Below are 55,031 nucleotides of genomic sequence, written 5' to 3' on the forward strand. Positions count from 1 at the left end.
TTGTTGATTACAGCTAGGAAGCTGTTAGCGGGCACATCGTTCCCAATTCTCTGGGGATCAACGTTGGCCATCTATGACTTACATGAATGTGAACTTCTATCTCATCGAGATTCTACCAATCCGAACAGAGATGCGATTCTGCTGCGTTTAGACCCACACCTTGAAGTTCTATCTCAAGGCCTTGGACTAGCTTCTTTGCCGCAAATGTCTCTGTTTCCTGCCGTTGCGTTGCATAGCAATGATTCTGAAAGTCGTCGTCATTCGGTAAAAGGGGTGCGGCGGTGAATGCGGTTCGCGCAATTGAAAAAGAACTGATTGCCATTGGATATAAGTCCGAGGCAATTTTCCGCGATTACGATTTCGCCAATGTTCTCTCAAGTGCGGGAGAATCTCGTAGCGTTGCACTTGCAGCTTTCACCCAAGTTCCAGAATCATACAGATCTGCAGCCTTCGGCGTAATCACCGAAACAGAAAACAACGAGATTACCATCGCTGATCGGCGAGCCCTCGGAGCGCCAATCTTATTCTCCATTGGTGAATCCGATATCGGAGTATGGCGGGTGGGGGCTCAAGGAAGCCCTCGCCTCATTGAACGCGTCACTTTAGATGCGCTACCCGAGCTGTTTCGCCGGAATGCCGACCAGTGGCACCCCCAAGCCATTCATAGAGCAAAATCTCTTGGGCAGAACCAAGCTGCCTATCAATTGGACTTCATTGATCTTGGCCTTCTAGCCGCCATTGAACATGAGGTCGAAGAAAAACTAGACAAACTTCTACAACGAGTAATCGAACAACTTCTGAGCGGACTGAGTAGAGAGAAAGAAGAATCTGCCTTTAGGACAACATTTCGCCTACTTGCGGCAAAAATTCTGTTAGATCGTGGCCATTCGGTTGCCTCGACATGGCGCACCGCTTCCGTGGATAAAGTTTTAAGCGGTATCGAAGCGTATTATCACCTGGGCCATCTCGCATCTAGAAGTCCGGCCGCAGTATCCACAAAAGCCGCGTCAGCAGCTTGGCAAGTCCTGCGCGATGCTATTAGCTTCAGAAATATTTCGTCTGATAGCCTTGCCTTTGTATATGAGAACACGCTCGTCACGGCTGATACTCGGAAACGCTTTGGGACACACAGCACACCGCGCCAAGTTGCTGAGTATGTAGTTAGTCGGCTAAACCTCTCACAATTCAACCTTGAGAATCTTATCATTTATGAGCCTTTTGCAGGAGCAGGTAGCTTCCTCGTTGCCGCACTACGTTACATGCGGGACCTCCTGCCAGACAGCCTATCGGCTGAAGAGCGACACGCATTTCTTGTGCCTAGAATCCGTGGTGCAGAAATCGATGCGTTTGCCTGCGAAGTTGCTACGCTGTCGCTAATTCTTGCTGACTATCCGAATGCTAATGGCTGGCGGATCAAGTGCGAAGACCTCTTCCAACCTGGTGCGCTAGCTCGCGATTTAGCGTCTGCCAAAGTAGTCCTTTGCAATCCACCTTGGGAGGATTTTGATACCGAGGAGCGCGACAACTATCCGGACATGGTTGAGAAGTCTTTTTCGAAACCAATGGCCGTTTTGAAAGCTGTTCTTGAGGAGCGGCCTGCGGGAATTGGCTTTGTATTCCCACAGGGTTTCCTGAGGCAGCAGCAATACTCTGAGCTGAGACAACAAGTTTCTAATCTGTATCAGCGGATTGAGTTGACTTCGCTTCCAGATCGCGTTTTTCAGCGGGCCGGCTTTGAGGCAGCCATCTTAACAGCTAGCGAATTAAGAACAGAGCAGTCCACATCTTCGACAAAATTACTGTCTGCTGTTGTAAGCGATAGCGATCGCGTCGCCTTTCTAGCTCGCGGAGAAATTAGCGCTGAGCGTCGACGTACGAAAATTGTTCAAAGTGGCGATCTCTGGATCGGGGAACTTGAAGAGCTTTGGGAGCATCTTAAACGCTACCCGACTCTCGGTGACGTCGCCGACATCTATCGTGGATTAAAATGGTGGAAACAAGGAGATGGCGTTTCGAGCACTCCCCACAAAGGGTATTCAAAGGGAGTGTTCAAACCTGCCGATTCTCTATCTCAGTATGAGATTGGAAAAACAGTCTATCTAAATACTGATCCAGCAGCCGCAATGCGGCCAGCTCCGCTGACTCGTCCGTGGAATAGACCTAAAGTCTTGACTAATGTTGCACGAATGTCTCGCGGCCCTTGGCGTATGGCAGCCACATACGACACCACCGGACTCGTCGCTTCGCAGGCATTTTTTGGAATTTGGCCAAAGGATTCAAACTTGCCAGGAGAGGCTTTAGAAGCGCTTCTGAATAGCCCGCTTACAAATGCATTTCTATTCGAACATGCTACCAATCAACATTTTACTAACGAACTATTGAAGCAGCTTCCCATCCCCAAAGTCATGGATTGGGATAATATCGTTAAAGCTGTGAATCGATATAGGGACGCGCTGAGCATTCAGCGACAGAATCCTCTAGGTTCGTCACAAATTGACGATCATCTAAATAGACTGCTTGTCGAAGTTGATGCCGAAGTTCTGAAAAATTATAGCCTTCCACCGCGCCTTGAACGACGCTTATTGGAATTTTTCCGAGGACATGAAAATGCCCGCCGTATTAATCATGCCTTTAAAGGATGGATGCCAAAAGATTTCACCGCATTCGTGCCATTACATGAATATTTAGGACCGTTAATTAAAGAAAATCTCGGCTCATGGGTTCTGGAAACCTTCACTCCTGCTCCAAATGAAGAAATTGAACAAATTGAGCAGTACATTGGCGGCTGATGGATACATATCTCCTAGATACTAATTTGATCTCGGTCCTTTATGATGCGCGTCGACCGAACCACGCGGCGGCACGCCAAGCTATCGCGGCGCTAAATCCGAATGCACCTCTATTAATATCAGTGATTACTGTTGCTGAACTGCGTTTTGGACTTTCCCTCTCCAGAGCTGCAGGACAACCGCTCCAGCATATTGAAGCTTGCTTGGAGCGAGCCGAAGAACATCCATTGGCCGAAATCGGACGACATACACCCGAAGCCTTTGCTTACATAAAATCTGAAGTAGCCGTTCAGAGATTGGATATTCGGCGCAGAATTCCTCGATGGGTAGATGGTTGGGCTGATCGCGTCACCGCTCAGTTGCTACAAATTGATGAGCATGATCTCTGGATCTCGGCGCAAGCAGTTGAAAGAAATTATGTTGTGATAACTGGCGACCGAGATTTCACTCAAGTTATATCCCAAGCAGTGCCAGACTTAAGAGTAATGCTTGTTTAGCCGTTTCAAATGAATTCTTGATTTAACTGTAGACACTAACGATCGCCAAACCGCATGTCGCAATCAGTATCCCAGCACCTTGCTGTATTGGCCGACGACTTCTTCATCCTGCCACACCACGACCCATCGGTCGTACCACTTGTCGAATTGTCTCCGGATGCCCATGGCCTCGGCAAGCCGTCGCATTCTAGGGACCGACAACCCATCAAGCTCGATACCGCTCTGCTCAGGACCAATCTTTTTGAGCCGCCGTGTGACGTATATCCAATCGCAAAGAGCTCGCTCTGGCGTGGCGCAAATGTATTGGGGGCAGATACGTCCTCCATCCAGATTATCCCTGTCGGACCCGGCAAAGAAAACTTCCGGCGCCATGCCGTTGATCTGCAGCGGTCCGAGTGTTGTCTCGATTATCCGCTTCCGCGTACCAGGAGCGATCGCAAAATAAATACGGGATGGATTGTTCAAGACACCGGTTTCGCCCAACACCCATATCCAACTCATGCGCGCCTGAGGTGATATGAACGGCAGAAGCTCCGGGCAAGTTACGTAAGGGTGGGCGCGCTCATCATAATAGAGCCCGGGAATTGCCTCGGCATAACCAGCGGCCACAAATTCCTGATCAGAGGGCCTCCCTCTGATGACGCGCGCTCGCTCTGTTTTATTGACCTTCTTTTTCATGCTCAGTCGGCTTCTGGATAATGAAGCTGATCGTTTCTATTCAGGTTTCTATTCAGGCTTCTATTCAGGCTTCTATTCAGGCTTCTATTCAAGAATCTATTCACCGCGTAAGAGGGCGTCGTTTTCTCGCGCCGCTACAACAGATGATACTCGGAGTCCACTGATTTTTCTTGACTTTTTCGATCGCATCGTGTAACGTGCTACATGCTGATCGCGATCCGATATCGACAGCCAAAACAAAACTCTCCTCCCTTGAGAATCCAACTCTGACAACCCATCTCGACGGGTAACCGCTCGTTCGCGGTCACTACTGTTTTGTCCAGATGACGAGGGCTTCATGCCTGTTAAACGCGGCCGCAAACACGGCTTACGCGGACGGAATCTCGCGTCCTTTGCGATTGGCCTTCCTCATGGCGCGATGCCGATCAGCCGCAAAGTCGTGACACGTCGCACCAAGCGCGTGGTCGGATACTTTCAGAGCCTGAAGATGCAATGCGCCTTCCCCTGGGAATCTCAGATCGAGCGCGACTACTTCTACTGTCTGGAGTTCGATCCCAATGTGGCAGCATTTTCTGCCCAGCCAGGCTGCCTCAATCTTCTGGTCAATGGAGAACCGCGGAAGCACTTCCCAGACCTTCTGGTGCAATACCGGCATGGCCAAAAGGCCTTCCACGAGGTCAAAACCGATCGGGACGCCGCGGCACCCGAGAAACAGCCAATCTTCGATGCGGCCAGGCTGCATTGCGCCCAGCATGGGACAGCCTACAGGGTAGTCACAGAAAAAGAGATCCGCCGCCAGCCGCGCCTGCGGAATTGTCAACTGCTCATGCACCACCGCCTGCGCAAGGTCGACCTGGATGACGGCATTCGAATCTCGTCTGCCTTAACGGCGGGCCCTATCCAGTTCGCCTCCCTTCGGGAACTGCTAGCCGACAGGCCTGATGCCGCAGCGGCCATCCTGAACATGGCGGCATCAGGAAGGATCGGCTTTCCACTCGATACAGAGCTGACGGACACAACCAGCTTCCATTTGATGCCCAGCCTATAGGAGACGCCCATGTACCGGATTCCTCCTGGCCAGACCGTACATGTCGATGGCGCCGCCTATCGTATGCACACCATCACCACTGAAGGCAGGTATGTCCTGGAGAACAAGGCTACCCGGGCACCACTTCCGCTGAGTAGCCAAGAGTTCTCCGCCCGGCTGGCTGCCGGAACCTTGGAGCTGGATCCCAGCCAGGCAATGGCAGCCAATGCGCCTCCGGTCGGGCCCGGCTTCGATCCCGTCCGTGCGGATTTCTATAGCCTGCCAGGCGCACTTAAGGAGACTGCCGATCGCCGGCATCGCTATATCGAGGCGCTGCAAGCTCTAAGTGTCCCGAAGACGGAAACCCTCCTGAGACCCGTTCTGGCCAAGCTGGCCGCAGGTTTCAACGATAGCCAGCCACCCAGCCCCAGATCCGTGATCCGCTGGCTAAGCCAGTGGGAACAGGCTGGTGGCCGGGATATCCGGGCCCTGGTGCCAAGTATTCATAAGCGAGGCAACCGGCTCCGGCGGGTGGATAGCGACGTCCTGGACCTGATCGAGACCGTCATCGACGAGCATTACTATCGGCAAGAGAAGACGACGACGATCGCCGTCCATGAACTGGTCTGCGGCAGGCTGAAAGCCCATAACGACAAGCGCCCGCCAGCCGAGCATCTGCCATTTCCGAGCTTGGCCACCGTGCGCCGGGCGATCGCAGCCCGTTCGCCCTATGAAGTGATGGTCGCCCGCAAAGGCAGGCACGCTGCCGATCGGCAGTTCATCCCGGTCCAGGCCGGTCCGCCAGCGACCAGGCCGCTCGAGGTGGTCGAGATCGACCACACGCCCCTCGACATCACCCTGGTCGACGATTTCACCGGCAATGTGATCGGCCGGCCGACCATGACGGCGGCGATCGACAAGTTTTCGCGGATGATCGTCGGCTTCTATATCGGCTACGAACCGGCCGGCACGCATACGGTGATGCTCTGCCTGAAGCATGCGATCCTGACCAAGCAATATGTCCGGGAGAGATATCCCGAGATCGAGAGCGACTGGCCTTGCGAGGGCCTTCCGACGACGATCGTCGTGGACAATGGCCCGGAATTCCACAGCGACGGCTTCCGCAGCGCCTGCGCCCAGCTCGGAATCAACATCACCTACGCCCCCGGCCGGTCGCCCTGGTACAAAAGCGCCATCGAGCGCTTCTTCGGAAACCAGAATACCTCCCTCCTGCATCAGGTGCCCGGCAACACGTTCAGCCGGTCGGCCGAACGCGGGGACTACAATTCCGAGAAGCAGGCGGGCATATCGCTCACTGACCTTCACCACATCGTCCATCTCTGGCTGATCGACTATTACAGCCAGCGCATTCCGCGCTTGCGGGGCCGGTCTCCGATCGAGACCTGGACCAAAGGTGTCGAGATGCATGGGCTGACGCCGCCACGATCAGCGGCCGACCTGGATTGTCTGGTCGGAGGCTACGCCCGCCGCAAACTGACCCGCCGCGGGATCGAGATCTTCAACCTGGTCTACTGCAACGAGAGGGTTTTCGACTTGCTCAACCGGCCATCCCAGCCGGACATGGTGGAAGTTCGCTATGACCATGGTGACCTGAGCTATATTCTGGTGCAGGATTCGATGACACGGACCTATGTCCGACTGCCCGCGCTCGATCCCGATTACACCACAGGGCTGACGCTGGCGCAGCACAGGATCATCCAGGAGCAGACCCGCAGGCGCATTCAGGGCCAGATGAGCGTGGGCGACCTCAGCGCCACCCGCCTGACCATCCAAAGCAAGATCGACGAAATGGTGAGCGGTACCGCATCTCTACGGCGCCGGACCGCCAAGAGGATCAAGCGGTTCCAGAATACGGAATCGGCACAGCCCGGCCTCCCGATCCAGCCGCCACCTGTCGCAACTCCAATGCCCTCTAACGATCCGGCATCCCCCACCGAGCCACTGCGGAACTGGGTGTCGATCGAAACGGAGAGCTGACATGGCTCAGACCGAGACGCGTGATGCTGATCGAGACGCTCGGATACGGCATTTCCGCAAGGTCTTCGTCTAGGATCCGACACTGGTCGAAATCCTGGCTGCGATCGGCACCCTGCACCGGACTGGACGCGGGACGACCCACTCCCAATGCATGGGCCTATTCGGGCCTTCAGGATCGGGGAAGACCCGGTTGGTCCAGTATTACGAGCGCAGCTTCATGAAGGCGCCGCCTGAGCTGTCCTATACGCAGGACGGTGTCGAAATCACGACCCTGCCGATCCTCTTCGTGGAATGCCCGGCTCGCGCCACGGTCAAAGGCATGGCCGAGACGCTCCTGGCAGCCCTGGGCGACCCACGCCCCTCTCGGGGCAGCCAGCAGGAGATGACCCAGCGGGTGCTCCATGCCCTTCGCATCCGGCGTGTCAGCCTGATCGTCATGGACGAGTTCCAGCACCTGGTCGGCCGCGCCCGTGGGCATGATAGTGCCTATGAGACGGCCGACTGGATCAAGAGCTTGCTCAACGCCAACCTGTGTCCGATCCTGCTGGTTGGCACAGAATCCGCCGCCAGCATCCTCAAGGTCAACGAACAGCTGCAACGCCGGGCGTTGGCGGTGTACCGGGTTCTCCCATACAGCGTGGTCACCCCGACCGATTTCGAGGTCTTCCGGCAGATGTTGGCCGGATTGGAAGCTGCCCTGGGCCTGGCGCTACCGTCAGGCCTATCCGATGACGACCTTGCCCGTCGGATTCATGCCGCCACCGACGGCCTCATCGGGCGTATCACCGGCCTGCTGGACCGTGCCCTGTTGCTGGCCATTGGGCGGGGCGAGAACTGCGTCACCCGGCAGACGCTCCAGGACGTCTACAATCGAACGGTCAACATAGGCAGGATCGACGAGAACCCATTCTCCACCGGCGCCCCTACGCCGGCAGGCCGCCTGTCAGCCCCGGAAGACAGCTCCCGGGTACTGCGAGGACAAGGCCGTAGCGGCCGGCAATCCCGCCCGAAGGATATCATGGCATGACCAGGCTTTTCTTCCGGGCGGAGCCTATCCCGGGTGAGAGCATCTACGGCTATCTCAGCCGTCTCGGTCGCGTCCTGGGGTATCGATCTCACGCCTGGGTTTACGACACTTTCCCCGACCGCTTTCCGGTCAAGAGCACAAGGTCGCTGCTGATCGAACCCGACCTCGGTTTCCTGGCGGAGGCCGTGAGCCTGTCCCGGGAAAGATTAGACGCGATGCGGTTGCCACAATCCGGGCGGCGCCAATTCAGCTGCCGGGGGCAGACCATTGCCCGCCAGGATATCAATGCCGCCGCCGATTATTTCTGCCCGATCTGCGTCCAGGAAAGCGGGACTCATTACCTTGTCTGGCACCTGGCGTTCGTAACTGTATGCCCTATACACAACTGTCGCCTGATCTCCCGCTGCCCAAATTGCAGCAGAGCATTTGACCTAGCCATGGTTTTGGAGGGTAGATGCGATCGTTGTACCCGAAGAATCGTATCCGGACACCTTCCTTCGGGTCAGGTGAGTTCCATCATCGGAAAACTCTTATCGCTGATTGGCGGCGTCAACGAAGATGGTCGGCCGGTCGATATGCCTGAGATCTTGCAAGGGCTCGACCTTTCATCAGCACTCGACATTGTGCTTAGTCTTGGCCGGACCGTAGAAACCACCCAGAAGGTAGGAAGAAACACCGTCCGCGATGCTATGGATGCGCGCCTGACGGCAGGATTTTCAATCTGTGAGAATTGGGCTGAGGAAATCCCCGGAATCCTACACCGGGAATTCGAGCGGCCAAGATCAACCGGAACTTCGAAGCTCGGGTTCTTCCAAAGACGGTTCATACGGAACAAGAATCCAAATGTCCGCCGGATGTCTTTAGCCGCGGCTAAAGCATTCGATAAAATGAAGATCGAAGGGCAATTAAACACCGAACGCAGAATAGACTTGGATGAGTATATGAAGCTTTCTATCGCAGCTGCTTCCCTCGGCATATCCGAGGTTACACTCCTTGATATGTGTTCAAGGTACGACGGAAGAATTGACCGCATAAAGTGGGGAAAAGGATTTTACCTTCATAACTCCTCAGTCGAGCTGATCAGACGAAGCCGTACTGAGTGCATCTCTGGAAAAGAGGTTGCGACTCTGCTGAACATACCCGATCGACACCAGATTCACGCACTTTACGAAGCATATATATTCCCGCATGCGGACCCAACACTGTTTTTCGACCGACGCACAATGACTTTTCACCGGCCGACAGTCGAAACCTTTAGTTGCCGCCTAAACAGTCTGCCCAAACGCTCAGGCCCGAACTCCACGACGGAAGTTGGTTGGCACACAGCAAAGGCCATGTACATGGCCAAACACCATTCATCTGTCGACTTCGTGAAAATGATAACCATAGGCCGGCTCACGCCATCAGGGCGTCTGGCCGGCAAAGAAGGGCTTCCGGCCTTACTCTTCAGCAAGCCAGAGGTGCAGATCGCTGCTAGCGCAGGATATCCATCGGTATTTCTACAAATAGACGAGGACTAATGAACACCTCATCGAAAGTAATTTTTTCGACATAAATAACCCCTGCTGTTGCATCGTGCGATTCTTCAAAATCTTCTCAACTTTGAATCAGTTCAATCTCACTTTCATCAAACCATCCTTCAGCTATCGCGTTCGCTTTTACTCCGGCCGGGTCATTCGCATACGCCACAATTGCTAGGCTGGATTCTGCCCGACTGCACGTGACGTAGAACAGCCGCCTCGTACGGTCGGCGCTTGTCTCATTGCCTGCCTGCTCGTTTTTGATATCGGTCTCGGACTTCTCCTTGACTCCAAACAGCTTGTCATAGCTAAACAAAAAGCCGCGCGCAGCCTCATCATCCACGATTACCATTACTCGCGGAAATTCCAGCCCCTTCACACCCTGGTGCGTTCCGAACTTCGCTTTCTGCTGAACGTACGCAGAGTAGCCTTCAATCTGTGAGAAATTGGATTGAAGGACAGCCTGCCAGGCATTCCTTCGCTCCCTTTGACTCTCCGTTTCTCCGGCATCTTCTTCACTTTCCGCCTCTTCACCCACTGGTTCTTGCGGAGCTGGTTCGGCGTCCGCCACTGCAAAACGTAAAGAATCCGGCACTTCGAATAGGTTCGTCCGCGCCACTTCCTGAAGCACCTCATCGAACGTCGGCTCCCGCTCTCCACCCCAGAGCAAGAGCAACGACTCTGTCGCTGCCTTAACTACGGCAAGCTGCTTTAGCTGCACATCCAGCAATGCTCGCTTCTGTTCCTCTTTAGTCGGAGATTCACTTACCGGCACGTCCGGCAGCTTTTCCATACGCAATCTCAACAGATACTTCTTATCCAGTGTCGGACACTTCTCGCGCGCAATCGCTGCAACAGCGAACCGATTCCCTGCCTTTAGGGCATTTACCATCGGCAGGACCGTCTCGGCAAAGAATCGCAACCCAGGAAGCGAGCCATCAAGCAGGCCTGTATCGTAGGAAGGAACCTTACGTAGAGCATCGAACATCACATCAAAGCCCATACGGGTCGCAGCCATGTGATGCTCAAGAATCAACGCCTTGACGCCGTCGTCCTCATTCCAGCCGGTATCCTGCGAGAGGTCAGCCATTCGTGCGCTGACCTTGGCCTCGACAGCCGATTTGTCGCTCAGGTTCTGAGGGACAACGAACAGTCGCACAGTGCCGTCTGGATTGTTCTTCTTACCGACTTGCGTTTGGCCGTCGACGGCGGACCGAATCTTGTTAATAAGTCTGATGACTCGTTCGGGACACCGCCAGTTCATGCGCTTCACTGGTTTCGCCCAATCCGGCGGCAAATCCTCCCCGAGACCGACTTTACCATCGGCATAGATGCGCTGCATGGTATCGCCAAAGAGACCTAGGCAGAATGACTGCCGATGCGTCGCCTGGACAACGAGGAACGCCTCCATAAGGATCTTGAGGGTGTCCTGGCTTTCGTCGATGAACAGAATTGGAAAGCCGTTAATCAGAATCTGTTGTAGAGCTGGCTTGGTGGTCAGAAAATCGGCTGCAATCTTGATGACCTCGGCGTGGTTCAGCGAATCGCGTGTACGGTTGTCACCGGTCGGGCTATAAATGAACTTCTTTATATTAGGCAGCTCGGCCAGCCGCCGCTGGTTGCGCTGAATATCCTGTTCCCGCTTGCGAGCCGCCTGCGTTCCCGCCCGGCCTTTCGCCTGCGCTACCTGCAACTCTTCCAGCTTTGTGGCTATTTCGGTTCTCAACCAAGCCTTGATGTCGGAGTGGTAGTTGCCAATGAGCGTCCAGGCGAAGGCATGGATGGTGGAGACCTCCACCAGAGCGTCGAAATCGAGACGCTGCTTGATTTCGTCACATGCTGCGTTCGTGTAGGTAATCACACCAATCCGACGGCCGTTCAACGCAAACTTTCTCCGGTGCTCGGTCCGGAATTTATCAATTGCCTTCACCAAGGACCGCGTCTTGCCAGATCCGGCGCCAGCGTAGAGGAAGAATCTGCGCGGAGCCTCCGGGTTCAGGTAGCTGAAGATTTCGTCATCGACGCCTGCGTCGAGATTGTCCGAAATATCCGCACTCATTGCACATCACCCACGGCAGGCGGAAGGACTTCACCCTGGCGTGCCTTAAGCTTCTCTTCGAGCCACTTCAGGCCATCGGCAATGTACGCCGGTACCGTCAGGCTCTCGAAATCGTCCAAAGCAATGACGTCGAGCGCGAACTCAGCCTTCTTTCCCTTGCGCAATGCGTCGAACATTTTCGTGCTGGCGTCAGGAATTTTTGCCTCTGCCAGCGCCTCTCTGAACTTGCGTACCAAGCCAGTGCCTTCCAGGTCTTTGAAGGTGTCGACATTGGTCCACACCAAGGCATCTTCGAACGTATACGGGTAGGCTGGACCCTCCACGCCATCTCGCAACGTAACTTGAACTGCCGTCTGGTAGGCAACACGAACAGCCGACTGCGTACTGCTGTCGACAACCTTATCCTCATCGGCCGCAGCGAGAAGTTCATCGACTGGCTCTTTACCCGGCGCCCAGGTCTTAATCGTCTCATTGCCGGAAATCTGGCCTGCACCGAGCATGACCGGAGATGCCTTTCCAGCAGCATCGGTGGCATCTAGGTCGGAAACTACCAGCGTCAGAAGCCCGATGTGCTTGATAAGTGGCTTAAGCTGGTGGGCATGGCTACCGCCGATTTCAAGGAGCGTGATGTAGCATTGGTTGAGGAACTTGTGGTGCTCCAGGATGAAATGCGGAACCAGCATACGCTCCGCCGGTCCTTCAACGAGAATTGCGGCGTCAGCGAAAAACAGGTAGGCATGCTGCGCCCGCAGATAGCGGGTCACGAAATCCTTGGTTTCATCGCCCGGCCCAAATACCTCGGTCATGTTGACGACAATCGAAACAGGGACCGTCGACACTACCGCCGCCGGAAGGCGCCGGAAATAGCGCAGGCACGAGAAGGGCGTTTCGTGCGCGACATGACTGGAATGGGTACTGACGATGAGCTGCGTACGAAGCGCCTTTTTCTCCCCAAGGTCCACATGGTCCCGGAGAACCTTGTAAGCCTTCTTGATGAAGACCTGCTGGACCTGCGCATGGAGGTGGGCCTCCGGCTCTTCCACCAGCACCAGATGCAATGGCTCCCGCTGGCTTTCACTACCTTCGCGCTCCGCCTTTCCAACGCGCATCCAGGCGTCACGGAAGCTCATGAGCCGGAAGACCATCGAGATGAGGTTTTGATAGCCAAGCCCATTCTGATCCTCAGGCAATCTGAGAACAGGCTTCTGCACGCCATCGGCGGTTACCATCTCGATTTCGTAGGAAACCGCTGCATCGTGGTCCAAGGCATCTATCGCACGGAGCCGCGTCGAAACCTTTAGTTTCGGGTCAGTCACCCCCGGATAGCCAAGCCCTTCGACTTCCTGCAGAGCTCTGCCAAAACTCACCTTTAGCTTCTCGTCGAATGCGTCTTGCGCAGCCTCAATGGCCTGAAGTGCGTCGATATCCTCAGGCCCTGGTCGCTGCAACGGGTCCAGGTGCTTCGTGTAATAAAGCCGCAGCTGATCCGACAGGCGACGGCTCTCCTTGCTGGGTGACCCGTCTTCCGACGAAGACTCATCTGCCTGACCGAATCCGCGCTGGGCATTGATTTCGTTGACACGAATGAGCTGGGAAAGTGGATTTCCCTCGAACGCGACTGAAGACTCTGGCAACGGCTGGGGTCTGGCATGTCCGCTGACAGGCGCCGCAACGCGAGCTGGGTCCAAAGGATACGCCCTGAGGACGAAATGGTCCCCAATATGCCGACTCAGAAAATCGATCATGTCTGCGGGCCAAAGCGTTAGCTTAGGTGGCGGTTTGTCCCCAGCCGCTTTCGTGAGAGCCATCTTAACTTCGTCGGCGCTCTTTACCGCTTCGATGTAACGCTTATAGATATCCTCGGCATTCTTGGGCTCCATACGCAATCGAATGCCCAACGCTCCACCGGGCCAATCGAGTGTCGGCAGCATGTTTCCGACATGATGAAGCTCGCCATCCTCAATGGTCAGCCAGACATCCAGCGCGGGCATCACCCCCACCCAGTCGTCGACAGTGACCTCCAGCGTCCGGCCTTCCTTGTTGGCGGCCACCCAGGCGTCACCAATGGTGTTAATTGCCGACCAGTGGGAAAGCGTCAGATCGTGCGTCTTAATTCGCTTTCCGCCATCGACCAGGAAACGCCGCAGCGCCAGCATCGCTGACGTCTTGCCGCTGTTATTGGCGCCAACCAGCAAGGTGGTCTCGTCCGCAAAGTCCAGCCGGACCGACAGCAGCTTCCGAAAATTGGAAATTTCTACAAATGCGATTTTCATTCCGCCGACCCGCTCTCAGCCTGTCCAGTTCACCGACAGGTAGTCGGACGGAAACCGCGCGCTGCGGTTCCGCCAAATGCCTGCCAAATTACCCCGTCCGGATCCTAGTCGGCTGCATTGGCTTTCGCCTATCTCAATCAGATAAAGGGCACACTGCATACGGAGGTAGGCGGCATCTTTCCTGAACCTGGAAAGGCCCCATAATCCCATTTGGTACTAGACGTTTTTTGACTTTGATTTTGAACGACCAGAGTACGCACGATGCCTTCATCCTACACGCGTCAAGAGCTGTACGATCTCCTGTGGACTAAGCCCAAGAAAGAGGTCGCCATCGATCTGGGCCTCTCCAACTACCATCTGCTTAAGGCTTGTAGGGCTCATAGCATCCCCATCCCCGAGGTCGGCTACTGGCGCCGTAAGGCCGCTGGCAAGTCGACCTTCCAGCGACCGCTGCCACCCCGTCAGCCTGGTCATTCAGACAAGGTCAACCTGCCTGGCACCAGTCGGGCGAGATTCGACCCGCTGACCGACCCCATACCGCCGACTCCGGTCTTCTCGGAGGAATTGACCGAGGTTGAGGTGCGCATCCGTAAGACCTTGGGCAAGCTGACCTGCCCACCGCTGCCGGCGCACCCCCACAAGGAGATCGCCAAGTTGCTGGCCAAGGACCAAGAGCGCTTGGCCGAGTTCCACCGCACCGGTTACGACTGGCGGCGGCCCAAGCTCGACAATCCACTGCGGAAACGCTGGCTGCGACTCCTGAATGCCCTCTTTATCGGCCTACAGCGCTTCGGCGCCCGGCCCTGGCTATCCAACACCGAATATGCTGACCGCGACCGCGAGGAGATCAGCGTCAGCCACATTGGCAAGCAATACCTGTCGTTCTCGCTCGGCCCAATCACTCCCCATCATGGCAAGGACGAGGAAAAGCCCAGTGGTCCCCTCCGGCTGAAAATGGAGACCTGGAGTCAGCCCAACACCAAGGAGCGGCAGTACCTTGTCTGGGAGGATCAGGGCAATGCCAAGCTCGAGAGTCTGGTCGAAGAGATCGTGGTGGCAATGATCCTCGAAGCCGAGATTCGTTACCGTAACAGTGTGCTCGGCCATCATGAATGGCTGATCGAATACAAGGCCCGCGAAATCGAGGCAGAGAATCAGCGCATCATCGAGGCCGAACGCCAAGCGATCGCTCGCAAGAAGCAGGAGGAGCGCGATCGGCTAGCCCGGCTGTTCAGCCAAGCCCGCTCGCTGCACCAAGCCGAGACAATCCGCTCCTATATCAAGGCTGTGAAGCTCCGGGCGGCTGAACTGACGTCAGAACCAGTCGCCATGCAGCGCTGGATCGACTGGGCGGAATCCGAAGCTCGTCGGATCGATCCTGTCCTGAATGGGACGATCGACCGGGCCATCAGCGATATCGAGTGAGATCCCTATGATCTTGCCAAAGTTTCCATTCTTTGCCGGCGCAGTTGATGGTATAAAATGCCCCTAGCGCATTTCTTTAAGGCGTTGATAAGATGGACTTTTCCAAACTCGGCAGCACCAAGCAGGTTGCCGCGCCGACCAACCCTATCAAGATATTTGAAACGCTGCCGAGCCTTTCAGGCACGTTCAACGACCTATGGCGAGGCCAAGACAAGGCGCTCACAGAATGGGATAAGGCACGCGACAAATCAGACGTACTTGTGTCGCTCAACACCGGTGCTGGTAAAACAATCGTTGGCCTGCTGATCGCTCAGAGCCTTGTTAATGAAGGCTTGGCGAACGTGCTTTATGTCTGCTCCACTATCGACTTGGTTCGGCAGACTTCAGAAGAGGCCAAGCGGATCGGCATCGATCATACGACGCGCGTGCGCCGCGAATTCTCGAATGATCTGTTCGAAACAGGCAAGGCGTTCTGCATCACCACTTACGCAGCGCTATTTAACGGGCATAGTGCTTTGCGGAATAAATTCTTTCCGCAAGCCATCATTTTTGACGACGCTCATGTTGCAGAGAACCTGCTGCGCGGTGCGTTCACGCTCAGATTCGATATCCGCGACAATGAGCCGCTGTTTAAGGAGATCGCGGATCTTTTCGCCCCCCACTTCAAGGACTTGGGAGTTCCCGGCCGCTTCCGTGATTCGCTCGACTTGTCCCGTTACTCCACATCATTTGTTGCTCCCGGCGGTTTCTACGAACGCAGTGAGCGCTTGCTCGATATTCTCTTACGGCACGGCATCAAAGACCATGCCGAATTGGCATACCCGTTTGCGTGGCTCGAAGATCATATCAATGCCTATGCTGCCATATTTACGCGCGGCAGCTTCGAGCTGACGCCGCCGTTTCTTCCATCTCTCGCTCTGGACATTTTCCAACAGAAGATCAGGCGCGTTTATCTGTCCGCGACACTCGAAAGCCAAGCGGACTTTATCCGGGCATTCGGTCGCCAGCCTGATGTAACCATCACGCCTGCGAATGATGCCGGCAATGGTGAACGGCTGGTAATCAACGGCCAGAAAGTCAAAGGCGGCTTCGACCCGACGTTCGCGAAAAAACTGATCAAGAAGCAGAAGGCCGTCATCGCCGTCCCGGACTATGAACAGGCGAAGAGATGGGCGGACATAGCTGTTCCACCGGAGCCGCAAGAATTTTCCGAAAAACTCGAAGAATTCCGCAAGGCCCGAGATGGGGCATTTACCCTGGTGTCCCGCGTCGATGGCATTGATCTGCCCCACGACACTTGCCGCATCATGATCATGGAAGGGTTGCCGTCAGGGAGCTCCCTCCTGGAACGGTATCAATGGGAATACCTCCGCATGAACAATGTTCATGCGGTCCGCGTCGCTAACAGACTTGCCCAGCTGTTTGGCCGCATCAACCGTGGTCGAAACGATTATGGCGCCTTCCTGGTCGAAGGTACCGATTTGAATAAGTGGCTGGGTAACGACCGGAATCTCGCGCTTTTACCGCCGCTTCTTCAGAAGCAGATAATTATCGGCCGTGAAGTGCAGTCGTCATTTGGCATCGACGACCCAAATCAGGCCATCGAGTTGGTCGAACGAGTCTTGGGCCGAGATGAGGGCTGGCTCGACTACTATCAGCGAGAAGTCAAACTAGCCGAAATCGATCAAGATCAGCTCGCTCGCCATAAAGCGGTAGAGCCGTTCTTAATTGCAGCGGCGCAGAGCGAGGCGAAATACGCCGCTGCCATGTGGAATGGCGATCCGGCAACAGCGCGTCGCGAGTTGGAAAAGACAGTCGACACAACAGCCCAGCAGGACACCCCCCTTGGCGGTTGGCATGCAGTTTGGCTCGGCGCTGCATTTGAACTTGAGGGCGATAAAAACGCCGCATTGATTGCCTATGGTCAAGCCATGCGCCGATTGGGCGGCGGAATGACTCTTCCCCGTCCGGTTGGCGGCTTGGTCGAAAAGGCCCAGGTTCCGGATTTGAACGCCTTTGGCCGCTCACTCCGCGATTTGCTGAGCTATACCCATGGGAACAAATTCGAGGCTGAATTTACCAAGCTAAAGGCCGCTCTGGCACTAATCGAAGAAGGTGAACCCAAGCAAGCTGAAGGCGGCGTCAGGGCCTTGGGTGAATTGCTGGGGTTTACCGCGACGCGCCCGGACAGTGACGAGGGCACCGGCCCCGATGTGCTATGGCGCGATGATGCGAAACCGCGTCAATTTGGCTTCGAATTGAAAACCGATAAGAAGGCTCCCGCAACGTATCACAAGAAGGATGTCTCGCAGGGCCACGACCATCTGGAATGGATGGGACAGGTGCATAATCAACATGAGATTCTTGGTCTGGCCTTTCTTGGCCCCCAGGGCAATGCAGACCAGAGGGCTAACCCTTCGGCGGAGATGAGCCTTTGCCTTGTGCCCGCGTTAGCAGCGCTTCGCGACGAAGTTGTGGCACTTATTGAGGATCTACGAAAGCAGAGCCCTGTAGAACGGCTGGTCGCGATCTCCAAAGAGTCCGAACGCGAGTATTGGGATTTTATCAATATTCTGAAGCGATTGGGCCTCAAGCTACTAAAGTAATAGTTACGGCGTTAAGTCCCCCATGCGAGAAGACCGTTTCGTCCAACCGCCGCAACGGGTCGCCATCCGTTAGGTAACATTGCTAACAGACGTTACGATCTTGGCTTCGATCGTGTCGCTGGCGCCTTCTTGAGGCTGGCCAGCCGCTCGGCAAGCACAGCCGCTTCCCGCTCAGCCCTGATTCGCGCTACCCGCTCCTCATCCCGCAGCATATGCGCTTCGGCCACAACGCCCTTCCAGCGCTCAACCTCCCTCTGTTCAATCAGGAGCAGCCGCTGTAGCTCGGCGATCTTGGCCTCCCATTTTGCCTGGAGACCGTTAACCTGGGTCCGGACCATACCGTCAATCAGACCTGCGAGATCCTTGATAAGTGCAGCGTCAGTCCTGACTGGAGGGGGTTCACCCGTGGCGACGTCGGCCGCTCCCCGCTTCCAAGTTGCCAGGTGCCTAGCAATCACGTTCGGACTGCCGCCCCCCAATTGTGCCCTGATGCCACGCACGGTGGGCTGACTTCCTAAGGCAATAAGGGCTTCGATTGCCCGAACGACGGTTTCCTCAGTTGTTATAGCGCCTCTAGCCATAGCGTAATTGATAACATTGATAATGATTGTTATGCCATAGCTTATTTTGGGTTGTATCAGGCAATAAGCTCGGCTACTTTTCTTATAAATTTCAACGCTCCCTTGTTTCGGAATGATATCGTGTTATCTAATATGTAATCAATGTTATCAATCGACAAGAAACTCCCCTCCCTCCTGAAGCCGCTGAGTTCACCAACTGCGGCCCGAATGGCATTTATCCTCGATCATGTCGCGGAAACCCTATTCAGCGAGCTCGATGTCGACCTGCCGTCCCGACAAGAGGTGGTCGCAACCATCGGTGAGGCGCTGTCGCGTTGGACCTACGAGACGCCGGAAGAAGAAGGGTGGGATGGCGATACGCCACTCAACTACCTGATCTATAACCGCTTGCATGAATGCGGCTGGTTTGATGAAGACCGGGAGGGCTTCCGCGTTGGCGTGTCGATGACGATCGAAGGACAGACCGTCCTCAATTTCATCCGCGACTGGCAAACCCGAATTATCGAATCCTACCATGCCGATGTAAGCGTGATTTATCGCATCATGCAGGAGACGGTCGGCAACATCGATTTCAAGGCCGCCCGCAACCAGGCTGACCAGCTCAAGGTCGCAGCAGATAGCTCTGAGCGAATGAGCCGGCATTTCCGGGTCATCCTCGCGTCGCTGCGGCGCCAGGAGCGCGACATCATCCGACATCCCGAACTGCGGGACGCCGTTTCAGTCTTCTTCGACAGCTACATTTCCGACACCCTTGTGCGGGATTGGGCGGCCATCAAGTCAGTCCAATCGCCGTTCCGGTACCGCCCCGAAATCCTGTCGATGTGCTCGTCGGCCCTCGACATTCCGGCGCTGCGTGAGGCGCTGGCCGATGGGCTGGTCGACCGCAACCTCGCAAAGACAAGAAAGGATGGCGACACTCTAATCGCCGACTATCTCCGCAAGATCGAGCACACCTTCAAATCCTCAGAAGTGCTCCTGCGCCGGATCGACCGCATGATGGACCGGGTTCAGACCCGCCTGATGACTCGCATCCGATACACGGACAGCGTCCGCGGCAGCAATATTGCCCTGCTCGAAGAAATACGGGAGTGCCTCGATCAAGCTGACGATGCTGATTTCCCCGAAGATCTGCCGAGCGGTTTGATTTCGCCGTTACGTATCTATGACGTGAGTGCCCTGAAGCTTCCGACTATTCGCAAGGCCCCCACGGAAGGCGGTACTCGCCTGCGGAGATCTCTGACTGAAGAAGAAAGGCGTCGCGCTGAACTTCGGCAACATTTCGAATCACTTGGCTTCATTCATGCCGAGCAGCTGGCCGACTTTGCCATCCGACATCTAGGTGACAAGAGACAGGTGGTGCTAAATGAGGTGGAGATCGAGACGGTCGACGACCTGATGGGTGCGCTGGCCTTCTACGGGGCCGACCCTAGCGTCCGCGCCAAAATCGCGGAGAGTTTCGACATTGAATTCGATCTTGATGGTCAGCCCGTGGCTAACGAATGGTTCGAAGCGCCAAAAGTGACGATCAAGCAGAAACCGGAAGGCAGCCATGAGTGACGCAGAGCGCATTGCCGATCGCCTCGATTCTAGCGGTCAAATAAATGACGCCCGGTCTGCCATGCAGACGCTCCTGACACGGCAATTCCTCTACGAATCGGACATGCGGACACAGCGGTCCTACCGCTTTATCCGCGAGAACTGGCGTGAGATCGAGCCCTTGATCGACGTCATGGGTTTTAAGCCATACCGCGATTTCGAAGCCGGCGTTATCGGCATCCTGTTGCAACCGATCTTTGACCGCGAAGGAACCAAGATGCCGCCTCCGATGGAGCGCCGCATCAGCCTCCAGGAATCTCGCCTGCTCGTCGTCTTGAGACAGCTTTACCACATGGGAATGACCGGGGGGCATCCAGGCTGCCAGACTAGCGACCGTCCCGGCGTGATCATGACTTCGACCGACGACATCATGGCCGCGATGGCTGAGTACGGCCTCGATCGACAGTATCGCAATGTCAGCGCCCTGCTTGAAGACCTTAAGCTATTTGAACGCAACGGTATCATCGACGTAGAAGGTGTGGTCGGCGAAGGCAACCGGATTGTCAGCCTGCTTCCTGCCTTGCCGATCATCTTCGAAAATGATGGCTTCCTTGAGATGTTGGCCGCCTATGCTCGCGCTGCACTTGCAAAGAAGGGCAACATCGTACCAGACAACGAGGAGATCGACTGATGTATCGCCTTGAATCTATTTCTCTGGTCAATTGGTATTTGTTCAACCCGATCGACATCCCGATCAGTGGCCACACTGTAATCCTCGGCGAGAATGGTAGCGGTAAAACGTCGATCCTTGACGCCATCCAGACCGCTATACTCGGTAATGATGGACGGTTTCTGTCGCTCAATGCCCGACACGAACAGAAACGCGGCCCCAATAAGCGGACCGTCAAAAGCTACATGCTCGGGATCGCCGATGACGCAGAACCGCGGGACAGTGCATATACCTACATCACGCTTGGATTTCGCAATGATTTCCTAGAGCAAGAGGTAACGATCGGCGTCGCCTTGTCCGTGTCGGCGAACCAGGACGACGAGACCATTGAGCAGCTTTTCATTGTGCCAGGCCGGATTCTCACAAAGGATGACCTTTGTGTTATCAGCGATGGCATCGCCACTCCGATCCGCTGGCCTGACCTGAAGAGAGCCTTGGTCGATGAAGGCCTCGAACCAATCGGGGATACCAGGCCGACGCGTTTCCGGAAGGCCTATATGGAGATCCTTAACCCAGGCTCCCGAGGGTTCTCCTCGGTCGATGATGACCGTTTTGTCCGTATTTTTCGCCAGACACTGGAGTTTAAGGTCGAGAATATCGTCGACGTCACATCTTTCATGCGCAAGTTCGTACTGCCCGACCGTGAACTTCCTCTTGATGATTGGCGCAACCAGTACAGATCGCTGAACGAATACGTCCAGCGCATCAACATTGTCGAGACCGAGATTTCGGCGATCCGCGCCGTGCAGACTGCCGCAGTCAATCTAAGATCAGCAGAAGTTGGCCTGATGGCGGCAAATTGGGCGACAGAACGTCTGCCGCATCTGACCCAGATACGGAAATACCGAGATGCCATGCGCAAGCTCGGAATAGAGAAAGCCCGCAAGATTGAACTTGGCGGTGTTCTCGAAGGACTCAACCGCCGCAAAAACGACGCAGAACAGCGCCGCAACGAACTGGACAAGATCTTCTCATCTTCCTCTGAGCAGGTGGGAATTCTGAAGGCGGAACACCTGGCGGATGGTGTCCGTACTACGCTGAACGAGACTGAAGTAAAGATTGCCCAGTTCAGGAACGCTTTTGCCGGCATCCCGCGGGTTGTCCGTGACGTCGGAGAGATCGTCCGCGAGGCCGAAAAGAAAGGCCAAGCGCGCCTTGTCTCTGAACTTGCCGCCTCGCTGCGCGTCGCAGAGAACGCATCGGCAGACCTCGCCGTGGCCGGTGCTGGCACGGGCCATGACTGGATAGAGGGACGAGAGGGGTATCATGCAGCCCTTAAACGGCTGAAAACATCGCCGTTCCGTTCGGCTCTGCAGGCCTTCCGCGATGACATCGTGTCCAGAACCGCTCCCTCAAAAAAAGAGTTGGAGGAGCTGCGCGGCCGCCTTGCCAGTGTCGGTGGCGGTCGGTCGCCGCTCCCAGGGGATACACGGGAGCTGATCGATGAGCTTCGGAGCCACGGCATTTCCGCCACCACCATTTCTGCCGAGGCCGATATACGTCCGGGATTCGAGGATTGGCGTGGCATCGCTGAGGCGATTTTGGGTGATTGGTGTCACGCCATCATCGTTCCACCTGCCGATGTCGAGAAAGCGATCGGTGTGATCCGGAGGGGCCGGCGAAACGAGCCCCTCTTACGGACCAACAAGACGCCGGCAATGATTGTAGAGCCTGACTCGAAAAGCTTGGCGTATGTCGTAGAATCGAAAAATCCTCATGCCGCGGCCTATATTCGCCAGACCCTTGGCAACATCGAGAGGGTTGCCTCCGAGGCTCAGCTGGCGTCCGTCGAACGTGGTGCTACGACTGACGGCATGTTTTCCAGCGGTTACGGTGTCCGGCGCCGCTGGATGAAATCGCTTCCCGAACTGTTCGGAAGGTCACAGACAGGGCTTGCCGATGCATTGCGTGAGCGCATCGGAGTCCTTGAACAAGAAATCCGAGAAAGCAGTGCCGACATTATCAGGGCCGAAAAGTTGCTTTCGAACCTTGATCAGTATGTGCGCGCAATCCCGGACACCCTCGGGGACTACCTGCAGCCCTTTGAAGAGCGGTCGCGCCTGAAAAACCGGCTTGAGGAATTGACCGATTCCATCAAGAAGCTGCAAGACAAAGTTGACCCTGAAATTGCCAGCGAGATGGCACATATTCGGAGGAACCTGGACGATCTCGAGGACGAAATCCGGCTAGCCCAGGATGATCACCAGAAGGCCCATGATCAGACGATTTCCCTTGGCAAGGATGCCGAATCAGCCCGCCAGAATCGGGAAGAACGTCGCAACACACTTGTCGGCCTGCGCGCCGGCTGGAAGGCCTCTGGCGTCCATGTCTCCATTCTTGTCGAGGGTCTTGCCCTGATCCGCGCGCTGCAGGAGAAGCCTGGTGCCATTAACGAACTGCTGAATGAACACCGCAAGAAAGCCAGCGGTCGGAAGAACCGCAGTAACGGCCTGCTTGGCGAAGCGCGCGGGAACTATGTGAAGTTATTTCCGCAGAAATTCGTTCCCGACATCATTGGCGAAGATATCTTCGAGGTGACAGGACGCCTTGCCGATTGGTCTCGTGATCGCATTCAGACGCTTGAGAACGACGAGCTGCTGCCGTATCGCGAGAAGGCTGCCGCGGCCCAGGAAATGTGGCTGGAAAAGACCCGTACCGACTTCATGCAGCAGATGCGCGGCCTCCTTCATGAGCTTAGCCTCATCAAGAGCCGCCTAAGCGGTAACATGGAACGCCGGATGTTCAACCGGTCGGTCTACAAGATCAGTATGGAAGCCGAGCCTGATATGCGGGCAGTCATCGATCTTGCCAACAATATCGAGCATCGCGGCCACAAGTTTACTCAGTCCTACATAGACGCCAACCCGGCTGATCCTGACGTCGTAGCGATCGGAACTCTGATGACCATGCTGACCGGGAATACTGCCGGCAGCGAGGCGTTAACGCGGTTCACCGATTATCGGAACTACTATACCTTCGACATCTCCATTCATGATCCCGTTACCGGCAAGGAGAAGAGCCGCTTCACCAAGCGTGTCGCTTCGGCCTCGGGTGGCGAACGCGACGTGCCGTTCTACATCTGCCTCGGCGTGGCAATGGCAATGACATATTTCGGGCGTCTGGATGAAGAGGAAATGAGCCGAAAGTCCGGCGTTGTCCTCCTCGATGAGGCATTCAACAATCTCGATCCAGGCAACGTCGCGAAGATCATCGAATATTTTCGTTCGATCGGGCTTCAGATCGTCTGCGCTGCGCCAAGCACCAACCGTGCGGTTTATACTCAGGTTATGCGCCGCGTGATCAATATCACTAAGGTCGGTGACTGCGTCGAGCTGCTGCCAGCAAAGATCACGCAGAAAGCCAATGATCTCGTGCGTAGGGCCAACCCGTCGATCACGGACGAGGGCGGCCTGCATGCGTGATGGGCTCCGGTCATTCCTGATCCGGATCCTTGACCGGATTGACCGAGGAATGCCGGCCAAGATGCCATTGAAGGCCAGCGATGTCCCGATCTTGGGCCGTGAACAGGACATGGTCGATATCGCCGACCTGGACAAACGCGGGCTGCTGAAGTTCATCCGTGACAGCAAGGACGTAGTGGACGGACATCCAGGTCGGGTCGAAATCCTGAAGCCGGCTGAAATGGCGAGGCTGCTGTCCCACAAGTCCCATAGCAGTCGCCTTGCCGAAGCCAGATCAATTATCGACGAGATTGTAGGAGAGAGGCAGGATTTCCTGGCCCAGGCCGGCGCCCTGCTTCTTGAGGCGTGGCAGGCTCGCCGGCCTGCTTTCGGATTGCGGGTCGAGGAAACCGACCACCTGAAGCTTATGATGACATTCCTTGATGCGATCTCACGCGGAGCTCACCAGAACAAGGACGTCCGCCAATTCAGTACAAGCCTTGGCCTCGGCAGCAAGGATTTCGAATCCGTCCAATCCGTCCTCATCAAGATATTGGCGCGGCTGTTCGATCTCCCTGAAAACGATGCCCTACTTGAGACCATCGGTCTTGTCCGCTACGGGCAGCCAGTGCTCGTCTCAGGCCCAGTAGCACTCGACGGATGCGTCCTACCAACTGCCCCTTATATTGCCATTCCACCGGAGAATGCCGGCCGCCTGCGACCGGCTGAAGGCGCCCGATACCTGCTGACGATTGAAAACCTGGCGTCGTTCCACCGGCAAGTCAGAAGCGTTAAGGATGGCGGCATCGTCATCTTTACCGGTGGGTTCCCCGCACCGGCCATTATCGCTGCCGTGACCGGTGTCTCTGGCCACAATCCGGAATTTCCCAAGTTCCATTGGGGTGATATCGATGCCGGCGGCTTAACGATCTTCCATTTCCTGGAAGATCACCTGCCCGGCCTAGCTCCACACTTAATGACCAAGGAGCTTGCTGCCGGTGGATCACCCATCCAGCCCGACCGACGCCTCGACACCATTGCCGGATCTGGATCAGCCGTCGCCGGCCTCGCTGACTGGCTCCGTGGGGCCGACGCTCGGAAACTTGAACAGGAAGCGCTGGAACCACGGTCTCCCCTTGGAGATACCTCGGAAAATGACACAGTCTGACGACGCGTAGGGCGGGTGCCAGCGCAGACGCAAGTTATGCCCACCGGCTGGCAGGCAAAGTCATTTTATGCTCAATTCGAGGTCAGGTTATGCCATCACGGTGACGGCATAACCTTCTGATTTTCTTCAGTCGTCGGTGTCACTTTATGGGGTCACCGACACATGACGCCCCTTGTTGATCCAGCGCAAAGTCAGGTCGCGGGAAAGGAATAGGCTGGTCTCCAACGATTTCCCGAGGAGGACCCGGCCATGGACGCTCTCTGCACCGCAATCGACCGTCGCGCCGGCCTGATGCAGAAGATGATGGATCGCCTGAATGTCGACCTGGAGGCCTCGGCCCTGGTCGCGCTGGGCACCCGACTGGGCGGCGCGGCACGCGCCTGCTTCTTCTGCCGCCATGCCGATGAATGCCAGCGCTGGTTCGAGGCCGGCGCCGCCGATGACGGCTACCGCCGCTTCTGCCCCAATGCCGACCGGTTCGAAAACCTGCCCCACCGCGAAGCCGGCCACGCGACAGCGGCGATGCCGGGCAGATGGTCGGACCAGTAAGGACGGTTAATCGTCGAACCAGCCCCGGTCGGCTCCCGTGTGGCAGGCCTGGCAGTTCGATTTCGTGACCACTTTCGGATCGCGCCAGACGCGGTCGGGGAAATCATGCTCGCGCAGGAAAGCCGGGTTTTCGGTAATCCTGCGCGGCACGCCGTCTGGCGCCACCCAGCGCATGAAGTCGCGCAGCCCCCTGCCGGTGCCGGCATCGCCGGCATGGCCGACCAGATAGGCTTCGATCTGCGCCGCCTGTTCCGCCGGCAGGACGACCTCCTCGCCGAAATGATCGGACAGATCCCGCATCAGCGCCGACCATGAACGGCCCGGCAGAAAGCCCGGCGGGAAGGCCATGTGGCATTCGCCACAGACTTTTCGGGTAAGCGGGTCATCAACGGGGGCGACATATTTGCCACCCGCATGGGAGATCGCCGGCATGGCCGCCAACAGGCATGCCGCGACGATCAGGGCCGGAAACCGAGCCATCCCTATTGCCCCATCATGAAGGTGATGTAGTCGCCGCGTTCCAGCGGTGTGCAGTCGCGTCCCAGCACGCTTTTGCAGTCGCGGGTGAAATGCTTGTCCACCTGGGCCGCGTCGGTATAGCGCCGCGGATCGACGGAAACCGCGACCGGATCGATCGGCCGCCCGGTCTTGGCGTTGCGGCCAGGCTGACGCGGATCGGCGGTATGACACGACATGCAGGATGGCGTGCGCGCATCGCCGCCAGCGAAACTGCCGCGAAACAGCGCCTCGCCGCGCTGGGCCGAGAATCCGGCGAAACCCGGAATGGCGGCTCGTGCCCTGTCCGCATAATCGGCCAGGATCGTGGCGCGCTCAGTATTGCCAGCCGCCAGCGCGGCCAGAGGCAGGATGATTACCGCGCTGGCCAATGCCAGCCTGTATCGCCGTTTCATCGCACAATCTCCCTGCCATTTCGCGGCAGACTACTGCCTGACAGGCGCTGCGAAATCCAGCCCGTGATACGACGGCCGTTGTAGATCGCAATCACGAACGCAATATGGCCGAAGATCACCCATAACGCGGTTTCCGCCACGCCCTCATGCAGGTCTTCCATCCAGGTGACGAAATCGGCGATGGCGCCGGTGGCTGCCGCCAGCCCGACAATGCCAAGCAGCGCCACGGCGAACCAGGCGAAGAACGGGTTGCGCCCGCGCCGGCGGCCGAACCAGGCCAGCGTGCCGGTTATGTTGGGACGCGGCAGGCGCCACAGATTGCCCTGCGGTGCGAAGATGCCGACCAGCAGTCGGATGGCAATGGCCGCCAACACGATGTAACCCGCGAAAAGATGCAGGGCATAGGTGTCTTCATCTGCCGTCAGGTAGGCCACCAGAAAGCCGCCGGCCAGCACGGCATGCCACAGGCGCAGCAATGGCAGCGAGAGTTTTGCGATATTGAGCTTTGCCATGATCCTGCCCTCAGTCGTCGTCATGATCGCGGTGGCGGCGTTCTGAATGCCGCTCGCGATCTTTCTTGTGGCCCTCTCTGGTGGCCCCATCACGATCCTCGCGGCGATTGTCGGTCTGACGCGTCTGCGGTTGCAGATAACCGGTATCGGTTCCGGCCGCCGGAGTAGCCTGCACCATGCGGGTGTCTGGCATGGGCGCGTCGTCGGCCGTGCCGGCATAGACAGCGGCGGCGCCGGCAATGATGGCCGCTGCGGCCAGGCCCTGAAGAAGCATCTTGCGTAACATGGGTTTCGCTCCATTGTTTAACCGACCCGGATTATGCTCCTGAGCCGCTGAACCCAGCCTGACCGGCTCATTCATTCGCCGTTCAGCTTCACCCGGTTAAGCTGGCGCCATGAAAGTCCTGCATTTCCTGCTGCTCATCGGTTTGATTCTGCTGCCCGCCGTCTATCCGGCATCGGCAGGCGAAACCGATCACGACCGCGCCCGTCGCGCCGTGGAATCCGGTGAAATCAAGCCTTTGCGCGATATACTGGCTGCGGTCGAAAAGGCCCATGGCGGGCAATTGATCGAGGCCGATCTGGAGCATGAGCACGGCCGCATGGTGTATGAACTCAAGCTGCTGACTGTCGAGGGCCGGGTCGTGAAGCTTTATTATGATGCGCGGAGCGGCATGCCGTTGCAGCCGGGTGACCACGACCGTCGCAAATGAGAATTCTTGTCATTGAGGATGAGCCTGTCCTGGCCTTGCGTCTGCAGCAGACGCTGGAAGGTGCAGGCTTTGTCGTCGATGTCGCCTATGACGGCGAGGAAGGCTGGCATCTGGGCGACACGGAATCCTACGATGCCGCCGTGCTTGATCTCGGCCTGCCCAAGATCGACGGCGTCACCATCCTGCGGCGCTGGCGCGAAAACGGCCGGGCCTTTCCCGTATTGATCCTCACGGCGCGCAGCCGCTGGAGCGAAAAGATGGCCGGCTTCCAGGCCGGTGCCGACGATTACATGACCAAGCCATTCGAGATGGACGAAGTGGTCTACCGTTTGCACGCCTTGATCCGTCGCACTGCCGGCCATGCCCAACCGGAACTGACCTGCGGCAAACTACGACTCGACACCCTGGCCGGCCGCTTCAGTTTCGATGGCGCGCCGCTGCAATTGACGGCACAGGAATTTCGCATCCTGTCATACCTGATCCATCACGCCGGCAAGCTGGTCAGCCGCAGCGAACTGATCGAGCATGTCTACGACCGGCATTTCGATAACGACTCCAATGTTCTGGAAGTGCTGATCGGCCGCATCCGGCGCAAGCTGGGCGCAGAGCTGATCCACACTGTGCGTGGCCAGGGCTATCGCATGGCCGAGGATGCCACGTCGTGACAGGCAGCGAAACGACAGTCCCCAGACGCGGAACATCGCTCACCCTGCGACTGGTCGGCGCCGGTCTGATCTGGATGCTTGTCCTGCTTTCAGCCGGCGGCATCGTGCTGACGATGGCATTCCGCGAGTCGGTGCTGCAGGAATTCGGCCAGCGCCTCGATGCCCTGTTGCGCGGCATGATCGCAGTGACGGATATCGGCCCGGATGGCAGTCTCGTCATCACGCGACCGTTGGGCGATCCGCGCTTCGAGCAGATTTTCTCGGGCTGGTACTGGCAGGTCGCCGAGCCGTCCGGCCGGCTGATCCGTTCGCGTTCGCTCTGGGACAGCACGCTGCCCGTGCATGACGATGGCGCAGAGATGCGCCGGCATGAAATTTCCGGGCCGCGCGGCGAAACGCTTCTGGTGGCCGAGCGCGACCTGCATTTCCCCGGCATGACCGGTGCCGTGCATATTCTGGTCGCGAGCGACCGCCGCGAACTGGATGAGCGGATTCGCAGTTTTGACCTGTTGCTGCTGACGGCGTTGAGCCTGTTTGCCGTTGGAATGGCCTTTGCCGTCGTTCTGCAGGTTCGGTACGGCCTCAATCCGCTGCGAGCGATGACCACGGATTTGGCGGGCATCCGACGGGGCGATAGCCAGCGGCTAAATGGGCAATACCCGCAAGAGATCGCCCCACTGGCAGAAGCGATGAATGCCGTTCTGGAGCATGATGCGGCTTTGATCGAGCGCGCACGCACTCATGTCGGTAATCTGGCTCACAGCCTGAAGACCCCGCTCGCAGTCTTGCGCGCCGAGTTACGGGACTCCCCTAACAAGCCAGCCGTGGACGAACAGATCCGCATCATGACCCGCCTGATCGAACATCACCTGGCCCGCGCCTCGGCAACGGCGGGATCAGGCCGCGCCCTGGGTGGGCAGATTGCGGTCAGGCCCGTTGTCGAGGAAATCTCCGCCGTACTGGGACGCATCCATTCCAGCCGGCGGATCGGGATCGACATTCGGATATCTCCTGACGTCCAATTCCTTGGCGGCCGCGAAGACCTGGAAGAAATGCTGGGCAACCTGATGGAAAACGCCTGCAAATGGGCCCGCAGCCAGGTGCGCGTCACGGCGGCGGCAACTGAGCAACTGGTAATGTGCGTGGAAGATGATGGCCCGGGACTATCGCCGGATCAGGCGGCTAGGGTTTCCCGTCGCGGCGCGCGGCTTGACGAAGCAATGCCCGGCTGGGGCCTGGGGCTTGGGATCGTCACCGATCTCGTTGCCGTCAATGGTGGAACTCTGACCCTAGACCGGTCAGAGCTTGGGGGCTTGCGGGCCACGCTCACCCTGCCCGTCCCTGCCGGCTTGCTCAGTTGATCCCGAACCTCGCCCCGCCCAGCCAGAGCAGCAGGGCGAGCAGCCAGAACACCACGGCGACAAGTGTCGCATAAAGGGCGCAGCGCAGGTACAACTCGCGCAAGGTGCCGGTGATGATCCGCTGCGCCACTTCGGGCGTCAGTTCGATCTGCCGGCCCAGCAGAATCCAAACCTCCGTCTTCTTGTAGGACGCCCGCGTGACATGGCCTGCTTTGAGCAGCAGCACACAGGCCGCCAGCATGGTCAGGATCGCACCGGCCTTCAGGGCCTGCAGCGGCTCGGCGATCAGGCCGATCATCACGCACCAGATCGCCAGGGCGGCGAAGAAACAGCCGCGCCCCACCGAATGTATCGCCAATGTCCGCACCCTCTGTTCGACGGGCTCGGCCATGGCGGCTGGGCTCAGAGCAACCCGGGCAGGGTCAGCAATATGGCCGCGCCGAGCCAGACCAGCATCGAGGTCATGTCGCTGTCCTGACGGCCCGTGGCACGCTCGAAGATACCCGCCGGCACCGCCGCAAGCATCAGGGTCGAGATCGAAACGATCAGCGAGGTGCCATAGAGCAGCACGATCCGCGTCGGCGGCACGAATTCCGGCAGCCAGATCGGCGACATGATGAAAACCAGCGGCACGATCGGCGAGACGAAGCCATTCAGCAGCGTGACGCCCAGGATGGCAATGAAAACGGTTTGCGGGTTCATGACACGGCCTGCGTCAGGCTTGGCGCGAGCCCGTTGGCGGCAAAGATGAAATGGGCCACGTAACGCAGCGCGAAGCACCAGAACGCCGTCACCAGAGGCAGGAAGCGCAGGTTGACGAAGCGCGGCGTGATGAAGTCGGTCAGCCACACCGCCCAGTTGGTGAGCAGCTTGAAGAACCGGAAGATGTAGTTCGGATGATCCGGCGGCAGGAAGGCGGTCATCATGAACCGGCCGACACAGGTCCAGGCGATCAGGGCCAGGGCATAACTGACCGCCCAATACGGCAGGTAGCTCCAGAAAAAGTCGGGCTGCGATGTCATTGAAAATCCGGAAAGGGAATCAAAAAGAAAACGGCGGGGGCCAGTATAAGGCCCCCGCCGCTACTCACAAGAAGCGGTAAACGCTTAGTGACCGACCGCGTCCTCCGCCCGGGCGAGCTTAACGTCGCCCTTCGGGATGCGGATGCTGTCGATGAAGTCCTGCATCTCCTTCGGAGGCGCAGCCGTCATCAGGCTGACCACGTAGGTGACGATGAACGCCACCGGCATGCCGAACATGCCGCAGGAGATGTTCTTGACCCCGAACCACAGCGGCATGCCATAGAACTGGGTCATCACCAGGTAGTACACGCACATGGCATAGCCAGCCAGCATACCGGCGACCGCGCCGGGGCCGGTCGTGCGCTTCCACCAGATGCCCATCACCAGCGCCGGGAACAGGCCCGAAGCGGCGATCGAGAAGGCCCAGGCCACCATCGCGAGGATGGTCGAGGGCTTCGTCGATGCCGTGTACGCAGCGACAATCGCCACCAGGATCAGCAGCACGCGGCTGATGATCAGGCGACGCTTGGTCGGGGCATGCGGGTCGATCATGCGGTAGTAGATGTCGTGGCTGAGCGCGTTGGCGATGGCGAGCAGCAGGCCGTCGGCCGTGCTGAGCGCCGCCGCCAGACCGCCGGCCGCAACCAGGCCCGCGATGACATACGGCAGACCGGCGATTTCCGGCGTGGCGAGCACGATGGCATCCGCCGCGATACGGAACTCGTTCAGCTGCAGGATGCCGTCGGCATTGCCGGTCACGCCCTTGCAGAGCGCGAACTTCTGCACTGCGTCAGCCGCATCGCAGGCGCCGACCAGACCGATCGAGCCCCACGACTGCACCCAACCCGGCAGGGTCGCGACCTGCTGCCCGATCACATTCTGGTAGACTTCCAGCTTCGCGAAGACGGCATAGGACGGCGCGGTGAAGTAGAGCAGGAAGATGAAGAACAGGCTCCACGCCACCGACTGACGGGCCTCACGCACGCTCGGCGTGGTGAAGTAGCGCATCAGGATGTGCGGCAACGACGCCGTGCCGACCATCAAGCAGAGGATCAGCGCGAAGAAGTTCATGCCGTCGGTGAAGTTCATGTTGCCCTTGGCATCCGAGAACACCGCCGTGTGGCCCTTGACCACGCCGAGGGCCGGTTCCAGCGCCTGGATCTTCTCCAGGGCCTGACCGTACATCAGCTGCGGGATCGGCACGCCGGTCACCTTGGCCGACATGATCACGACCGGGATCAGGTAGGCGATGATCAGGATGATGTACTGCGCCACCTGGGTCCAGGTGACCGCGCGCATGCCACCCAGCATCGAGCAGACCAGAATGCCGGCCAGACCGACGAACACCGCGACCTCGAACGAGATGCCGAGGAAGCGCGAGGCGATGATGCCGACGCCGAAGATCTGCGCCGTCACATAGGTGAACGAGGCAGACACCAGCACGATCACGCCCGCGAAACGCGCGAGGTTGCCGCCGTACCGGGCGCCGAGGAAGTCAGGCACCGTGTACTGGCCGAACTTGCGCAGATACGGCGCCAGCAGGATCGACACCAGCAGGTAGCCGCCGGTCCAGCCCAGCACGAAGGCGAGGCCGTCGTAGCCGAGCAGGTAGAGCGAACCGGCCATGCCGATGAACGAGGCCGCCGACATCCAGTCGGAGCCCGTGGCCATGCCGTTGTAGAAGGCCGGCACCTTGCGGCCGGCGACGTAGTATTCGCCCATTTCCGCGGTGCGCGAGATGACGCCGATCAGCGCGTAGACGCCGACCGTCATGAACACGAACAGATAGCCGATCACCTTGTTGGAGACGCCCATCTGCTCGAGGATGGCGAGAACGATCACGAAAGCGGCGAAGCCGCCCGTGTAGATCCCGTAAATCTTGCCGAGGTTGTCGATAAAACTACGACCCCCGCCCTGTGTGTTGTTTGCCATAGCGGCGTTCCCCCCTGGGTTATTCGTCTTCGGCGACGCCGAATTCCTCGTCGATCGCATTCTGCTTCGAGGCGAACCAGAACAGCGAGATGACGAAGGCGATCAGCGAACCCTGCGCGGCCATGTAGAAGCCGAGCGGAAAACCGATGATGCGGATTCCGTTCAGCTGCGGCGCGAAGAAATGGATGACGAAGCTGAAGAAGAACCAGATCGCCAGCATCGTCCACATGAGGCCGGACGTTCTGGCCCAATAGGCCTTGGCCTTTTCCGGAGTTAGGTCTGACATGAAGCGCTCCTGCCCCTTGTTGTTATGGTTTGCTCATGACCTGACGACGGATTCGACCCGCACGCCAGCTTCGTGCAGTATAGGAGTCGGCACTTGCCACAGCCCATTAGACCAAAGTTTAAGCGAGGCGGGACAGGCATTTATGCCAGCGTACCACAGGGGAGAAACGCATTTTGCTGCGCCGCACACTCGAGTTCTTTTTTCCACCGCCGGTTTCGACGCCAGGTGAGCTGAAAGCCTTCGCCGCCGGCGAAGCCGCCTATCTGGCTCAGAAGACGGTGTTCGGCTATTGCCGGGTCAAGACCATGCTCGACTACGAGAAGTTGCTGGGCGAACCCGCCTTCCGCGACGCGCAGGAGGTCTGCCGCTGGGAGGCCTATGCCGGCACGCTGGGCGACATGCTGATCCTGATCGAGGGCTGGCTGCGGCCGGGCGATGCGGCCACCCGGCAAAGGCTCGCCGATTCGCTGGCGGCACTGTATCCGTCCATCATCGGCGAGGCGGTACCCGAACACCGTAAGGACTGGGCCGATGCCATCGCCGCCTTCCAGGGCCGCTTCGCCCTGGCCCGCGAATCGGAGCCCGCCCCGCCCGAGCGCGTGGTGACCGAAACCGCCCGGCTGATCCACGAGCTGGTGCCGATCGCCGACCGGCTGAAACGCAACGACCGCGAGGTGATCAACGGCGACCTGCGGCTGCACATGCTGGCCGCTCATGCCTCGATGCTGAAACGCTTCCGCCGCGATGCGCTGGTCGCGGCACTGACGGCATAACCCATGCGGCGGCGGCTGATCGGCGGCATGCAGCGCCTGCTCGGCGCGGTCCGCTCGGCACCCGTCGCCGCCCGCTTCACCCTGCCGGCCGACGAGCCGCTTTCTTCCCTGCCGGCCCTGCTGTTCGATACCGAGACGACGGGGCTGAACGTGCGCCGCGACCGGCTCGTGTCGCTGGGTGGCCTGCCCTGCCGCGGATCGGAGCCGCAGGACATGCCGCCGCTGGATTTCCTGGTGCATCCCGGCGTGAAGATCCCCCCCACCTCGACGGCGATCCACGGCATCGACGACGCCATGGTGGCGACCGCACCATCGCTGCCGCTGGTCTGGCCCAGCCTGCAGATGAGCTGGCAGGGCCGCGTGATGATCGGCCACAACATCGCCTATGACCTCGCCTTGCTGCGGCACGAGGCGGAACGCCACCGCCTGCCGTTCCATCCGCCGGCCGCAGCGCTGGATCTCGGCCTGCTCTATGCCGGTCTGAAGCCGCGCGCGGCAACGATCACGCTGGAGCATATCGCCGGCGAATTCGGCATCGCGGTCAACGGCCGCCACACGGCGCTGGGCGATGCCGAGGCCTGCCTCGGGATCTGGACCCGCATGCTGCCGGCACTCACCCGCATAGGCGTCGCCACGCTGGGCGGCGCGCAGGCCCTGATGCAGAAGCAGCGCGACATCCTGCATGGCCAGGGCAATGCCGGATGGTCCATCGAATTGCTGCTGCCGCATGGCCATACCCATGCCGCGAGGTCGACGCATGGCTGACATGCCCGGACATATTCCCGATCTGGAACCCTATCGCCGGCGTGTGGCCGAAATCATGCGCAGCCCGGCGCAGACCATCGCCGACGACGCGGCCTTGCCCGCCATCGCCAAACGCATGGCCGAGGATGCACGCGGCGCGCTGCTGGTGACCAACCGCTTCGACCAGGTGGTGGGCATCCTGACCGAACGCGACATCACCCGCGCGCTGGGCAGACATGCCGAGGCGGCGCTGAATTTGAGCGCGGCCGACATCATGACCCGCGAGGTGGTGGGCATCAACGAAAGCGCGTTCATGTTCCGCGCCATCGGCCGCATGCGCCGCATGAACCTGCGCTACCTGCCGGTGACCGACGATGCCGGGCGTTATACCGGCATGGTCTCGGCCCGCGCCCTGCTGGCCCTGCGTGCGCTGGACGGCCAGGTGATCGCCGACGAGCTGGACGTGGCGCAGACCGCCGAGGAGCTTGGCCATGCCCGCGCCGCCCTGCCGCAACTGGCGGCGCATCTGCTGCAGGATGGCAGTGGCGCGCGCGAGGTGGCCGCCGTGATCTCGGGCATCTATTGCGACATCACCGCACGCGCCAGCGCCATCGTGGAGGCGCAGATGCAGGCCGAGGGACAACCGGCGCCGGCGCCCTGGTGCATGCTGGTGCTGGGCTCGGGCGGGCGCGGCGAAAGCCTGCTGAAACCCGACCAGGACAACGCCATCGTGCATGCCGGCAGCAGTGAGGATGACGGCTGGTATGCCCGCGCCGGCGAGCGCGTGGCCGACCTGCTGGACGCCGCCGGCATCCCCTATTGCAAGGGCGGCGTGATGGCCAAGAACCCGGGCTGGCGCGGCGCCCAGGGCCAGTGGCGCAGCCGCGTGACGGACTGGATCAAGCGCCACTCGCCCGAGGCCTTGCTGAACGTCGACATCTTCTACGACCTCAAACCGGTCTACGGCGCGCTGCGCCTGGGCGAAGGGCTGCGCAACGAGGCGCTGGCGGCGGCGCGCTCCTCGCCAGTTTTCCTGCGCCTGCTGGCCGAGCAGTCGGCGCAGTTGCATCCCGCCATCGGCTTCTTCGGCCGGCTGCGCGCCGGCGAAGGCGGCCGCGTCGACCTCAAGCTCGGCGGCCTGCTGCCGCTGGTGAGCGCGGCGCGCCTGATGGCCCTGAAGCTGGGCAGCGGCGCCACCGCCACCGACGAGCGCCTGCGCGCCGTGGGCCAGGTGGGCCTGATCGGCCCGGAAGACCTCAACGGCCTGATCGAGGCCCAGGGCCTGCTGCTGCGCCTGATCCTGGAGCAGCAGATCGCCGACCTGGCCGCCGGGCGCGAGCCGGGCAGCAAGATCGATCCGGACGCCCTGAACCGCCGCGACCGCGACCGCCTGAAGGCGGCCCTGAAACACCTCGACCTGCTGCCCGACATGATCCAGGGCGTGCTGACCAGCCAGGCCAGCCTGACGCAGGTTCAGACGCCAGCCTGAAGAGCCCGGCCATGGGGCGCCGAAGGCGGGCGGCCTTGCGCCTCCGGAACGTGGTTTTGCGTCGTTTTGAGTCGGTTTTGCATGGTTAAGTCATTGAAATGCGTAAACCGGCCTGTGGATAAGAACATATCATAAACATAAGAAAAAAGCCAGCCCGTTTTCCCATCGGCGCCCCTTGTCGGCCTGCCGGCCAACCGCGCGGAACTTGACCCCGATCAAGGCCAATCGGGGAGTAGCCGCCATAATCACAGGATGGATTTGTCCTTCCTGATCGACCTGCTGGGCGAGCCCGGCGTCGCCACTGCCGGCGGGCTGGCCGTGGGGCTCGTATTCGGCGTGGCGGCCCAGCAGAGCCGGTTCTGCCTGCGCGCCGCCACGGTGGAATTCGGTCGCGGCATCCTGGGGCCGCAGCCCTTCTCGCCCGCCATCGTCGGTCCACGCATTTCGGTCTGGCTGCTCACCTTCGGCACGGCGATGGTCTGGACCCAGGCTTTGCAGGCCTTCGGCATCATGGATCTGCGCGAGGCACGCATGCTGGCCGTGCCCGGTTCGCTCTCGGGCGCCATCGTCGGCGGCCTGATGTTCGGCGCCGGCATGGTGCTGGCGCGCGGCTGTTCGGGGCGCATGCTGGTGCTGGCCGCCACGGGCAACCTGCGCGCCCTGCTCTCGGGCCTGGTCTTCGCCGTGGCCGCGCAGATGAGCCAGCGCGGGATTTTGAGCCCGCTGCGCGCCGAGATCGCCGGCTGGTGGACCACCGGCGGCAGCAACATCGACCTCACCGCCTGGCTCGGCATCGGCCATCGCGGCGGGCTGGCGCTGGGCATTCTGGCCGCCGCCGTGGCTTTGTATTTCGCCTGGCGCAATGCCGTGGGCCTGCGCGTGCTGGTGATGGCTTCGGGCGTCGGCTTCGCCATTCCGCTGGCCTGGCTGTTCACCTACACGCTGGCGCAGCAGAGCTTCACGCCGCTGCCCATCGAGGGCATCACCTTCAGCGGGCCTTCCGCAGCCACGCTGATGTTTTTCCTGCAGCCGCATGAAGCGAATTTCGCCATCGGCCTGGTGCCGGGTGCCTTCCTCGGCGCCTTCCTGGCGGCGGCCTTCACCGGCGAGCTGGAATTGCAGGGCTTCGAGGGCGGCGCCTCGATGCGGCGCTACCTGTTCGGCGCGGCACTGATGGGTATGGGCGGCATGCTGGCCGGCGGCTGCGCCATCGGCGCCGGCGTGACCGGCAGTTCGGCCTTCGCGCTCACGGCCTGGATCGCGCTGACCGGCATGTGGGTGGGCGCGATCACCACCGACGCCCTGCTCGACCGGCCGGCGGCTCTGGCCGCGCCCGCGCACTGATATTGGAGGAAACCGGATGACCAGCGTTTACGAACTCGTGCACCGCCATGTGGAAGCGGCACTGAATGAGGCCGCGCAACACGCCATACCGCCCGAGACGGTGGCCAGCGACCTGATCGCCGATGCCGTGCGCGTGCTGAAAACCCGGCGCAGCATCGCGGATATCAAATCCGAACTGATGTTCGTGATCGAGAATCTGGAAGACCGCGACTATGAATTCATGCGGCCCTGATGGCCGCGCCGCCTCAGTAGAACGGCTCGTCCTCGTCGGGGTCGCGGAACAACACGTCGTTCTGGAACATCACGGCGGCACCCATCTGCACGCTGCCGAAGGTCAGGCCCGTGAAGAACCACAGCAGCAGCACCGGCATGGGATGCAGGGCGGTGTCGAGCAGCAGGCGGCCGAGGCCGAAGGCATTGCTCCAGATCACCGCCGCCACGAATACCGAGGCCAGAGCGAAACCAACCAGCGCATGCAGGCCCAGGAAACGCACATGCGGCGGCATCCAGGCGATCAGGCGGCGCAGGCCGTATCTGCGGCGGGCGGTCATGGTTTGAATTATAGCGCGTAAATACCGTGCCGACGCAGGCGATAGTGTCGCAGGGCTCAAGACGTGGATGCCCGGCTCGTGAAGCATGCCGCCGGGCCAACCAAAGGTTGGTCCCGGTGGGCCGGGCATGACGGCTGTATAGCTTTATCGTCATGGCCGGATTTAGTCCGGCCATCCACGTCTTTCACTTAAACAGCTGCCCTAGAACAGCCGGCCCTGCCTTGCATCCTTCTCTGGCGGCACGAACAGGTCCTTACGCAGGCTAAGCCGCCGTTCGTTGAAGCCGATGCGTTTGATCGCCAGGGCGAAGCGCTGCGCGATCAGGTCGGCATAGGCGCCCTCGCCACGCATGCGGCCGCCGAAATCGGCCACGTAATCCTTCCCCCCGCGCGCATCCTGCACCAACTTCATCACCTTCGAGGCGCGATCCGAGAAATGCTCATTCAGCCATTCGCGCCACAGCTCTTTCAGTTCAAACGGCAGACGCAGCAAAACCCAGCCGGCCTCGCGGGCGCCGGCCTCCCAGGCCGATTCCAGCAGGCGTTCCATTTCCATGTCGTTGACGGCGGGGATCATCGGCGCCGTCATCACGCCGCAGGGAATGCCGGCCTCGTTGAGCATGCGGATCGCCTCCAGCCGCTTGGGCGGCGTGGAGGCGCGCGGCTCCATCGCGCGGGCCAGCTTGCGGTCCAGCGTGGTGAGCGAAACGAACACCTTCACCAGGCCGAGCTTGGCCATCTCGGAGAGGATGTCGATGTCGCGCGTGACCAGATGGTTCTTGGTGACGATCCCGAGCGGATGCCGCGTTTCCAGCAGCACTTCGAGGATCGAGCGCGTGATCTTGAGCTCGCGTTCCACCGGCTGGTAGGGATCCGTGTTGGTGCCCATGGAGAGCGTGGCCGGACGATAGCCTTTTGCGGCCAGTTCCTGCCGCAGCAGCGTTGCCGCGTTGGGCTTGAACACGATCTGGGTTTCGAAATCCAGCCCGGGCGAAAACCCGAGATAGGCATGGCTGGGCCGCGCGAAGCAGTAGATGCAGCCATGCTCGCAGCCGCGATAGGGATTGATCGAACGGTCGAAGGGAATGTCGGGCGACTTGTTCCAGGCGATGATGCTGCGCGTGCTGTCTTCATGCAGCGTTGTGCGGATGGCCTCGCCGGTTTCCAGGTTGTCCCAGCCGTCGTCCTCGCGTTGGCGTGTTTCGGAATCGTAGCGGCTGCGCACCGCGCTTAGCGCGCCCCGGCCGCGCCGCGCATCGGGATGTGCATGGTCGGCTAGGGTGGAAACGGCGCGTTCAACGAATTTCGACATGCCGGGAGACTAGACCGGATATGAGAACATTTCAAGAAGTAATGGGATTATATGAATATAATCCTTGCCCTCAGCCCTGGGACCGGGCGTAGGCTGCCGCCATGGCGCTGAAATCCCTGCCGCTATCCGAGGTCTATGCCCTGCTGGAACCGGGGCCGGTGGTGCTGCTCACCACGGCCGACAAAACCGACCGCGCCAATGTGATGACCATGTCGTGGCACATGATGATGGAATTCACGCCGCCGCTGGTGGGCTGCGTGGTCAGCGAGGGCAATCACAGCTTCAAAGCCCTGCGCGCGACGAAGGAATGCGTGATCGCCATCCCGGCGCGAAGGCTGGCGACCAAGGTCGTGAAGGTGGGCAACTGCTCGGGCCGCGACTTCCCGAACAAATCCGGTGCCGACAAATTCGCGGCCATCGGCCTGACGCCCCGACCCGCCCGAATGGTGAGCGCGCCGCTGATCGCAAACTGCTTCGCCAACCTGGAATGCCGCGTGGTCGATACGCGCATGGTGGCGCGCTACAACATGTTCGTGCTTGAGGTGGTGAAAGCCTGGCGCGACCCGGCGCAGAAGAACCCGAAGACCATCCACTACCAGGGCTGGGGCCGCTTCGCCGTGGATGGCCGCGTCATCACGCTGAAATCGGGGAAGGCGTGAATTACAGCTCGATATTGTAGCGCACGAAGGGCGCGCGCTTGGCGACACGCTCATACAGCCGCCGCGCGGTACCATTGAATTCCTCGGTCTGCCAGTACAGCACGCCGGCGCCCTTGGCCTTCGATATCTCGGTGACGGCGGCGATCAGGCGGCGGCCGATGCGTTTGCCGCGCGCTTCGGGCACCACGAACAAATCCTGCAGGTAGACATTGCCGCCCCGATTCCAGGTGGAGGGATGCAGCAAGTATTGCACGAGGCCGAGCGCCACATCGCCATCCCAGGCCATCAGGCCCTCGATGGCATTCGCGGGGTCGAGCAGACGTTCCCAGGTGAAATCGGTGACGGCCTCGGGCACGGATTTTTCGTAAAAGGCGAGATAGCCGCGCCACAGCGGCTCCCATTGCGCGCGCTCGCTGGCGGCAACCGGGCGGATGACGATATCGGACATGGGTCGGGTTTCCTTTAAGCGAGGCCCGATCCGATTAGCGCAATGGCGGCTCCGGAATAAGCCCCAGTTTATGCAAATCGCATGGGACCAGTTGCGGAGTGGCCGGCCTACTTGCCACCGCCGCGCCGCTCATGCTCGCGCAGGCGCGGAAACAGCTCGACGAAGTTGCAGGGCTTGTGGCGGTAGTCGAGCTGGTCCTTCAGGATCATGTCCCAGGCATCGCGGCAGGCGCCGGGCGAACCGGGCAGCGCGAACAGGTAGGTGCCGCGCGTGACACCGGCGGTGCAGCGCGACTGGATCGTGGAGGTACCGATCTTCTGGTAGCTGAGCATGCGGAACAGCTCGCCGAAGCCGGGAATACTTTTCTCGAAGATGCCCTCGAAGGCTTCGGGCGTGACGTCGCGGCCGGTGACGCCGGTACCGCCGGTGGAGAGCACCACGTCGATGGCCGGATCGTCGATCCAGGCCTTCACCTGGGCGCGGATGGCATCGATCTCGTCCTTCACGATGGCGCGCGTCGCCAGCAGATGGCCGGCTTCGGTCAGGCGTTCGACCAGCGTATTGCCGGATTTGTCGTCGTCGAAGCTGCGGGTGTCGGACACCGTGAGCACGGCGATGCGCACCGGCACGAACAGGCGCTTGCCCTCGGCATCGACATAGGATTGTGGGGAAAGTTCGGTCATGGCTGGCTCCCGGAAACGGACGCCATCAATCTAGGGCAGATCAGCGGTTTTGGGCAGTCTGCTGCGCGTCGTCGAAAGACTTGTAGACCGGCCAGCCGCCGGCCATGGCATCGGTCAGGCTGGGATCGGGCTGGCCGATGCGCGAACGGTAGATCCAGTAATTGGTCAGCACGCGCTCGACGAAATTGCGCGTCTCGGGCAGCGGGATGGTCTCGATGAACAGCATCGGATCGGCAGCCGCATCGGGATTGGCGCGCAGCCATTTCTGCAGGTTGCCGGGCCCGCCGTTATAGGCGGCGGCGAGGTAGAACAGGTTGCCCCTGATCATCGGCATCTCCAGCAGATGCTGCAGATAACGCTGGCCCAGTTCGATATTGTATTCCGGCGCGAAGAGTTTATGCCGGCCGCTCTTGTAGCGCAGGCTGCGGTCGCCGGCGACGGCGCCGGCCGTGCGCGGCATCAGCTGCATCAGGCCGGTGGCGCCGGCCGGGCTCATGGCGCGGGCGTTGAAGGCGCTTTCCTGGCGCATGAAGGCGAAGACCAGCGCGCGGTCGACGCTGAAGCCGCTTTCCGGCTCCCAGGACGGCAGCGGATAGAGCGCGTGGTCGAAGCCCTCGCCCTTCACGTTGTACCAGGCGATGCCGATGCGCATGGACGAGGCCGGTGCCTGCATGCGACTGGCGAAGCCGAGCAGCGCGCCGGCCAGTTGGTCGGGCGCCTGCGAGAACAGCCGCGTGATCTCGCGGTCGGCGCGCACGACCTCGCCCACCTCGCTCAGCGCCATGGCGCGGCGCAAAGCGGGAATGTCGGAAAGTTTGCGGATCTCGTCCTCGCTGAGCGGCGGCGGCGACCAGCGCAGCGTCTGATCCGTGCCAAGCTGGGCGAGCGAAAGCTGGCCGTAGAAGGTGCGCTCCTGCTCGGCGCCCACTTCCAGCAGACGGATAGCTTCCGAGGGCTGGCGCAGGCGCAGCATCACGCGAGCCCCCCACCAGGCGCCGGCGGCGCGGTCCCAGCCGGCGGCGGTCTTTGAGAAAGCCAGGTTCTCGAAATGATGCGCGGCATTGTCGTATTTGCCGAGGCGCCAGGCGGCGAGGCCGGCGACCCAGTCGGCTTCCGGCACGCGGGCGCGCGAGCGCTTCGCCGCCGGCGCGGCGTGGCTCAGCGCCTTTTCGTCCTCGCCTTCCAGCACGTAATGCCAGGCCAGGCGACGGCGCCAGTCGTCGTATTCGGATGCACTCAGCTTGGAGCGGATATCGGGTTTGACCAGGAAGGCTTCCGCTTCGGCGAAGCGGTCGCGCCGCAGCATGGCATTGAACTGCGCCTCGGCCTGGGCGATGGCCTTGCGGTGGGCCGGGTCGCGGTCCTTCGGCACGGGACGGCGACGCGCCGTGGCCACCTCGCCCGGCTGCTCGCCGGCATATTCGCCCAGATCGAGGCCCAGCGGTGCCGGCGGCGCCTTGTCCTTGCGCGGCTTCTTGCGCAGGGCCAGGCGATAGATCTCCTCGGCGCCGGGATGGTCGCGGTATTTGACCATCCAGTCGCGCAGTTCGGCATAGGAGGAATAATAGTCCGTGGGATGCAGGTAGCGCTGATGCAGGATGTGGCCGAGCAGCAGCCTGTCCTTCAGCTTGGCAATCTCGCGGTCGGCCTTCGCCCATTCGGTGTCGGCCTGGTATTCGAAGATGCGCTGGTAGCGTTCGATATCGGCGGCATCCAGCACCACCGGCAGGCTGGTTTCCGCTTCGGGAGCCGAAGACAGCGACGCGACCTGTTCGGAGGATGCAGACAAGGGTGCCTGCGCCCCAGTCTGTGCACTGGCTGGCGCCTGCCCCCCGTTCGCCAGGAGGAACGCCAATCCGGCGGTCCATCCCAGGCGTTTGATCCCCGCCCCGAAATTCATCGCCGCCCCGGATAGCCCAAGATTGGTTAAGGAACAAGCAATGCCCGCACAGCCTGTGGTGGAAAGGCCGCTATTCCGCCAAATTTTGTGGCAATTTCAATATGATACCGGCTGCCGCGACGCAGCCCAGGGCGCAGATCGCAATCGGCCAGGTGTAGCTGCCGGCGATGTCGAAGACCCAGCCGGCCAAAGTAGGACCCAGCAGGGTGCCGGCCGCCACCGAAGTGTAGAGCACACCCAGCACGGCCGACATGGCGCGCAGGCCGAACAGGTCGGCCGTGAAGGCGGGGATCAATGCGACGAAGCCGCCGTAGAACAACCCGAAGGCCAGCGCGAAGATGGCGAGCGCGAGGAAGCCCTGCGCCATGATCCAGTAGGCCAGCGCCACGCCGCTGAGCAGCATCACGAGGCTCAGGCTGCGGCCTCGCCCGATCCGGTCGGCCACGCCGCCCAGCACGAAACGGCCCAGCGTGCTGCCCACGCCGATCAGGCCGACCAGCCAGACGCCTTCGGTGCGGCTGAGGCCCTGGTCCATGGCAAAGGGCGCCAGATGCACGAAGGGGACGAAGGTGCCGATGCAGTTCAGCGCGCCGGCGGCATAGAGCAGCCAGAAGGCGCGATGGCGCAGCACGGCGCGCAGTTCCATGCCGGCCGGCGGACCGGACATCGCCGTGACCTGCCCTTTGGCGCCATCGGGCTGCAGACCCATCGCGGCCGGCGAAGCGCGCAGCAACACCGTGGCCAGCGCACCCAGCGCCAGCACGATGACGCCGAACAGCACATAGGTGCCGCGCCAGCCCAGATGTTCGATGGCGAAAGCAGCCGCCGGCGGCGCAGCCATGGTGCCAATGCCAATGCCGGCCACCGCCCAGCCCGAGGCCTGGCCGCGTTTGGCCAGGAACCAGCGCTGCACCGTGCCGATGGCCGGCACATAGGAAAACCCCACGCCGATGCCGATACCAAGGCCGTAGAAGATCACGATGGATGCCAGGCTGTCGGCGAAACTGGCCGCGATAAGCCCCAGGCCGATGCAGGCCATGCCGAAACCCACCACCGGGCGCGGCCCGATGCGGTCGGCCAGCCGGCCGCTGAACGCGCCGAGCGCGAAATAAAGGAAACCGGCGGCGGAGAATACCAGCGACACGGTGCCGCGCGAGGCGCCGAATTCGCTGCTCAAGGGTTCGAAGAAGGCCGGAAATGTGTAGGCCGCGCCAAAACCGGTGAACATCACCAGGAAGGCGGCGGAAACGACGATCCATCCGTAGAAGATGGAACCCATCACAGGCCGAGCTGTTCCAGCTTTGCCGCCAGTTCCAGCATGTCGTGCCAGGCTTCGCGCTTCACGCCGGGCTGGCGCAGCAGATAGGCCGGATGCAGCAGTGGCATGGCCGGAATATTGATGCCCTCGCGCTGGTATTCATGCCAGCGGCCGCGCGTGCGGGTGATGCCCTGCGTGGTGCCCAGAAGGGTGGCGGCGGCATGCTTGCCGGCACAGGCGATCACCTTCGGCTGCGCCAGTTCGATCAGGCGTTCGATGAAGGGCTTGCAGGCAAGGATTTCCTCGGTGGAGGGATCGCGGTTGCCCGGCGGCCGCCAGAACAGGATGTTGGAGATGTAGGTATTCTGCTCGTCGCGGCCGATGGCCTTCAGCATGCGGTCGAGCAACTGGCCGCTTTCGCCCACGAAAGGCAGGCCCTGGGCATCTTCGTCGCGGCCGGGCGCCTCGCCGATGATCATCAGTGGCGCCTGCGGGTTGCCGCGGGCAATGACTGTGTTGGTGGCGGTGGCTTTCAGGCCGCAACCCTCGAAGGCCCTGATCGCCGCTTCCAGTTCGGGAATGGTCTGGCAGGCCTTTGCCGCGCGCCGGGCAGCACCCTCCACTTCGGAGGCCGAGAGCAGTGCCGGCGTGACAGAAGCAGCCTGACGGGGTGGCATGGCCTGCCGCTGCGCGCTCTGACCGGCTGTCGCTGGGGCAGCCGCAGGGGCAGGATTCGCCGGCTGCCGGACAGCCTCCCGGGGCGGTGGCGCCTGGGTACGGTCCACCGGCTGCTCGCCGATGGCCTCGTCCACGCCGGCTTCGGCGTAGAACAGGACGATCTCGAGCAGAGATGGCGGAAAATCAGTGGCTTCCGTTACGTTCATGGTCCGGCTGACAGGGCTCGCGCCGTTGGCTTGCCCCCCATAGTCTGGTAAGCAAACAGGGGACGTCAACCCAAGACGTCCGATTAAAAAGACCAGCCATTACGACCAGCCGCCACAGGCCCGACCGGCCCACGGCCAAAAAGTTAAGGGGTGCCCCGCGATGGAACGCGAAGCGATGGAATACGACGTGGTGATCGTGGGCGCCGGCCCGGCCGGGCTGTCTGCCGCGATCCGCCTGAAGCAGCTCGCTGCCGAACAGGACCATGACGTATCGGTTTGCGTGATCGAAAAGGGCTCGGAAGTCGGCGCCCATATCCTGTCGGGCGCGGTGATCGATCCCGTCGCGCTGAACGAACTGATGCCCGACTGGAAGGAAAAGGGCGCGCCGCTCAACACGCCGGTCACCGACGACCGCTTCATGATCCTGACTGAAGCGAACCACATCCCGATCCCGAACATCGCCCTGCCGCCGCTGATGAACAATCACGGCAACTACATCGTCTCGCTCGGCAATGTCTGCCGCTGGCTGGCGAGCCAGGCGGAAGAACTCGGCGTCGAAATCTTCCCAGGCTTTGCCGCCGCCGAAGTGCTGTATGGCGAAAAGGGCGAAGTGGTCGGCGTCGCCACCGGCGACATGGGCATAGGCCGCGACGGCGAGAAGAAGTCGAGCTACACGCCGGGCGTGGAGCTGCGCGGCAAATACACGCTGATCGCCGAGGGCGTGCGCGGCTCGCTGGCGAAGGAACTGCAGGCCAAATTCAATCTGCGCGACGGCGTCGATCCGCAGAAGTTCGGCATCGGCATCAAGGAGCTGTGGCAGATCGACCCGGCCAAGCACAAGCCGGGCCTGGTGATCCACACCCAGGGCTGGCCGCTGGACAGCGCCACCGGCGGCGGCAGCTTCATGTATCACCTGGAAGACAACCAGGTGGCGGTCGGCTTCGTGATCCACCTGAATTACCAGAATCCGCACCTGTCGCCATTCGACGAATTCCAGCGATTCAAGACGCATCCGTCCGTGCGCGAGTATTTCGAGGGCGGCAAGCGCATTTCCTACGGCGCACGCGCCATCAACGAGGGCGGCCTGCAGTCGATCCCGAAGCTGACCTTCCCGGGCGGCGCGCTGATCGGCTGTTCGGCCGGTTTCGTCAACCTGCCGCGCATCAAGGGCAGTCACAACGCGATGAAGACCGGCATGCTGGCCGCCGAAGCCGCCTTCGAGGCGCTGAAGAACGGTTCGGCCGGCGGCGACGAGCTGGCCGCCTATCCCGAATCCTTCAAGACCTCGTGGTCGTTCAAGGACCTGTGGAAGGTGCGCAACGTGAAGCCGGCGCTTGGCTACGGCATGTGGCTCGGCACGCTGGTCGGCGGCATCCATATGTGGCTAAACGACCTGGGCCTCGGTTTCCTGGTGCCCTGGACCACGCGGCATACCAAGGCCGATCACGAGAGTTTGAAGCCCGCTGCCCAGTGCAAGCCGATTGCCTATCCGAAGCCCGATGGCAAGATCAGCTTCGACAAGCTGTCGTCGGTGTTCCTGTCGAACACCAACCACGAGGAGGATCAGCCGATCCATCTGCGCCTGAAGGACCCGTCGATCCCGATCGCGAAGAATCTGCCGATCTACGACGAACCGGCGCAGCGTTACTGCCCGGCCGGCGTCTACGAAGTGCTGCGCGACGACGCCGGCAAGAATCCGCGTTTCCAGATCAACGCGCAGAACTGCGTCCACTGCAAAACCTGCGACATCAAGGATCCGGCGCAGAATATCAACTGGACCGTCCCGGAGGGGGGCGGCGGTCCGAATTATCCCAACATGTGAGACGATGACAGACACAGCCTCCCGCAAGCGTCACACCATCCCTTCCCTCCGCCCGCATGCGCGCCTGCTGGCCGTTGCCGCGCTGCTGACCCTGCCGCTGACCGCCTGTGGCGGCGATGCCGGCATGGCGAGCGGGGGTCCACGCGGCACCTATCGCCTCGACAGCCCGTACGGCAACTTCCTCGCCGCGCGGCATGCACGCCAGACCAACGACACCACGGCGGCAGCGGATTATTACATGCGTGCCCTGCGCGAGGACCCCGGCAGCGCATTGCTGAACCAGGGTGCTTTCGTCGCGCTGATCGCCGATGGCCGGGTCGCCGAGGCCGTCGCTCTGGCGCCGGCATTGCGCGAACTCAATCCGGGCGAATACCTGCCGCGCATGACGCAGGCCTCGGCCATGATGCTGATGCGCGATTACGACGGTGTGTTGCGGCTGGTAAGTGACGGCCCCAATAACGGCATCCATGCCGCTTTCAACCCGCTGCTGGCCGCCTTTGCCCATGCCGGCAAGGGCGAGGTTGACCAGGCCGTCGCCAGCCTGCAGAAACTGGAACGCCATCCGCTGCTGGGCGGCGTGCAGGCGCATCTGCGACCGCTGCTGCTGGACATGCTGAACCAGGCCGAACCGACCGAGGCAGCCTATCGCGACGTGATCGAAGGGCGCGAGCGGCCCGGCACCCGCCTGGTGGATGGCTATGCCCGCTTCCTGGAACGGAATGGCCGCATGGCCGAGGCGCGCCGCCTGCTGGACCAGCAGCTGGCGATCAATCCCGACAATCCGGTTTTGCTGCACGGCCTGCGCCGGCTGGATACCAAACGCACCGTGCCGGTCGAGCCGCTGGTCAGCAACGCCGTGGAAGGTCTGGCCGAGGCGCTGTTCGCCTCGGCTTCCGCCTTCGGCCGCTCCGATGGCGGCGAGCTGGCCGAACTGCATCTGCAGCTTGCGCTGTTCCTGCGGCCCGACCTGGACGATGCCCGCATGCTGCTGGGCGACATCTACGAAACGCGCGAACGCTGGGAACAGGCGCTGGCAATGTATGGCCGCATCTCGCCGGCCTCCGCCTATGCCGAAAGCGCACAGCTGCGCCAGGCCTGGTGCATCAACGAACTGGGCCGTGGCGAGGACGCCATCCGCATGCTGCGCCGCATGGCTAATGCCGCTCCTACCAGCCCGCGCGCGATCCTCACCCTGGCCGACCTGCACCGGCAGATGGAACGCTGGACCGAGTCGGCAAGGGAATACAGCGAAGGCCTGGAGCGCATCAAACAAATCGAACCGCGCCACTGGGCGATCTACTTCGGCCGAGGCGTCGCCTATGAACGCTCGAAGCAGTGGGACAAGGCCGAGGCCGACATGCTGAAGGCCCTGGAACTGCAGCCCGACAACCCGCTGGTGCTGAACTACCTCGGCTATTCCTGGGTCGACATGAACCGCCATATCGAACGCGCCACGAAAATGATCGAGCGCGCCGTGGCCCTGCGGCCCAACGATGGCGCCATTGTCGACAGCCTGGGCTGGGCGCTGTATCGCCAAGGCCGCTATGAGGAAGCCGTGGTGCAGCTGGAACGCGCCGTCGAGCTGAAGGGCGGCGATCCCGTGATCACCGATCATCTGGGCGATGCCTACTGGAAGGTTGGCCGCCGCGAGGAAGCCCGCTTCCAGTGGCGTCGCGCGCTGGGTCTCAAGCCCGAGCAGGACCTGGCCATACAGGTGCAGCGCAAGATCGAGCAGGGCCTCGATCCGGTCGCCACCAAGTAATGCCATGGCCGATGGCCTGAGCCGGCTGGCGCCGGCCAAGATCAACCTGTTCCTGCATATCACCGGCCGGCGCAGCCCCGGTTCGGATCAGGGGGGTTACCATGAACTGGAAAGCCTGGTGGTGTTCGCCCAGGCGCCGCACGCCTGCGACCGCATATCCGTCGCGCCGGCCGAAGCTTTAAGCCTGCGCATCGATGGCCCGCAGGCGGGGGATTTGAGCGACGGCGACGACAATCTGGTGCTGCGGGCGGCGCATCTGCTGCAGCCGATGAACCTGAAGACCGGCCATGAACGCGGCGCGGCGCTGACGTTGAGCAAAAACCTGCCGGTGGCATCGGGCATCGGCGGCGGTTCGGCCGATGCGGCGTCGGCGCTGCATTGCCTGCGCGCGCTGTGGGGCATCGAGATCGACGACGACACTTTGGGCCGCGCCGCGCTGAAACTGGGCGCCGATGTGCCGGTCTGCCTGTTCGGCCGCGCCGCGATGATGAGCGGCATCGGCGAAACCCTGCAGCCCATGCCCGCCCTGCCCGCCTTCTGGCTGGTGCTGGCCAATCCGGGGGTCGCACTGGCGACAAAGGACGTATTCGCCGCACTGAACGGCCAGCTCGGTCCGCCGCAGCCTTTCGAGCGTCGGCCCGCCAGCGCCGCCGACCTCGCCATCCTGCTGCGCGCACGCCGCAACGACCTGGAAGCACCGGCGCGTTTCCTCGCGCCCGAGATCGACCCAGTGCTGGCGGCACTCAAAGCCCAAGCCGGCTGTATGCTGGCGCGCCTGTCGGGCTCGGGCACCACCTGCTTCGGCTTGTTTGCCACCGAACGCGAAGCGGATTTCGCCGCGCGCAACCTGGCCCGCGCCTATCCGAAATGGTGGGTCGCCGCCACGGCCGCCGGCTGAAGGCCGGATGACGGAAAAGCAATCTTTCCGACCCCAGCCTGAGACTGGAAATGCCGCCGCGCTCCGACTATTGTCCGGCCCGCCCGGACGCTGCGGCGGCCAGGCCTGCTGGGGCGTCGCCAAGCGGTAAGGCAGCGGTTTTTGGTACCGCCATGCGGAGGTTCGAATCCTCCCGCCCCAGCCAACTTTTCCGAAAATCGACTATGGATCGTGCCGCTTTGGCCAGATGCGGCGCGGGTCGATGCCGGCGGGAAAGCGCATCAGCAGGAACATCGCGAAGCCCAGCATCGGCCAGTAGAACCACAACGCGCCGGGGCTGGTCAGCAGGTTGATGACCAGCAGGAAAAGCGACAGCACACCCAGGCGCCAGGCCTGCGCGCGCCATTTGGCAAACGCTGCCTCGGTATCCTGATTGGCTGGCCCGGGCCGGGCCGGCGCATCATGATCATGCCCCGACCTGGCGGCATGGTCCGGACCGCCACCCAGCAGCACACGATAGGCCTGCACAGGTTCGGCGATATTCTTGATCTCGCGCGGCCCGAGGAAATCGAAACCGATATCCAGTTTCTTGCGCACCTGTTCGAACACCGCGCCGGAGATGCAGATGCCGCCGGGATCGGCCAGGGATTCCAGCCGCGCGGCGACGTTTACGCCATCGCCATAGATGTCGCTGCCGTCCAGCATCACGTCGCCCAGGTTGATGCCGATGCGGAACTGCATGGGTGACCGGGTCGGATCTTCCGCGTTGCGCGCGGCGATGCGCCGCTGCGTCTCCACGGCGCAGAACACGGCTTCCACCGGAGACCCGAATTCCGCCACCAGCCCGTCGCCCCAGGTATTGATCAGGCGGCCATGATGCTGGCCGATCAGGTCGGTCATGACCCCGCGATACAGCTTCAGGCGCGTGACAGTGCCGACCTCGTCGCGCTCGACCAGCGCGCTGTAGCCCTGCACGTCGGCGCAGAAGATCGTGGTCAGCTTGCGGCGGATATCTGCGGTCTGGTCGGTCATGGCCGTATCCCTGGGATACCGTCAGCCTATACGCCGCCTGCCGGGCGATAAAGCGACTTCCGCAGGATTTCGCGATCCACCGCACGCCGGACCGCGCCGGAATAGCCGATTCCCGCGGCGGAGCATCTCGCCTACTATGCCGTCACGCTGAGACAAAAAAGGATTCGGGCAGCCATGACCGAACAGCAGCTTTCGCGCGGCGCGGCGAAACTGACCGCCTTCGACAATGCCGAGATGGATTTCCAGCTCATGCGATCGCTCGGCGCCGCTGCCTTCGGCGGCGGGTCGGTGGGCGAGATCGCCCGTGCCCGCGCAGCGATCATCGATGGCGATCCGGCCAGCTGGGTAGCGGCCTTCGGCGCGCTGGCCGCCCGTGTGGAGGCACCCAAAGCTGGCGGCGACGCCTTGCGCGGCGACGCGGCCCTGCGCGCCAGCATGTACTGGCGTGCGGCGGAATATTACGCCCGGCCGGAAGATGCCAGCACCCTGGGCCGCAAATCCCGCATCGTGTTCCAGGCGGCGATGGAACTGCTGGGCATCGCCTGCAAAACCATCGTGGTGCGGCTGAACGGCGAAAGCCTGACCGGTTACCTGCTGGCGCCAGCGCGGGAAGACAAAAGACCTGCACCGCTGATCGTGGGTTTAAGCGGCTTCGATGGCAGCACCGAGGAACTCTATTTCGAGATCGGGGCGGCGGCGCGGCAACGCGGTTATGCCTGCCTGCTGATCGAGGGTCCGGGCCAGGCCGGCACGCGGCGGGAGAATCCGAATTCGGTCTTCACGCCGGATTATGCGCCGGTGGTGCATGCTTTCATCGACGCGATCAAAGATCGTGGCAGCATCGACCTGCAGCGCAGCGCGCTGTATGGCATCAGCTTCGGTGGCTATTTCGCCAGCCAGGCGATGGCGGCCGGCGCGCCCTGCCGTGCCCTGGTCGCCAACAGTCCAATCCTCGATCTGCAGGCCTATATGACGGCCTTCATCGGTCCCGGTCTGTGCGCCGATCCGCCGGATATCAAAGTGGACGAGATCGACGAGGTGCCCGACGCGGTATTGCCGCCGCTGCTCAAGCATGGCCTGCGCACATCCTGCCTGCGCTTCGGCACCGATACCTTCGCAGGCTTCCTGCAGCGCCTGGGCGACTTCAAAGTCGCGCAGCCCGCCGCCATCGCCTGCCCCGCGCTGGCGCTTTATGGCGAAGGCGAAGGCGCCGAGGTGGAACGTCAGGCAAAGGCATTCGCCGCGCAAGTGAGCGGCCCCGTCACACTGCGACAATTCCGTGACGACGAAGGAGCCGGCGACCATTGCCAGTTCGGCAACCTCGCGCTTTCGGCCGCCGTGGTGCTCGACTGGCTCGACGACCTGTGGCGCTGACGCTGCCGGCTTGATCTGTCTCAAGGCGGTTTTCATCCCGCTGCCTATCCTTGACCCGCCCCGGGACAAGGAGATGCGATCATGGCCCAGATGATGAAAGCCGCAGTGGTACGCGAATTCGGCAAGCCGCTGAGCATCGAGCAGGTGCCCGTGCCGAAGCCCGGCCCGGGTGAAGTGTTGGTGAAGATCAAGGCCAGCGGCGTCTGCCATACCGATCTGCATGCCGCCGATGGCGACTGGCCGGTGAAACCGAAGCTGCCCTTCATTCCCGGCCATGAAGGCGCCGGCATCGTTGCCGCCCTGGGTCCCGGCGTGACCGGACTGAAGGAAGGCGATGCGGTGGGCGTGGCCTGGCTGCATGATGCCTGCGGCCGCTGCGAACATTGCGTCACCGGCTGGGAAACCTTGTGCGAGTCGCAGCATAACAGCGGCTATGGTGTGGATGGCAGCTTCGCCGAATATGCCGTCGGCCATGCCGATTATGTCGGTCGCCTGCCGGCCAATCCCGACTTCGCCGCTTTGGCACCGATCCTGTGCGCCGGCGTCACCACCTATAAAGGCCTCAAGGAAACCGATACGCGGCCGGGCGAATGGATCGCCATTTCCGGCCTGGGCGGCCTGGGCCACGTGGCCGTGCAATACGCCAAGGCGATGGGCCTGCATGTGGTGGCGCTGGACGTGACGGAGGAGAAATTGGCCTTGGCGCGTTCGCTCGGTGCCGATGCCGCAGTGAATGCGCGCTCCACCAACGCCGCCGAACAGGTGGTGAAGATCACCGGCGGCGGCGCCCATGGCGTGCTGGTGACGGCCGTGTCGCCGGTGGCCTTCGCGCAATCACTCAATCTGGTGCGGCGCAAGGGCACGATCAGCCTGGTCGGCCTGCCGCCGGGCGATTTTCCCACGCCGATCTTCGATGTCGTGCTGAAGCGCATCACCTTGCGCGGTTCCATCGTCGGCGGTCGCAAGGACCTGGCCGAGGCGCTGGCCTTCGCCGCTGAGGGCAAGGTGAAGGCGCATATTCATCACAAGCGGCTGGAAGACATCAACACCATCTTCGCCGACCTGAAGGCCGGCAAGGTGGATGGCCGCATCGTGCTGGATATCGGCTGAAGTTTATTCCACCACGCGCCATGACCCGTCAGGCATCAGGCAGGCAGTGCCGTAACTGCGTTGCGGCGCGCCGCCGACCGTGACGCCGGCCTGGTATTCGCGGCAATACTGCCCGTTGGCCGTCTGGAAGACCGGCGAGGCCGGCACGGCGGAGATCTGGCTGCCGCCATAGGGGGCCGGTGCATAGATCACCGGCGGCGGCGGCGCGTAATAGGCTACGGGCGGCGGCGTCACCACGACGACGCGCGGACGATAGGCCGGCGGCCCCCAGTAAGAGCCGCTGTAATAGCCGTGGTGCTGATGGCGGTGATGAGGCTTGTAGTGTCCAGGCGGGCCGTACCATGGCCGCCCATGCCAGCCGCCGGTGGAATAGCTGAATGAAAAATTGTCGGCTTTGGCGGTGGGCATGGCGACGACGAAGCCGATCATGGCGGTGGCGGCGAATACGAACGGACGGATCATGGCACAGCCTCCTTGGACTGCTATGCCGTCAACGCTGGTCGCCGATCATGGCGGATTTGCGGCCACCGGATTCACGCCACAAAAAATTTCGCCGCCGGCGGGATAACCCGGCCGGCGGCGATATTCAGGACGATAGGGGCGGAAAACCGCCCCTGCGGATCAGTACATGTGCTGGCCGCCGTTGATGCTAAGGGTAGAACCAGTGACGAAGCCGGCTTCGTCGGCGACCAGGAACTGCACCCCGCGGGCAATCTCCTCGGCGCGACCCAGGCGGCCGACCGGGATCTTGGCGACGATCTTTTCCAGCACGTTGGCCGGCACGGCGGCAACCATGTCGGTGTCGATATAGCCCGGCGCGATGGCGTTCACGGTGATGCCGCGGGCGGCGCCTTCCTGCGCCAGCGCCTTGGTGAAACCATGGATGCCCGACTTGGCGGCGGCGTAGTTCACCTGGCCATACTGGCCGGCCTGGCCGTTGATCGAGCCGATGTTGACGATGCGGCCGAAGCCGCGCTCGCGCATGCCTTCGATCACGGCGCGGCACATGTTGAAACAGCCGCCCAGATTGGTGTCGATCACCGCCTGCCACTGTTCGTGGCTCATCCTCTGCAGTGTGCCGTCGCGGGTGATGCCGGCATTGTTGACCACGATATCGACCGGGCCGAGTTCGCTTTCAACCTGCTTCACGCCGGCGACGCAATCCTCAAAGCTGGCGACATCCCATTTATAGGTCTTGATGCCGGTTTCGGCCTCGAAGGCCTTGGCGCGTTCGGCATTGCCGGCGTAATTGGCGGCAACCTTGTAGCCGTTCTGGTGCAGCAGCTTGGAAATCGCAGCCCCGATCCCTCGGGTGCCGCCGGTGACAATCGCTACGCGGGACATGGATACATTCCTCCTGTTGAGCTTTTTTGATCCGCCGCTGCGTCGGCTTTTATGATGTCAGATGTGCGCCACGCAGCATTGATATACAGCAAAGGCCGGGATACCCCCTCCCGGCCTTTGGTCGAATGCGTCACTCAGTCGCGCTGCACGCACATGGCGATGCCCATGCCGCCGCCGATGCAAAGGGTGGCGAGACCCTTCTTGGCATCGCGGCGCTGCATTTCATACAACAGCGTCACCAGCACGCGGGCGCCCGAGGCGCCGATCGGATGGCCGATGGCGATCGCGCCGCCATTCACGTTCACCTTGTCGGTATCCCAGCCCATGTCCTTGTTCACGGCGCAGGCCTGGGCGGCAAAAGCCTCATTGGCCTCCACCAGATCGAGATCGCCGGGCTTCC

53 protein-coding genes and 1 tRNA gene (2 of these 54 only partly in view) are annotated in these 55,031 nt (G+C 60.9%); 30 read left to right on the top strand and 24 right to left on the bottom strand.

The features are described from left to right. The 3 genes in view from ACK4FJ_RS01970 to ACK4FJ_RS01980 are tightly spaced (each overlapping or abutting the next) and all read left to right on the top strand, a layout consistent with a single transcriptional unit that may run on beyond the window. Nucleotides 1–285, top strand: partial view of a hypothetical protein gene (locus ACK4FJ_RS01970; RefSeq protein WP_409763221.1) — the 3' portion only. Its footprint begins 216 nt before the window's first position; only the last 285 of its 501 coding nucleotides appear in the window; its start codon lies off the left edge, out of view; the stop codon is at nucleotides 283–285. Continuing rightward, nucleotides 282–2,789 carry an N-6 DNA methylase gene (locus ACK4FJ_RS01975; RefSeq protein ID WP_409763223.1) on the top strand — a complete coding sequence of 836 codons (2,508 nt, stop codon included), beginning with the start codon at nucleotides 282–284 and terminating at the stop codon, nucleotides 2,787–2,789. Before ACK4FJ_RS01970 ends, ACK4FJ_RS01975 begins: the two co-directional genes overlap by 4 nt. Beyond that, complete coding sequence (locus tag ACK4FJ_RS01980; RefSeq protein WP_409763226.1) at nucleotides 2,789–3,286, top strand: type II toxin-antitoxin system VapC family toxin; 498 nt, start codon at nucleotides 2,789–2,791, stop codon at nucleotides 3,284–3,286. The genes ACK4FJ_RS01975 and ACK4FJ_RS01980 overlap by 1 nt, the downstream gene beginning before the upstream one ends. Before the next feature lie 63 nt (nucleotides 3,287–3,349). On the opposite strand, the gene ACK4FJ_RS01985 is transcribed toward ACK4FJ_RS01980, so the two are convergent. Continuing rightward, complete coding sequence (locus tag ACK4FJ_RS01985; protein WP_409763229.1) at nucleotides 3,350–3,964, bottom strand: hypothetical protein; 615 nt, start codon at nucleotides 3,962–3,964, stop codon at nucleotides 3,350–3,352. Between the two features lie 20 nt (nucleotides 3,965–3,984). On the opposite strand from ACK4FJ_RS01985, the gene ACK4FJ_RS01990 reads away from it, so the two are divergent. The 5 genes from ACK4FJ_RS01990 to ACK4FJ_RS02010 all read left to right on the top strand — a co-directional run bounded on the left by ACK4FJ_RS01990 (nucleotide 3,985) and on the right by ACK4FJ_RS02010 (nucleotide 9,536). Beyond that, the gene (locus ACK4FJ_RS01990) at nucleotides 3,985–4,128 is read left to right on the top strand and encodes a hypothetical protein (protein ID WP_409763232.1); all 144 of its coding nucleotides are present in this window, start codon (nucleotides 3,985–3,987) and stop codon (nucleotides 4,126–4,128) included. 173 nt (nucleotides 4,129–4,301) lie between these two features. Next, complete coding sequence (locus ACK4FJ_RS01995; RefSeq protein ID WP_409763235.1) at nucleotides 4,302–5,012, top strand: TnsA endonuclease N-terminal domain-containing protein; 711 nt, start codon at nucleotides 4,302–4,304, stop codon at nucleotides 5,010–5,012. A gap of 9 nt (nucleotides 5,013–5,021) precedes the next feature. Beyond that, the gene (locus ACK4FJ_RS02000) at nucleotides 5,022–6,989 is read left to right on the top strand and encodes a Mu transposase C-terminal domain-containing protein (protein WP_409763238.1); all 1,968 of its coding nucleotides are present in this window, start codon (nucleotides 5,022–5,024) and stop codon (nucleotides 6,987–6,989) included. A 94-nt stretch (nucleotides 6,990–7,083) separates the two neighbouring features. Beyond that, nucleotides 7,084–8,016, top strand: a complete 933-nt coding sequence (locus ACK4FJ_RS02005) for a TniB family NTP-binding protein (RefSeq protein ID WP_409764862.1) — start codon at nucleotides 7,084–7,086, stop codon at nucleotides 8,014–8,016. After that, nucleotides 8,013–9,536: a TniQ family protein gene (locus ACK4FJ_RS02010; RefSeq protein ID WP_409763241.1), complete on the top strand. Its 1,524-nt coding sequence runs from the start codon at nucleotides 8,013–8,015 to the stop codon at nucleotides 9,534–9,536. The genes ACK4FJ_RS02005 and ACK4FJ_RS02010 overlap by 4 nt, the downstream gene beginning before the upstream one ends. A 76-nt stretch (nucleotides 9,537–9,612) precedes the next feature. Here the strand turns inward: ACK4FJ_RS02010 and ACK4FJ_RS02015 are convergent, their stop codons facing one another. After that, a complete protein-coding gene (locus ACK4FJ_RS02015; protein ID WP_409763243.1) occupies nucleotides 9,613–11,595 on the bottom strand; it encodes a UvrD-helicase domain-containing protein in 1,983 nt (660 codons plus the stop codon). Next, a complete protein-coding gene (locus tag ACK4FJ_RS02020; RefSeq protein ID WP_409763246.1) occupies nucleotides 11,592–13,868 on the bottom strand; it encodes an AAA family ATPase in 2,277 nt (758 codons plus the stop codon). The genes ACK4FJ_RS02015 and ACK4FJ_RS02020 overlap by 4 nt, the downstream gene beginning before the upstream one ends. Nucleotides 13,869–14,129: 261 nt before the next feature. Between ACK4FJ_RS02020 and ACK4FJ_RS02025 the strand changes: the two genes are divergently transcribed. Both ACK4FJ_RS02025 and ACK4FJ_RS02030 read left to right on the top strand, forming a co-directional pair. Further along, complete coding sequence (locus tag ACK4FJ_RS02025; protein ID WP_409763249.1) at nucleotides 14,130–15,293, top strand: hypothetical protein; 1,164 nt, start codon at nucleotides 14,130–14,132, stop codon at nucleotides 15,291–15,293. A 92-nt stretch (nucleotides 15,294–15,385) separates the two neighbouring features. Beyond that, entirely contained in the window at nucleotides 15,386–17,899 is a 2,514-nt protein-coding gene (locus ACK4FJ_RS02030; RefSeq protein WP_409763252.1) for a DEAD/DEAH box helicase family protein, read from the top strand. Between the two features lie 92 nt (nucleotides 17,900–17,991). Here the strand turns inward: ACK4FJ_RS02030 and ACK4FJ_RS02035 are convergent, their stop codons facing one another. Next, entirely contained in the window at nucleotides 17,992–18,480 is a 489-nt protein-coding gene (locus ACK4FJ_RS02035; protein ID WP_409763255.1) for a DNA-binding protein, read from the bottom strand. Nucleotides 18,481–18,621: 141 nt separating this feature from the next. On the opposite strand from ACK4FJ_RS02035, the gene ACK4FJ_RS02040 reads away from it, so the two are divergent. The 5 genes from ACK4FJ_RS02040 (at nucleotide 18,622) to ACK4FJ_RS02060 (ending at nucleotide 25,864) form a co-directional block, all read left to right on the top strand. Further along, nucleotides 18,622–20,037, top strand: coding sequence for a Wadjet anti-phage system protein JetA family protein (locus ACK4FJ_RS02040; protein WP_409763258.1), 1,416 nt, complete (start codon nucleotides 18,622–18,624; stop codon nucleotides 20,035–20,037). Then, nucleotides 20,030–20,707, top strand: coding sequence for a DUF4194 domain-containing protein (locus tag ACK4FJ_RS02045; protein ID WP_409763260.1), 678 nt, complete (start codon nucleotides 20,030–20,032; stop codon nucleotides 20,705–20,707). Before ACK4FJ_RS02040 ends, ACK4FJ_RS02045 begins: the two co-directional genes overlap by 8 nt. Continuing rightward, nucleotides 20,707–24,168 carry an SbcC/MukB-like Walker B domain-containing protein gene (locus ACK4FJ_RS02050; RefSeq protein WP_409763263.1) on the top strand — a complete coding sequence of 1,154 codons (3,462 nt, stop codon included), beginning with the start codon at nucleotides 20,707–20,709 and terminating at the stop codon, nucleotides 24,166–24,168. The genes ACK4FJ_RS02045 and ACK4FJ_RS02050 overlap by 1 nt, the downstream gene beginning before the upstream one ends. Before the next feature lie 49 nt (nucleotides 24,169–24,217). Then, on the top strand, nucleotides 24,218–25,315 hold the full coding sequence (locus ACK4FJ_RS02055) for a Wadjet anti-phage system protein JetD domain-containing protein (protein WP_409763266.1): 1,098 nt from the start codon (nucleotides 24,218–24,220) through the stop codon (nucleotides 25,313–25,315). A gap of 249 nt (nucleotides 25,316–25,564) precedes the next feature. Continuing rightward, entirely contained in the window at nucleotides 25,565–25,864 is a 300-nt protein-coding gene (locus ACK4FJ_RS02060) for a DUF6455 family protein (protein ID WP_409763269.1), read from the top strand. 6 nt (nucleotides 25,865–25,870) lie between these two features. Here ACK4FJ_RS02060 and ACK4FJ_RS02065 read toward each other — a convergent pair whose 3' ends face one another. From ACK4FJ_RS02065 to ACK4FJ_RS02080, 4 genes are read right to left on the bottom strand one after another with little or no spacing between them, the layout of a single operon-like run. Further along, nucleotides 25,871–26,344, bottom strand: coding sequence for a cytochrome C (locus ACK4FJ_RS02065; RefSeq protein ID WP_409763272.1), 474 nt, complete (start codon nucleotides 26,342–26,344; stop codon nucleotides 25,871–25,873). Nucleotides 26,345–26,346: 2 nt separating this feature from the next. Continuing rightward, nucleotides 26,347–26,775 (bottom strand): DUF1924 domain-containing protein, encoded by a 429-nt coding sequence (locus ACK4FJ_RS02070; RefSeq protein ID WP_409763275.1) that lies wholly within the window; start codon nucleotides 26,773–26,775, stop codon nucleotides 26,347–26,349. Next, nucleotides 26,772–27,311, bottom strand: coding sequence for a hypothetical protein (locus ACK4FJ_RS02075; protein ID WP_409763278.1), 540 nt, complete (start codon nucleotides 27,309–27,311; stop codon nucleotides 26,772–26,774). Before ACK4FJ_RS02075 ends, ACK4FJ_RS02070 begins: the two co-directional genes overlap by 4 nt. Beyond that, nucleotides 27,298–27,573, bottom strand: coding sequence for a hypothetical protein (locus tag ACK4FJ_RS02080; RefSeq protein ID WP_409763281.1), 276 nt, complete (start codon nucleotides 27,571–27,573; stop codon nucleotides 27,298–27,300). The genes ACK4FJ_RS02075 and ACK4FJ_RS02080 overlap by 14 nt, the downstream gene beginning before the upstream one ends. Before the next feature lie 109 nt (nucleotides 27,574–27,682). On the opposite strand from ACK4FJ_RS02080, the gene ACK4FJ_RS02085 reads away from it, so the two are divergent. The 3 genes from ACK4FJ_RS02085 (at nucleotide 27,683) to ACK4FJ_RS02095 (ending at nucleotide 30,026) form a co-directional block, all read left to right on the top strand. After that, entirely contained in the window at nucleotides 27,683–28,000 is a 318-nt protein-coding gene (locus ACK4FJ_RS02085) for a PepSY domain-containing protein (RefSeq protein WP_409763283.1), read from the top strand. Continuing rightward, nucleotides 27,997–28,665 carry a response regulator transcription factor gene (locus ACK4FJ_RS02090; protein ID WP_409763286.1) on the top strand — a complete coding sequence of 223 codons (669 nt, stop codon included), beginning with the start codon at nucleotides 27,997–27,999 and terminating at the stop codon, nucleotides 28,663–28,665. Before ACK4FJ_RS02085 ends, ACK4FJ_RS02090 begins: the two co-directional genes overlap by 4 nt. A 131-nt stretch (nucleotides 28,666–28,796) precedes the next feature. After that, nucleotides 28,797–30,026 carry a sensor histidine kinase gene (locus tag ACK4FJ_RS02095; protein ID WP_409763289.1) on the top strand — a complete coding sequence of 410 codons (1,230 nt, stop codon included), beginning with the start codon at nucleotides 28,797–28,799 and terminating at the stop codon, nucleotides 30,024–30,026. Here the strand turns inward: ACK4FJ_RS02095 and ACK4FJ_RS02100 are convergent. The 5 genes from ACK4FJ_RS02100 to ACK4FJ_RS02120 all read right to left on the bottom strand — a co-directional run bounded on the left by ACK4FJ_RS02100 (nucleotide 30,019) and on the right by ACK4FJ_RS02120 (nucleotide 33,266). Beyond that, nucleotides 30,019–30,417: a hypothetical protein gene (locus ACK4FJ_RS02100; RefSeq protein ID WP_409763291.1), complete on the bottom strand. Its 399-nt coding sequence runs from the start codon at nucleotides 30,415–30,417 to the stop codon at nucleotides 30,019–30,021. The genes ACK4FJ_RS02095 and ACK4FJ_RS02100 overlap by 8 nt on opposite strands. Nucleotides 30,418–30,428: 11 nt before the next feature. Further along, entirely contained in the window at nucleotides 30,429–30,728 is a 300-nt protein-coding gene (locus ACK4FJ_RS02105; protein ID WP_409763294.1) for a hypothetical protein, read from the bottom strand. Next, complete coding sequence (locus tag ACK4FJ_RS02110) at nucleotides 30,725–31,048, bottom strand: hypothetical protein (protein ID WP_409763297.1); 324 nt, start codon at nucleotides 31,046–31,048, stop codon at nucleotides 30,725–30,727. Before ACK4FJ_RS02110 ends, ACK4FJ_RS02105 begins: the two co-directional genes overlap by 4 nt. Before the next feature lie 84 nt (nucleotides 31,049–31,132). Beyond that, complete coding sequence (locus tag ACK4FJ_RS02115; RefSeq protein WP_409763300.1) at nucleotides 31,133–32,980, bottom strand: sodium:solute symporter family protein; 1,848 nt, start codon at nucleotides 32,978–32,980, stop codon at nucleotides 31,133–31,135. 19 nt (nucleotides 32,981–32,999) lie between these two features. After that, a complete protein-coding gene (locus tag ACK4FJ_RS02120) occupies nucleotides 33,000–33,266 on the bottom strand; it encodes a DUF4212 domain-containing protein (RefSeq protein ID WP_409763303.1) in 267 nt (88 codons plus the stop codon). A 173-nt stretch (nucleotides 33,267–33,439) separates the two neighbouring features. On the opposite strand from ACK4FJ_RS02120, the gene ACK4FJ_RS02125 reads away from it, so the two are divergent. The 5 genes from ACK4FJ_RS02125 (at nucleotide 33,440) to ACK4FJ_RS02145 (ending at nucleotide 37,848) form a co-directional block, all read left to right on the top strand. After that, nucleotides 33,440–34,039, top strand: coding sequence for a hypothetical protein (locus ACK4FJ_RS02125; RefSeq protein ID WP_409763306.1), 600 nt, complete (start codon nucleotides 33,440–33,442; stop codon nucleotides 34,037–34,039). 3 nt (nucleotides 34,040–34,042) lie between these two features. Then, on the top strand, nucleotides 34,043–34,804 hold the full coding sequence (locus ACK4FJ_RS02130) for a PolC-type DNA polymerase III (protein WP_409763309.1): 762 nt from the start codon (nucleotides 34,043–34,045) through the stop codon (nucleotides 34,802–34,804). Then, nucleotides 34,797–36,272, top strand: a complete 1,476-nt coding sequence (locus ACK4FJ_RS02135) for a DUF294 nucleotidyltransferase-like domain-containing protein (protein ID WP_409763312.1) — start codon at nucleotides 34,797–34,799, stop codon at nucleotides 36,270–36,272. Before ACK4FJ_RS02130 ends, ACK4FJ_RS02135 begins: the two co-directional genes overlap by 8 nt. Before the next feature lie 252 nt (nucleotides 36,273–36,524). Continuing rightward, nucleotides 36,525–37,616 (top strand): YeeE/YedE thiosulfate transporter family protein, encoded by a 1,092-nt coding sequence (locus tag ACK4FJ_RS02140; protein ID WP_409763315.1) that lies wholly within the window; start codon nucleotides 36,525–36,527, stop codon nucleotides 37,614–37,616. Nucleotides 37,617–37,632: 16 nt separating this feature from the next. Next, complete coding sequence (locus ACK4FJ_RS02145) at nucleotides 37,633–37,848, top strand: hypothetical protein (RefSeq protein ID WP_409763318.1); 216 nt, start codon at nucleotides 37,633–37,635, stop codon at nucleotides 37,846–37,848. A gap of 13 nt (nucleotides 37,849–37,861) precedes the next feature. Here ACK4FJ_RS02145 and ACK4FJ_RS02150 read toward each other — a convergent pair whose 3' ends face one another. Next, nucleotides 37,862–38,167 (bottom strand): hypothetical protein, encoded by a 306-nt coding sequence (locus tag ACK4FJ_RS02150; RefSeq protein WP_409763321.1) that lies wholly within the window; start codon nucleotides 38,165–38,167, stop codon nucleotides 37,862–37,864. Nucleotides 38,168–38,368: 201 nt separating this feature from the next. Beyond that, on the bottom strand, nucleotides 38,369–39,478 hold the full coding sequence (locus tag ACK4FJ_RS02155) for a PA0069 family radical SAM protein (RefSeq protein WP_409763324.1): 1,110 nt from the start codon (nucleotides 39,476–39,478) through the stop codon (nucleotides 38,369–38,371). A 101-nt stretch (nucleotides 39,479–39,579) separates the two neighbouring features. Between ACK4FJ_RS02155 and ACK4FJ_RS02160 the strand changes: the two genes are divergently transcribed. Next, nucleotides 39,580–40,137 carry a flavin reductase family protein gene (locus ACK4FJ_RS02160; protein ID WP_409763327.1) on the top strand — a complete coding sequence of 186 codons (558 nt, stop codon included), beginning with the start codon at nucleotides 39,580–39,582 and terminating at the stop codon, nucleotides 40,135–40,137. A 1-nt stretch (nucleotide 40,138) separates the two neighbouring features. Here ACK4FJ_RS02160 and ACK4FJ_RS02165 read toward each other — a convergent pair whose 3' ends face one another. The 5 genes from ACK4FJ_RS02165 to ACK4FJ_RS02185 form a co-directional block, all read right to left on the bottom strand. Further along, nucleotides 40,139–40,585 (bottom strand): GNAT family N-acetyltransferase, encoded by a 447-nt coding sequence (locus ACK4FJ_RS02165; RefSeq protein ID WP_409763330.1) that lies wholly within the window; start codon nucleotides 40,583–40,585, stop codon nucleotides 40,139–40,141. A 107-nt stretch (nucleotides 40,586–40,692) separates the two neighbouring features. Further along, the gene (moaB, locus tag ACK4FJ_RS02170; RefSeq protein WP_409763333.1) at nucleotides 40,693–41,268 is read right to left on the bottom strand and encodes a molybdenum cofactor biosynthesis protein B; all 576 of its coding nucleotides are present in this window, start codon (nucleotides 41,266–41,268) and stop codon (nucleotides 40,693–40,695) included. Nucleotides 41,269–41,308: 40 nt separating this feature from the next. Next, nucleotides 41,309–43,057, bottom strand: a complete 1,749-nt coding sequence (locus ACK4FJ_RS02175) for a transglycosylase SLT domain-containing protein (RefSeq protein WP_409763336.1) — start codon at nucleotides 43,055–43,057, stop codon at nucleotides 41,309–41,311. Between the two features lie 181 nt (nucleotides 43,058–43,238). Further along, nucleotides 43,239–44,447 carry an MFS transporter gene (locus ACK4FJ_RS02180; protein WP_409764863.1) on the bottom strand — a complete coding sequence of 403 codons (1,209 nt, stop codon included), beginning with the start codon at nucleotides 44,445–44,447 and terminating at the stop codon, nucleotides 43,239–43,241. Continuing rightward, complete coding sequence (locus ACK4FJ_RS02185) at nucleotides 44,447–45,310, bottom strand: uracil-DNA glycosylase family protein (RefSeq protein ID WP_409763339.1); 864 nt, start codon at nucleotides 45,308–45,310, stop codon at nucleotides 44,447–44,449. Before ACK4FJ_RS02185 ends, ACK4FJ_RS02180 begins: the two co-directional genes overlap by 1 nt. A 160-nt stretch (nucleotides 45,311–45,470) precedes the next feature. Here ACK4FJ_RS02185 and ACK4FJ_RS02190 point away from each other — a divergent pair, with 160 nt between their 5' ends. The 4 genes from ACK4FJ_RS02190 to ACK4FJ_RS02205 all read left to right on the top strand — a co-directional run bounded on the left by ACK4FJ_RS02190 (nucleotide 45,471) and on the right by ACK4FJ_RS02205 (nucleotide 49,976). After that, nucleotides 45,471–47,132 (top strand): electron transfer flavoprotein-ubiquinone oxidoreductase, encoded by a 1,662-nt coding sequence (locus ACK4FJ_RS02190; protein ID WP_409763342.1) that lies wholly within the window; start codon nucleotides 45,471–45,473, stop codon nucleotides 47,130–47,132. A 4-nt stretch (nucleotides 47,133–47,136) separates the two neighbouring features. Continuing rightward, nucleotides 47,137–48,894 carry a tetratricopeptide repeat protein gene (locus tag ACK4FJ_RS02195; RefSeq protein WP_409763345.1) on the top strand — a complete coding sequence of 586 codons (1,758 nt, stop codon included), beginning with the start codon at nucleotides 47,137–47,139 and terminating at the stop codon, nucleotides 48,892–48,894. Nucleotides 48,895–48,898: 4 nt separating this feature from the next. Next, nucleotides 48,899–49,792 carry a 4-(cytidine 5'-diphospho)-2-C-methyl-D-erythritol kinase gene (locus ACK4FJ_RS02200; RefSeq protein WP_409763348.1) on the top strand — a complete coding sequence of 298 codons (894 nt, stop codon included), beginning with the start codon at nucleotides 48,899–48,901 and terminating at the stop codon, nucleotides 49,790–49,792. Nucleotides 49,793–49,901: 109 nt separating this feature from the next. Next, nucleotides 49,902–49,976, top strand: a tRNA-Gln gene (locus tag ACK4FJ_RS02205). 17 nt (nucleotides 49,977–49,993) lie between these two features. On the opposite strand, the gene ACK4FJ_RS02210 is transcribed toward ACK4FJ_RS02205, so the two are convergent. Then, nucleotides 49,994–50,803, bottom strand: coding sequence for an adenylate/guanylate cyclase domain-containing protein (locus ACK4FJ_RS02210; protein WP_409763351.1), 810 nt, complete (start codon nucleotides 50,801–50,803; stop codon nucleotides 49,994–49,996). 174 nt (nucleotides 50,804–50,977) lie between these two features. Here ACK4FJ_RS02210 and ACK4FJ_RS02215 point away from each other — a divergent pair, with 174 nt between their 5' ends. Together ACK4FJ_RS02215 and adhP are read left to right on the top strand one after the other, a co-directional pair. Then, nucleotides 50,978–52,177, top strand: coding sequence for an alpha/beta hydrolase family protein (locus ACK4FJ_RS02215; RefSeq protein ID WP_409763354.1), 1,200 nt, complete (start codon nucleotides 50,978–50,980; stop codon nucleotides 52,175–52,177). 81 nt (nucleotides 52,178–52,258) lie between these two features. Further along, complete coding sequence (gene adhP / locus ACK4FJ_RS02220) at nucleotides 52,259–53,287, top strand: alcohol dehydrogenase AdhP (protein WP_409763357.1); 1,029 nt, start codon at nucleotides 52,259–52,261, stop codon at nucleotides 53,285–53,287. Nucleotides 53,288–53,290: 3 nt separating this feature from the next. On the opposite strand, the gene ACK4FJ_RS02225 is transcribed toward adhP, so the two are convergent. The 3 genes from ACK4FJ_RS02225 to ACK4FJ_RS02235 form a co-directional block, all read right to left on the bottom strand. After that, a complete protein-coding gene (locus ACK4FJ_RS02225; protein ID WP_409763360.1) occupies nucleotides 53,291–53,749 on the bottom strand; it encodes a hypothetical protein in 459 nt (152 codons plus the stop codon). Nucleotides 53,750–53,908: 159 nt separating this feature from the next. Beyond that, nucleotides 53,909–54,631 carry an acetoacetyl-CoA reductase gene (phbB, locus tag ACK4FJ_RS02230; RefSeq protein ID WP_409763363.1) on the bottom strand — a complete coding sequence of 241 codons (723 nt, stop codon included), beginning with the start codon at nucleotides 54,629–54,631 and terminating at the stop codon, nucleotides 53,909–53,911. A 134-nt stretch (nucleotides 54,632–54,765) separates the two neighbouring features. After that, nucleotides 54,766–55,031, bottom strand: partial view of an acetyl-CoA C-acetyltransferase gene (locus tag ACK4FJ_RS02235; protein WP_409763366.1) — the 3' end only. The gene runs 910 nt beyond the window's last position; only the last 266 of its 1,176 coding nucleotides appear in the window; its start codon lies off the right edge, out of view — the gene reads right to left on this strand; its stop codon occupies nucleotides 54,766–54,768.

This window comes from Ferrovibrio sp., assembly GCF_046297595.1.
GTDB lineage: Bacteria > Pseudomonadota > Alphaproteobacteria > Ferrovibrionales > Ferrovibrionaceae > Ferrovibrio.

What these genes read in the sequence shown, in the direction of transcription:
- ACK4FJ_RS02065 (WP_409763272.1), bottom strand. Translation starts at nt 26,344, where the DNA reads ATGGCTCGGTTTCCGGCCCTGATCGTCGCGGCATGCCTGTTGGCGGCC.
- ACK4FJ_RS02105 (WP_409763294.1), bottom strand. Translation starts at nt 30,728, where the DNA reads ATGAACCCGCAAACCGTTTTCATTGCCATCCTGGGCGTCACGCTGCTG.
- ACK4FJ_RS01995 (WP_409763235.1), top strand. Translation starts at nt 4,302, where the DNA reads ATGCCTGTTAAACGCGGCCGCAAACACGGCTTACGCGGACGGAATCTC.
- ACK4FJ_RS02195 (WP_409763345.1), top strand. Translation starts at nt 47,137, where the DNA reads ATGACAGACACAGCCTCCCGCAAGCGTCACACCATCCCTTCCCTCCGC.
- ACK4FJ_RS02210 (WP_409763351.1), bottom strand. Translation starts at nt 50,803, where the DNA reads ATGACCGACCAGACCGCAGATATCCGCCGCAAGCTGACCACGATCTTC.
- ACK4FJ_RS02185 (WP_409763339.1), bottom strand. Translation starts at nt 45,310, where the DNA reads ATGAACGTAACGGAAGCCACTGATTTTCCGCCATCTCTGCTCGAGATC.
- ACK4FJ_RS02180 (WP_409764863.1), bottom strand. Translation starts at nt 44,447, where the DNA reads ATGGGTTCCATCTTCTACGGATGGATCGTCGTTTCCGCCGCCTTCCTG.
- ACK4FJ_RS02110 (WP_409763297.1), bottom strand. Translation starts at nt 31,048, where the DNA reads ATGACATCGCAGCCCGACTTTTTCTGGAGCTACCTGCCGTATTGGGCG.
- ACK4FJ_RS02000 (WP_409763238.1), top strand. Translation starts at nt 5,022, where the DNA reads ATGTACCGGATTCCTCCTGGCCAGACCGTACATGTCGATGGCGCCGCC.
- ACK4FJ_RS02120 (WP_409763303.1), bottom strand. Translation starts at nt 33,266, where the DNA reads ATGTCAGACCTAACTCCGGAAAAGGCCAAGGCCTATTGGGCCAGAACG.
- ACK4FJ_RS02015 (WP_409763243.1), bottom strand. Translation starts at nt 11,595, where the DNA reads ATGAGTGCGGATATTTCGGACAATCTCGACGCAGGCGTCGATGACGAA.
- ACK4FJ_RS02100 (WP_409763291.1), bottom strand. Translation starts at nt 30,417, where the DNA reads ATGGCCGAGCCCGTCGAACAGAGGGTGCGGACATTGGCGATACATTCG.
- ACK4FJ_RS02155 (WP_409763324.1), bottom strand. Translation starts at nt 39,478, where the DNA reads ATGTCGAAATTCGTTGAACGCGCCGTTTCCACCCTAGCCGACCATGCA.
- ACK4FJ_RS02060 (WP_409763269.1), top strand. Translation starts at nt 25,565, where the DNA reads ATGGACGCTCTCTGCACCGCAATCGACCGTCGCGCCGGCCTGATGCAG.
- ACK4FJ_RS02055 (WP_409763266.1), top strand. Translation starts at nt 24,218, where the DNA reads ATGCCGGCCAAGATGCCATTGAAGGCCAGCGATGTCCCGATCTTGGGC.
- ACK4FJ_RS02140 (WP_409763315.1), top strand. Translation starts at nt 36,525, where the DNA reads ATGGATTTGTCCTTCCTGATCGACCTGCTGGGCGAGCCCGGCGTCGCC.
- ACK4FJ_RS02070 (WP_409763275.1), bottom strand. Translation starts at nt 26,775, where the DNA reads ATGAAACGGCGATACAGGCTGGCATTGGCCAGCGCGGTAATCATCCTG.
- ACK4FJ_RS02075 (WP_409763278.1), bottom strand. Translation starts at nt 27,311, where the DNA reads ATGACGACGACTGAGGGCAGGATCATGGCAAAGCTCAATATCGCAAAA.
- ACK4FJ_RS02020 (WP_409763246.1), bottom strand. Translation starts at nt 13,868, where the DNA reads ATGAAAATCGCATTTGTAGAAATTTCCAATTTTCGGAAGCTGCTGTCG.
- ACK4FJ_RS02115 (WP_409763300.1), bottom strand. Translation starts at nt 32,980, where the DNA reads ATGGCAAACAACACACAGGGCGGGGGTCGTAGTTTTATCGACAACCTC.
- ACK4FJ_RS02145 (WP_409763318.1), top strand. Translation starts at nt 37,633, where the DNA reads ATGACCAGCGTTTACGAACTCGTGCACCGCCATGTGGAAGCGGCACTG.
- ACK4FJ_RS02135 (WP_409763312.1), top strand. Translation starts at nt 34,797, where the DNA reads ATGGCTGACATGCCCGGACATATTCCCGATCTGGAACCCTATCGCCGG.
- ACK4FJ_RS02090 (WP_409763286.1), top strand. Translation starts at nt 27,997, where the DNA reads ATGAGAATTCTTGTCATTGAGGATGAGCCTGTCCTGGCCTTGCGTCTG.
- adhP (WP_409763357.1), top strand. Translation starts at nt 52,259, where the DNA reads ATGGCCCAGATGATGAAAGCCGCAGTGGTACGCGAATTCGGCAAGCCG.
- ACK4FJ_RS02160 (WP_409763327.1), top strand. Translation starts at nt 39,580, where the DNA reads ATGGCGCTGAAATCCCTGCCGCTATCCGAGGTCTATGCCCTGCTGGAA.
- ACK4FJ_RS02190 (WP_409763342.1), top strand. Translation starts at nt 45,471, where the DNA reads ATGGAACGCGAAGCGATGGAATACGACGTGGTGATCGTGGGCGCCGGC.
- ACK4FJ_RS02050 (WP_409763263.1), top strand. Translation starts at nt 20,707, where the DNA reads ATGTATCGCCTTGAATCTATTTCTCTGGTCAATTGGTATTTGTTCAAC.
- ACK4FJ_RS02165 (WP_409763330.1), bottom strand. Translation starts at nt 40,585, where the DNA reads ATGTCCGATATCGTCATCCGCCCGGTTGCCGCCAGCGAGCGCGCGCAA.
- ACK4FJ_RS02130 (WP_409763309.1), top strand. Translation starts at nt 34,043, where the DNA reads ATGCGGCGGCGGCTGATCGGCGGCATGCAGCGCCTGCTCGGCGCGGTC.
- moaB (WP_409763333.1), bottom strand. Translation starts at nt 41,268, where the DNA reads ATGACCGAACTTTCCCCACAATCCTATGTCGATGCCGAGGGCAAGCGC.
- ACK4FJ_RS02030 (WP_409763252.1), top strand. Translation starts at nt 15,386, where the DNA reads ATGGACTTTTCCAAACTCGGCAGCACCAAGCAGGTTGCCGCGCCGACC.
- ACK4FJ_RS02085 (WP_409763283.1), top strand. Translation starts at nt 27,683, where the DNA reads ATGAAAGTCCTGCATTTCCTGCTGCTCATCGGTTTGATTCTGCTGCCC.
- ACK4FJ_RS01990 (WP_409763232.1), top strand. Translation starts at nt 3,985, where the DNA reads ATGAAGCTGATCGTTTCTATTCAGGTTTCTATTCAGGCTTCTATTCAG.
- ACK4FJ_RS02045 (WP_409763260.1), top strand. Translation starts at nt 20,030, where the DNA reads ATGAGTGACGCAGAGCGCATTGCCGATCGCCTCGATTCTAGCGGTCAA.
- ACK4FJ_RS02215 (WP_409763354.1), top strand. Translation starts at nt 50,978, where the DNA reads ATGACCGAACAGCAGCTTTCGCGCGGCGCGGCGAAACTGACCGCCTTC.
- ACK4FJ_RS02035 (WP_409763255.1), bottom strand. Translation starts at nt 18,480, where the DNA reads ATGGCTAGAGGCGCTATAACAACTGAGGAAACCGTCGTTCGGGCAATC.
- ACK4FJ_RS02225 (WP_409763360.1), bottom strand. Translation starts at nt 53,749, where the DNA reads ATGATCCGTCCGTTCGTATTCGCCGCCACCGCCATGATCGGCTTCGTC.
- ACK4FJ_RS02150 (WP_409763321.1), bottom strand. Translation starts at nt 38,167, where the DNA reads ATGACCGCCCGCCGCAGATACGGCCTGCGCCGCCTGATCGCCTGGATG.
- ACK4FJ_RS02025 (WP_409763249.1), top strand. Translation starts at nt 14,130, where the DNA reads ATGCCTTCATCCTACACGCGTCAAGAGCTGTACGATCTCCTGTGGACT.
- ACK4FJ_RS01985 (WP_409763229.1), bottom strand. Translation starts at nt 3,964, where the DNA reads ATGAAAAAGAAGGTCAATAAAACAGAGCGAGCGCGCGTCATCAGAGGG.
- ACK4FJ_RS02080 (WP_409763281.1), bottom strand. Translation starts at nt 27,573, where the DNA reads ATGTTACGCAAGATGCTTCTTCAGGGCCTGGCCGCAGCGGCCATCATT.
- ACK4FJ_RS02200 (WP_409763348.1), top strand. Translation starts at nt 48,899, where the DNA reads ATGGCCGATGGCCTGAGCCGGCTGGCGCCGGCCAAGATCAACCTGTTC.
- phbB (WP_409763363.1), bottom strand. Translation starts at nt 54,631, where the DNA reads ATGTCCCGCGTAGCGATTGTCACCGGCGGCACCCGAGGGATCGGGGCT.
- ACK4FJ_RS02010 (WP_409763241.1), top strand. Translation starts at nt 8,013, where the DNA reads ATGACCAGGCTTTTCTTCCGGGCGGAGCCTATCCCGGGTGAGAGCATC.
- ACK4FJ_RS01980 (WP_409763226.1), top strand. Translation starts at nt 2,789, where the DNA reads ATGGATACATATCTCCTAGATACTAATTTGATCTCGGTCCTTTATGAT.
- ACK4FJ_RS02040 (WP_409763258.1), top strand. Translation starts at nt 18,622, where the DNA reads ATGTTATCAATCGACAAGAAACTCCCCTCCCTCCTGAAGCCGCTGAGT.